General features: G+C 66.3%; 58 protein-coding genes, 2 tRNA genes, 1 pseudogene and 1 riboswitch (1 of these 62 running past the window's edge). Of the genes and pseudogenes, 27 read left to right on the forward strand and 34 right to left on the reverse strand.

Annotation, left to right across the window (positions count from 1 at the left end):
- Positions 1 to 175 (forward strand): annotated as a pseudogene (locus GSQ76_RS31555) (uracil-DNA glycosylase family protein); the annotation flags it as partial.
- Between the two features lie 144 nt (positions 176 to 319).
- On the opposite strand, the gene GSQ76_RS01510 reads toward GSQ76_RS31555, so the two are convergent.
- The 12 genes from GSQ76_RS01510 to GSQ76_RS01565 all read right to left on the reverse strand — a co-directional run bounded on the left by GSQ76_RS01510 (position 320) and on the right by GSQ76_RS01565 (position 10,424).
- Positions 320 to 733 (reverse strand): secondary thiamine-phosphate synthase enzyme YjbQ, encoded by a 414-nt coding sequence (locus GSQ76_RS01510; RefSeq protein WP_158742151.1) that lies wholly within the window; start codon positions 731 to 733, stop codon positions 320 to 322.
- Positions 730 to 1,170: a DMT family transporter gene (locus GSQ76_RS01515; RefSeq protein WP_158742152.1), complete on the reverse strand. Its 441-nt coding sequence runs from the start codon at positions 1,168 to 1,170 to the stop codon at positions 730 to 732. The genes GSQ76_RS01510 and GSQ76_RS01515 overlap by 4 nt, the downstream gene beginning before the upstream one ends.
- Positions 1,171 to 1,201: 31 nt before the next feature.
- Positions 1,202 to 2,998: a DNA mismatch repair endonuclease MutL gene (mutL, locus tag GSQ76_RS01520; protein ID WP_158742153.1), complete on the reverse strand. Its 1,797-nt coding sequence runs from the start codon at positions 2,996 to 2,998 to the stop codon at positions 1,202 to 1,204.
- 84 nt (positions 2,999 to 3,082) lie between these two features.
- Entirely contained in the window at positions 3,083 to 3,520 is a 438-nt protein-coding gene (locus GSQ76_RS01525) for a hypothetical protein (RefSeq protein ID WP_158742154.1), read from the reverse strand.
- The gene (locus GSQ76_RS01530; protein ID WP_158742155.1) at positions 3,520 to 4,086 is read right to left on the reverse strand and encodes a DUF3035 domain-containing protein; all 567 of its coding nucleotides are present in this window, start codon (positions 4,084 to 4,086) and stop codon (positions 3,520 to 3,522) included. The genes GSQ76_RS01525 and GSQ76_RS01530 overlap by 1 nt, the downstream gene beginning before the upstream one ends.
- Positions 4,087 to 4,093: 7 nt before the next feature.
- Positions 4,094 to 4,618 carry a signal peptidase II gene (gene lspA, locus GSQ76_RS01535; protein WP_174247271.1) on the reverse strand — a complete coding sequence of 175 codons (525 nt, stop codon included), beginning with the start codon at positions 4,616 to 4,618 and terminating at the stop codon, positions 4,094 to 4,096.
- Positions 4,615 to 7,383 carry an isoleucine--tRNA ligase gene (gene ileS, locus GSQ76_RS01540; protein ID WP_158742157.1) on the reverse strand — a complete coding sequence of 923 codons (2,769 nt, stop codon included), beginning with the start codon at positions 7,381 to 7,383 and terminating at the stop codon, positions 4,615 to 4,617. The genes lspA and ileS overlap by 4 nt, the downstream gene beginning before the upstream one ends.
- Before the next feature lie 115 nt (positions 7,384 to 7,498).
- A complete protein-coding gene (locus GSQ76_RS01545) occupies positions 7,499 to 7,924 on the reverse strand; it encodes a CHAP domain-containing protein (RefSeq protein ID WP_254070183.1) in 426 nt (141 codons plus the stop codon).
- Between the two features lie 177 nt (positions 7,925 to 8,101).
- A complete protein-coding gene (locus GSQ76_RS01550; protein ID WP_158742159.1) occupies positions 8,102 to 8,665 on the reverse strand; it encodes a hypothetical protein in 564 nt (187 codons plus the stop codon).
- Between the two features lie 131 nt (positions 8,666 to 8,796).
- The gene (locus GSQ76_RS01555; protein WP_158742160.1) at positions 8,797 to 9,093 is read right to left on the reverse strand and encodes an AzlD family protein; all 297 of its coding nucleotides are present in this window, start codon (positions 9,091 to 9,093) and stop codon (positions 8,797 to 8,799) included.
- Positions 9,090 to 9,839 carry an AzlC family ABC transporter permease gene (locus tag GSQ76_RS01560; protein ID WP_254070184.1) on the reverse strand — a complete coding sequence of 250 codons (750 nt, stop codon included), beginning with the start codon at positions 9,837 to 9,839 and terminating at the stop codon, positions 9,090 to 9,092. The genes GSQ76_RS01555 and GSQ76_RS01560 overlap by 4 nt, the downstream gene beginning before the upstream one ends.
- A 24-nt stretch (positions 9,840 to 9,863) precedes the next feature.
- Positions 9,864 to 10,424 (reverse strand): regulatory protein RecX, encoded by a 561-nt coding sequence (locus tag GSQ76_RS01565; protein WP_158742161.1) that lies wholly within the window; start codon positions 10,422 to 10,424, stop codon positions 9,864 to 9,866.
- 201 nt (positions 10,425 to 10,625) lie between these two features.
- Between GSQ76_RS01565 and GSQ76_RS01570 the strand changes: the two genes are divergently transcribed.
- The 3 genes from GSQ76_RS01570 to GSQ76_RS01580 are packed head-to-tail and all read left to right on the forward strand — an operon-like array spanning position 10,626 to position 13,059.
- Complete coding sequence (locus GSQ76_RS01570; protein ID WP_158742162.1) at positions 10,626 to 11,822, forward strand: aspartate aminotransferase family protein; 1,197 nt, start codon at positions 10,626 to 10,628, stop codon at positions 11,820 to 11,822.
- Positions 11,819 to 12,784, forward strand: coding sequence for an ornithine carbamoyltransferase (gene argF / locus GSQ76_RS01575; protein ID WP_256366950.1), 966 nt, complete (start codon positions 11,819 to 11,821; stop codon positions 12,782 to 12,784). Before GSQ76_RS01570 ends, argF begins: the two co-directional genes overlap by 4 nt.
- Complete coding sequence (locus tag GSQ76_RS01580; protein ID WP_158742163.1) at positions 12,781 to 13,059, forward strand: hypothetical protein; 279 nt, start codon at positions 12,781 to 12,783, stop codon at positions 13,057 to 13,059. The genes argF and GSQ76_RS01580 overlap by 4 nt, the downstream gene beginning before the upstream one ends.
- 34 nt (positions 13,060 to 13,093) lie before the next feature.
- Here the strand turns inward: GSQ76_RS01580 and GSQ76_RS01585 are convergent, their stop codons facing one another.
- Complete coding sequence (locus GSQ76_RS01585; RefSeq protein ID WP_158742164.1) at positions 13,094 to 13,582, reverse strand: pyridoxamine 5'-phosphate oxidase family protein; 489 nt, start codon at positions 13,580 to 13,582, stop codon at positions 13,094 to 13,096.
- A 112-nt stretch (positions 13,583 to 13,694) separates the two neighbouring features.
- On the opposite strand from GSQ76_RS01585, the gene GSQ76_RS01590 reads away from it, so the two are divergent.
- Positions 13,695 to 14,651 carry an Hsp33 family molecular chaperone HslO gene (locus tag GSQ76_RS01590; protein WP_158742165.1) on the forward strand — a complete coding sequence of 319 codons (957 nt, stop codon included), beginning with the start codon at positions 13,695 to 13,697 and terminating at the stop codon, positions 14,649 to 14,651.
- 54 nt (positions 14,652 to 14,705) lie between these two features.
- Positions 14,706 to 15,335 carry a hypothetical protein gene (locus tag GSQ76_RS01595; protein ID WP_158742166.1) on the forward strand — a complete coding sequence of 210 codons (630 nt, stop codon included), beginning with the start codon at positions 14,706 to 14,708 and terminating at the stop codon, positions 15,333 to 15,335.
- 8 nt (positions 15,336 to 15,343) lie between these two features.
- Here GSQ76_RS01595 and GSQ76_RS01600 read toward each other — a convergent pair whose 3' ends face one another.
- From GSQ76_RS01600 to metZ, 4 genes are read right to left on the reverse strand one after another with little or no spacing between them, the layout of a single operon-like run.
- Positions 15,344 to 17,371, reverse strand: coding sequence for a protein-disulfide reductase DsbD (locus tag GSQ76_RS01600; RefSeq protein WP_254070185.1), 2,028 nt, complete (start codon positions 17,369 to 17,371; stop codon positions 15,344 to 15,346).
- 1 nt (position 17,372) lies between these two features.
- Entirely contained in the window at positions 17,373 to 17,984 is a 612-nt protein-coding gene (folE, locus tag GSQ76_RS01605) for a GTP cyclohydrolase I FolE (protein WP_158742168.1), read from the reverse strand.
- A 57-nt stretch (positions 17,985 to 18,041) separates the two neighbouring features.
- Positions 18,042 to 18,446 (reverse strand): Co2+/Mg2+ efflux protein ApaG, encoded by a 405-nt coding sequence (gene apaG / locus GSQ76_RS01610; RefSeq protein WP_158742169.1) that lies wholly within the window; start codon positions 18,444 to 18,446, stop codon positions 18,042 to 18,044.
- Positions 18,446 to 19,657, reverse strand: a complete 1,212-nt coding sequence (metZ, locus tag GSQ76_RS01615) for an O-succinylhomoserine sulfhydrylase (RefSeq protein ID WP_158742170.1) — start codon at positions 19,655 to 19,657, stop codon at positions 18,446 to 18,448. Before metZ ends, apaG begins: the two co-directional genes overlap by 1 nt.
- A gap of 86 nt (positions 19,658 to 19,743) precedes the next feature.
- A riboswitch (SAM riboswitch) is annotated at positions 19,744 to 19,823 on the reverse strand.
- 61 nt (positions 19,824 to 19,884) lie between these two features.
- On the opposite strand from metZ, the gene GSQ76_RS01620 reads away from it, so the two are divergent.
- The 4 genes from GSQ76_RS01620 to GSQ76_RS01635 all read left to right on the forward strand — a co-directional run bounded on the left by GSQ76_RS01620 (position 19,885) and on the right by GSQ76_RS01635 (position 22,248).
- Positions 19,885 to 19,958 (forward strand) — tRNA-Gly (locus GSQ76_RS01620).
- Positions 19,959 to 19,993: 35 nt separating this feature from the next.
- Entirely contained in the window at positions 19,994 to 20,560 is a 567-nt protein-coding gene (locus tag GSQ76_RS32535; protein WP_158742171.1) for an RsmG family class I SAM-dependent methyltransferase, read from the forward strand.
- A gap of 9 nt (positions 20,561 to 20,569) precedes the next feature.
- Positions 20,570 to 21,382, forward strand: a complete 813-nt coding sequence (locus GSQ76_RS01630; protein ID WP_158742172.1) for a ParA family protein — start codon at positions 20,570 to 20,572, stop codon at positions 21,380 to 21,382.
- Positions 21,379 to 22,248: a ParB/RepB/Spo0J family partition protein gene (locus GSQ76_RS01635; protein ID WP_158742173.1), complete on the forward strand. Its 870-nt coding sequence runs from the start codon at positions 21,379 to 21,381 to the stop codon at positions 22,246 to 22,248. Before GSQ76_RS01630 ends, GSQ76_RS01635 begins: the two co-directional genes overlap by 4 nt.
- Before the next feature lie 144 nt (positions 22,249 to 22,392).
- Here GSQ76_RS01635 and holA read toward each other — a convergent pair whose 3' ends face one another.
- The 5 genes from holA to GSQ76_RS01660 all read right to left on the reverse strand — a co-directional run bounded on the left by holA (position 22,393) and on the right by GSQ76_RS01660 (position 28,695).
- Positions 22,393 to 23,403, reverse strand: coding sequence for a DNA polymerase III subunit delta (holA, locus tag GSQ76_RS01640; protein WP_158742174.1), 1,011 nt, complete (start codon positions 23,401 to 23,403; stop codon positions 22,393 to 22,395).
- Between the two features lie 3 nt (positions 23,404 to 23,406).
- Entirely contained in the window at positions 23,407 to 23,943 is a 537-nt protein-coding gene (gene lptE / locus GSQ76_RS01645; RefSeq protein ID WP_158742175.1) for an LPS assembly lipoprotein LptE, read from the reverse strand.
- Positions 23,940 to 26,549 (reverse strand): leucine--tRNA ligase, encoded by a 2,610-nt coding sequence (leuS, locus tag GSQ76_RS01650; protein WP_158742176.1) that lies wholly within the window; start codon positions 26,547 to 26,549, stop codon positions 23,940 to 23,942. The genes lptE and leuS overlap by 4 nt, the downstream gene beginning before the upstream one ends.
- Before the next feature lie 36 nt (positions 26,550 to 26,585).
- Complete coding sequence (locus tag GSQ76_RS01655) at positions 26,586 to 27,032, reverse strand: DUF3576 domain-containing protein (protein WP_408836153.1); 447 nt, start codon at positions 27,030 to 27,032, stop codon at positions 26,586 to 26,588.
- A 235-nt stretch (positions 27,033 to 27,267) separates the two neighbouring features.
- Complete coding sequence (locus GSQ76_RS01660) at positions 27,268 to 28,695, reverse strand: porin (protein WP_158742178.1); 1,428 nt, start codon at positions 28,693 to 28,695, stop codon at positions 27,268 to 27,270.
- 295 nt (positions 28,696 to 28,990) lie between these two features.
- Here GSQ76_RS01660 and GSQ76_RS01665 point away from each other — a divergent pair, with 295 nt between their 5' ends.
- The 3 genes from GSQ76_RS01665 (at position 28,991) to GSQ76_RS01675 (ending at position 32,130) form a co-directional block, all read left to right on the forward strand.
- A complete protein-coding gene (locus GSQ76_RS01665; protein WP_158742179.1) occupies positions 28,991 to 29,683 on the forward strand; it encodes a YggS family pyridoxal phosphate-dependent enzyme in 693 nt (230 codons plus the stop codon).
- 136 nt (positions 29,684 to 29,819) lie between these two features.
- The gene (locus GSQ76_RS01670) at positions 29,820 to 31,712 is read left to right on the forward strand and encodes a potassium transporter Kup (protein WP_158742180.1); all 1,893 of its coding nucleotides are present in this window, start codon (positions 29,820 to 29,822) and stop codon (positions 31,710 to 31,712) included.
- Between the two features lie 67 nt (positions 31,713 to 31,779).
- The gene (locus tag GSQ76_RS01675) at positions 31,780 to 32,130 is read left to right on the forward strand and encodes a hypothetical protein (protein WP_158742181.1); all 351 of its coding nucleotides are present in this window, start codon (positions 31,780 to 31,782) and stop codon (positions 32,128 to 32,130) included.
- Positions 32,131 to 32,143: 13 nt separating this feature from the next.
- Here GSQ76_RS01675 and GSQ76_RS01680 read toward each other — a convergent pair whose 3' ends face one another.
- The 9 genes from GSQ76_RS01680 to GSQ76_RS01720 form a co-directional block, all read right to left on the reverse strand.
- Entirely contained in the window at positions 32,144 to 33,721 is a 1,578-nt protein-coding gene (locus GSQ76_RS01680) for a TadE/TadG family type IV pilus assembly protein (RefSeq protein ID WP_158742182.1), read from the reverse strand.
- Complete coding sequence (locus GSQ76_RS01685; RefSeq protein WP_158742183.1) at positions 33,721 to 34,344, reverse strand: TadE/TadG family type IV pilus assembly protein; 624 nt, start codon at positions 34,342 to 34,344, stop codon at positions 33,721 to 33,723. Before GSQ76_RS01685 ends, GSQ76_RS01680 begins: the two co-directional genes overlap by 1 nt.
- Entirely contained in the window at positions 34,331 to 34,804 is a 474-nt protein-coding gene (locus tag GSQ76_RS01690; RefSeq protein ID WP_335904874.1) for a TadE/TadG family type IV pilus assembly protein, read from the reverse strand. The genes GSQ76_RS01685 and GSQ76_RS01690 overlap by 14 nt, the downstream gene beginning before the upstream one ends.
- Before the next feature lie 287 nt (positions 34,805 to 35,091).
- On the reverse strand, positions 35,092 to 35,265 hold the full coding sequence (locus GSQ76_RS01695; protein ID WP_158742185.1) for a hypothetical protein: 174 nt from the start codon (positions 35,263 to 35,265) through the stop codon (positions 35,092 to 35,094).
- 127 nt (positions 35,266 to 35,392) lie between these two features.
- The gene (locus GSQ76_RS01700; protein WP_158742186.1) at positions 35,393 to 36,088 is read right to left on the reverse strand and encodes an SOS response-associated peptidase; all 696 of its coding nucleotides are present in this window, start codon (positions 36,086 to 36,088) and stop codon (positions 35,393 to 35,395) included.
- A 6-nt stretch (positions 36,089 to 36,094) separates the two neighbouring features.
- Entirely contained in the window at positions 36,095 to 37,168 is a 1,074-nt protein-coding gene (locus GSQ76_RS01705; RefSeq protein ID WP_158742187.1) for an alpha/beta fold hydrolase, read from the reverse strand.
- 116 nt (positions 37,169 to 37,284) lie between these two features.
- Positions 37,285 to 37,360 (reverse strand) — tRNA-Ala (locus GSQ76_RS01710).
- A 60-nt stretch (positions 37,361 to 37,420) separates the two neighbouring features.
- Positions 37,421 to 38,065, reverse strand: coding sequence for a CoA transferase subunit B (locus GSQ76_RS01715; protein ID WP_158742188.1), 645 nt, complete (start codon positions 38,063 to 38,065; stop codon positions 37,421 to 37,423).
- 12 nt (positions 38,066 to 38,077) lie between these two features.
- The gene (locus GSQ76_RS01720; RefSeq protein WP_158742189.1) at positions 38,078 to 38,788 is read right to left on the reverse strand and encodes a CoA transferase subunit A; all 711 of its coding nucleotides are present in this window, start codon (positions 38,786 to 38,788) and stop codon (positions 38,078 to 38,080) included.
- 113 nt (positions 38,789 to 38,901) lie between these two features.
- On the opposite strand from GSQ76_RS01720, the gene GSQ76_RS01725 reads away from it, so the two are divergent.
- On the forward strand, positions 38,902 to 40,158 hold the full coding sequence (locus GSQ76_RS01725) for a D-amino acid dehydrogenase (RefSeq protein WP_158742190.1): 1,257 nt from the start codon (positions 38,902 to 38,904) through the stop codon (positions 40,156 to 40,158).
- 20 nt (positions 40,159 to 40,178) lie between these two features.
- Here the strand turns inward: GSQ76_RS01725 and GSQ76_RS01730 are convergent, their stop codons facing one another.
- Together GSQ76_RS01730 and GSQ76_RS01735 are read right to left on the reverse strand one after the other, a co-directional pair.
- Positions 40,179 to 40,757: a Maf family protein gene (locus tag GSQ76_RS01730; RefSeq protein WP_335904873.1), complete on the reverse strand. Its 579-nt coding sequence runs from the start codon at positions 40,755 to 40,757 to the stop codon at positions 40,179 to 40,181.
- An 8-nt stretch (positions 40,758 to 40,765) separates the two neighbouring features.
- On the reverse strand, positions 40,766 to 41,620 hold the full coding sequence (locus tag GSQ76_RS01735) for a pyruvate, water dikinase regulatory protein (RefSeq protein WP_158742191.1): 855 nt from the start codon (positions 41,618 to 41,620) through the stop codon (positions 40,766 to 40,768).
- Positions 41,621 to 41,912: 292 nt separating this feature from the next.
- Between GSQ76_RS01735 and hemE the strand changes: the two genes are divergently transcribed.
- Genes hemE through GSQ76_RS01785 form a run of 10 tightly spaced genes read left to right on the forward strand, consistent with a single transcriptional unit; the run spans position 41,913 to position 51,961 of the window.
- Positions 41,913 to 42,938: a uroporphyrinogen decarboxylase gene (hemE, locus tag GSQ76_RS01740; RefSeq protein ID WP_158742192.1), complete on the forward strand. Its 1,026-nt coding sequence runs from the start codon at positions 41,913 to 41,915 to the stop codon at positions 42,936 to 42,938.
- A gap of 31 nt (positions 42,939 to 42,969) precedes the next feature.
- Entirely contained in the window at positions 42,970 to 44,040 is a 1,071-nt protein-coding gene (hemH, locus tag GSQ76_RS01745) for a ferrochelatase (RefSeq protein ID WP_158742261.1), read from the forward strand.
- Entirely contained in the window at positions 44,037 to 44,711 is a 675-nt protein-coding gene (locus GSQ76_RS01750; protein WP_158742193.1) for an HAD family phosphatase, read from the forward strand. Before hemH ends, GSQ76_RS01750 begins: the two co-directional genes overlap by 4 nt.
- Positions 44,708 to 45,532, forward strand: a complete 825-nt coding sequence (locus tag GSQ76_RS01755) for an aldo/keto reductase (RefSeq protein ID WP_158742194.1) — start codon at positions 44,708 to 44,710, stop codon at positions 45,530 to 45,532. The genes GSQ76_RS01750 and GSQ76_RS01755 overlap by 4 nt, the downstream gene beginning before the upstream one ends.
- Entirely contained in the window at positions 45,532 to 47,328 is a 1,797-nt protein-coding gene (locus GSQ76_RS01760) for a proton-conducting transporter membrane subunit (protein WP_158742195.1), read from the forward strand. The genes GSQ76_RS01755 and GSQ76_RS01760 overlap by 1 nt, the downstream gene beginning before the upstream one ends.
- On the forward strand, positions 47,325 to 48,233 hold the full coding sequence (locus GSQ76_RS01765) for an NADH-quinone oxidoreductase subunit H (RefSeq protein ID WP_158742196.1): 909 nt from the start codon (positions 47,325 to 47,327) through the stop codon (positions 48,231 to 48,233). The genes GSQ76_RS01760 and GSQ76_RS01765 overlap by 4 nt, the downstream gene beginning before the upstream one ends.
- Positions 48,230 to 48,751: a hypothetical protein gene (locus tag GSQ76_RS01770; protein WP_158742197.1), complete on the forward strand. Its 522-nt coding sequence runs from the start codon at positions 48,230 to 48,232 to the stop codon at positions 48,749 to 48,751. Before GSQ76_RS01765 ends, GSQ76_RS01770 begins: the two co-directional genes overlap by 4 nt.
- Positions 48,748 to 50,001, forward strand: coding sequence for a hypothetical protein (locus GSQ76_RS32415; RefSeq protein ID WP_158742198.1), 1,254 nt, complete (start codon positions 48,748 to 48,750; stop codon positions 49,999 to 50,001). Before GSQ76_RS01770 ends, GSQ76_RS32415 begins: the two co-directional genes overlap by 4 nt.
- Positions 49,998 to 51,446: a nickel-dependent hydrogenase large subunit gene (locus tag GSQ76_RS01780; RefSeq protein WP_158742199.1), complete on the forward strand. Its 1,449-nt coding sequence runs from the start codon at positions 49,998 to 50,000 to the stop codon at positions 51,444 to 51,446. The genes GSQ76_RS32415 and GSQ76_RS01780 overlap by 4 nt, the downstream gene beginning before the upstream one ends.
- Entirely contained in the window at positions 51,443 to 51,961 is a 519-nt protein-coding gene (locus GSQ76_RS01785; RefSeq protein WP_158742200.1) for an NADH-quinone oxidoreductase subunit B family protein, read from the forward strand. The genes GSQ76_RS01780 and GSQ76_RS01785 overlap by 4 nt, the downstream gene beginning before the upstream one ends.
- Here GSQ76_RS01785 and GSQ76_RS01790 read toward each other — a convergent pair.
- A complete protein-coding gene (locus tag GSQ76_RS01790; RefSeq protein ID WP_254070187.1) occupies positions 51,953 to 52,354 on the reverse strand; it encodes a DUF1489 family protein in 402 nt (133 codons plus the stop codon). The two genes, GSQ76_RS01785 and GSQ76_RS01790, sit on opposite strands and share 9 nt — an antisense overlap.
- Positions 52,355 to 52,490: 136 nt before the next feature.
- Here GSQ76_RS01790 and GSQ76_RS01795 point away from each other — a divergent pair, with 136 nt between their 5' ends.
- The 3 genes from GSQ76_RS01795 to GSQ76_RS01805 form a co-directional block, all read left to right on the forward strand.
- Entirely contained in the window at positions 52,491 to 53,522 is a 1,032-nt protein-coding gene (locus GSQ76_RS01795; protein WP_158742202.1) for an amino acid ABC transporter substrate-binding protein, read from the forward strand.
- A gap of 173 nt (positions 53,523 to 53,695) precedes the next feature.
- Complete coding sequence (locus GSQ76_RS01800; protein ID WP_158742203.1) at positions 53,696 to 54,907, forward strand: amino acid ABC transporter permease; 1,212 nt, start codon at positions 53,696 to 53,698, stop codon at positions 54,905 to 54,907.
- A 1-nt stretch (position 54,908) separates the two neighbouring features.
- Positions 54,909 to 55,511, forward strand: the 5' portion of a protein-coding gene (locus GSQ76_RS01805) for an amino acid ABC transporter permease (protein ID WP_158742204.1). It continues 570 nt past the right edge of the window; only the first 603 of its 1,173 coding nucleotides appear in the window; it begins with the start codon at positions 54,909 to 54,911; its stop codon lies off the right edge, out of view.

A 55,511-nucleotide genomic window follows, 5' to 3' on the forward strand; every position in this document is an offset into this window, starting at 1 on the left:
GGGCAAGGGCGCGATGACGGACCGGGTGCGCGCCTGGCGCGACCACCTGCCGCACTACTTCCCGCTGCCTCACCCGTCCTGGCGCACCGGCGTCTGGGAAAAACGCAACCCCTGGTTCGTCACCGACGTGCTGCCGGCGCTGCGGGATGCAGTGGCGCGCGCCCTGGCGGAGTGAGGCGCTAGGGCTCGCGCCAGTTGGTGACCAATCGCTCCCAGATGAATTCCTGACGATCTTCGGACAGCGTCGGCGCCTGTTTTGCGCTCCATGCCAGATCCGGAGGATGACGCGACGGTCGGGGCAGACACAATCCCGGCTCGATCACCCCATCAGATGGAGCACGACCTCGCGCTGATGTGGCGCCGTCCGATGTTCCCACACATACACGCCCTGCCACGTTCCCAGCGCCAGTCGCCCGCCCACGAGCGGGATCGAAACCTGCGTCTGCGTCAGCGCCGCGCGGATATGCGCCGGCATATCGTCCGGCCCCTCGGTGTTGTGGCGATATCCGACATTCTCCGGCACCAGCCAGGCGAAGAAGGCCTCCAGATCGGCCCGGACGGTCGGGTCGGCATTTTCCTGCACCAGCAGCGAGGCCGAGGTATGGCGGATGAACACCGTCAGCAACCCGGTGGTCATGCCCTGCGCCGCAACCCACGCCTCGATCGGGGCGGAGATCGGGACGAGACCCTTGCCGGCGGTCGACACGATCAGGGTGTGCGTTTCTTGCCTCAAAACACGGCCACGCAAACGATACCGGCGATCATCAATGCTGCTCCGATCAGGCGGCCCAGCCCGGCCGCGTGTTGAGGGAAGCCTACCAGGCCGAAATGATCGAGCGCGATAGAGGCGATGATCGCCGCAATGACCGTGAGCCCGGTGAACAGCCCAGCCCCGAGTTGGCCCGGCGCGATCAGCATCGACATCACGTAGAGCGCGCTGATCACCCCGCCGGCCCAGGCCCACCACGGCACCTGCGCCATCTGCGCCGCCGGGAACGGGCCGGCCCAAACCAGCGCCCCGATCGCCAGGCAGCCGATCGAGATGAGGGAGAAGATGAGCGCTGGCCACCAGGGGCCGCCAAGGCTGTCGGTGAGCTTCGCATTCGCGCCCGATTCGACGGAGGTGAGCGCGCCGGCCGCGGCGACGAATAGATACAGGAGGGGTTTCACAGCCCGCCAACGCCCCCGCAAGGTGCGGGTTCTAGCGGCGGCCGAACATGGTTTCGATCTCCGCCCGGCTCAGCTTCAGCACCGTCGGGCGGCCGTGGGAGCAGGTGGCTGCGCGCGGCGTCGCTTCCATCTGGCGCAGCAGGGCGTTCATCTCCGCGGCGTTCAGCCGACGGCCGGCGCGCACGCTGCCATGGCAGGCCATGCGCGCGATGGCGGCGTCCAACAGCGTGTCCAACGCGGTGGCCTCACCATGCTCGGCCAACTCGTCGGCCAGGTCGCGCAGCAGGGGCGCCGGGTCGGGCGAGCCACCGGCCGACAGCACGGCCGGCATGGCCCGCACGAGCACCGCACCGGCGCCGAATGCCTCCAACTCCAACCCCAGGGACAGCAAAGTGGCGGCGTGCTGCACCAGATGCGCGACGGCGGCGGGGGGCATATCCACCACGGCGGGCAGTAACAAGGGCTGGCTGCGCACGCCGCCCTCGCGCACCTGCATAGCCAACGCCTCGTGCGTCAGGCGTTCATGGGCGGCATGTTGGTCGACCAGCACCAGGCTGCCATCACCAGCTACCGCGATGACGTAGGTATCCAGCACCTGGGCCACCGCAGCGCCCAGCGGATGTGGCGACGGTTCCGGCGGTGCAGACGGCGCGACGCGGGCCGACGGGGCGGCGGCAAAGGGCAGGGCCAGCTCGGCGAAGCCCTGGGCTGCCAGGGCCGGATGCGGCGGCGCGGGTTCCACCGGCACCAGGCGCAGCGGGGCGCGGCTGGGCAGCGAAGGGCGGAAGGTGGCGAATCGTGGCGCTGCCCCGGCGCCGGCCGACAAGGTGCGCCGCAGCGTGCCGATCACCAGCGCCCGCACGCCGTCCGCGTCGCGAAACCGCAACTCGGTCTTGGCGGGATGGACGTTCACGTCGACCTCCTCCGGCGGGATGGTGAGGTACAACGCCACCACCGCGTGCCGGCCGGCCGCGATCACGTCGCGATACGCCACGCGCACCGCGGTGCGCAACACCGGGTCGGTCACGGGTCGGCCGTTCACCACCAGGGATTGCCCGGCAGTCGTGGCGCGGCTGGCTGCCGGCCCGGCGGCATGCCCCGCCAGGGTCAACCCACTGCGCCCACCCTCGACCAGCAGCAACTCGCCAGCCGCCAACAACGCTGTCGCCCGCGCGCCGCGGTCCTGGACCGGCAGGTCGAACACCACCCGGCCATCGCTGACCAGGCGCATGGCGACATGCGGGGCGGCAAACGCCAGGCGGCGCACCGCGGCCTCGGCATGATCCGCCTCCACCCGGGCGGATTTGAGGAAGTTGCGCCGGGCGGGCGTGGCGAAGAACAGATCGGACACCAGCACCTGCGTGCCTACCGGCCCCGCGGCGGGTGCAACCGCATCGACCATGCCGCCCTCGACCCGGATCCGATGCGCGTTCGGCGCGCCATGCGGGCGGGATGTGATCTGCAACCGCGCCGCCGCCCCGATGGAGGGCAGCGCCTCCCCGCGGAAGCCGAGCGTATCGATGCGGATCAGATGGTCGTCGGCTAGTTTGGAGGTGCAATGCCGCTGCACCGCGAGCGCCAGCGCGTCGGGCGACATGCCGGCGCCGTCATCCGTCACCTCGATCCGGGCGATGCCGCCGCCATCCAGCACGACCGCGATGCGCCTGGCGCCGGAATCGATGGCGTTCTCGACCAATTCCTTGGCAACCGCAGCCGGCCGCTCGATCACCTCGCCAGCGGCGATCCGGTCCACCAGCGCATCCGGCAGGCGGCGCAGGACCCCGGCGATCGGCGTCAACTCAGGGACAGGGAGGGCGTACGACTCCATGTGAGGAGAATAGCGTGTTCGATGGCACCACAACAAACACCAGGGCAACAAACACCAAGGCAACACACATCAGGGCAACACACATCAGGATACGGCGCCGGCACAACCCGCCACGCCGCCGCGTGTGCCGCGCACCGGATTGCGCGGGTCGACGGTGTCGTCCCCCCAGGCGCCGAAGAAACTGGCATGGTCCGGCGCAAAACGGACGTATTCTTTGCCGACCCCGAAGCGGTCGTGCCAGGTGAAGGTGCCACTGCTGTCGTCATCCGGGACGAAATCGGTCAGCTCGCCGTTGAACGGCACGTCGTCCTCTATCCGGTAATGGCCGATCAGGTGGCCGTCCTTCAGTTCGAAGCTGGTGTGGTGGCACTGCATGCGCCCGGCATTGCGCACCATGCCGCCGTAATCCCCCACCACATCGGCCACCCAAGGCGGGTCTGCCGCCGGCTGCGCGATTGCCCGCTGCGCCGTCACCGGAAACGCGAACGCGACCAGCAGCGCCGGTAGCAGCAGGTGCCGCATCAGAAGATGGAGTCGAGAATGCCCTGCTGGCGGCGCTGGATGATCGGCGTATCACCCGTGCTCTGCGCCGCGCCCAATGCCGCGTTCTGGCGCAGTCGCTGGCTCTCGGCCTGTGGGTCCACCGGCGTGCCGGGCGGCGGCGCCGGCTTCCAGAACATCAACCGGTCGGCGAAGGACTGGCTCGGCGCGTCGAGTTGCGATTCCGAATCCACCTCGTTGCGAATGTCGCGCGGCGCGGCCGGCCCGGCGGCGCTCAACAACGCCTGCTGGCCGGGTGACGTGCCGGCCGGCGCGCCGCTCAGCGCCGTGGTCGGCGACAAGGCGGCCTCGGCCTGCTGCCGCTCCGACAATTCTTGCGGGCGGGACGCACCGGGGCGCGGCGGCCGCAGCGAGAAATCCGGCGGCATGGAGAGCGGCGCACGGGTCGTCACGGTGAATTCGTCCGGCGCATCCCGGGTCAACCCAATGGTGCGGGACAGATCGTCGCCACCGCAGCCGGACAGACCGATACTGGCGAGCACGACCAGCGCGGGCGCGTGACGTGTCAAGCGATAGATGTTGCTCATGCGCGGGTCATAGCTCCGCTGGCCCTGGCCCTGCAAGCCGCTCGTCAGCGCCGCGTGATTTCGGTCGCAAACCATCCAACACCAGAGCCGCAACGCCGCATACGATCGCGGCATCGGCCACGTTGAACACGTACCAGCTCCAGCTGCCGACGTGGAAATGGATGAAATCCACCACCGCGCCGAAGCGCAGCCGGTCCAACACGTTGCCGATCGCCCCGCCGGCAATGGCGCCCAGCGAGAACGCCACCAGCCGCGACTCCGCCCGGCGCAGCCACACCGCCAGCGCCACCACGATGGCGATGGCCACCGCCACCAGCAGCAGCGGGCCCCAGGCACCATCCGCCTTGAACAGGCCGAAGGTGACGCCCTGGTTCCACACCATCGTCAGGCTCAGCACCGGCAGCAGATCCACCCGGCCCAGCAACGGAAGCTGCAGCCCCTGCAGGATCCAGGTCTTGCTGCCCTGGTCGGCCACGAACACCAGCACCAGGGCCACCAGGCCAAGCGCCGTCAGGCGATTGCGCAGGGTCACGCCGCGTCGATTCTTGGCTGGCCGACCAGCCCGCTCTCCACCGCATCGGTGCAGCGCAGGCAGAGTGCCGGATGGGCCGGGTTGCTGCCGACCTCGGGCAGCACCTTCCAGCAGCGGGCGCATTTCTCGCCCGGTGCCTTGTCCACCGCCAAGGCCCCGCCCGGCACCACCTGGCTGACGATGGCGAACTCGCACCACGCCGGGTCATCGAGCAGGCTGCGCATGCTCTCCGGCAAGCTGACCACCGCCTGCAGCGAGGCCTTGATCGTGCCGTCGCGTCGCGCCGTTTCCAGCACGGTAGTCACCTCGCCGCGATGCTCGCGCAGCGTCGCGATGCGGGCAGCGAGCGCTGAGTCGTACCACTCGGCCGGGATTTCCGGCAGGGGCTGCAGGTGCACGCTGTCATCTTCGCCCGGGAACCGCGCACCCCAGGCCTCTTCCGCGGTGAACACCAGCACCGGCGCCAGCCAGATAGTCAGGCAGCGATGCACCGCATTCAGCACCGTCCGTGTCGCCCGGCGCTTCGCATCGTCCGGCCGGTCGCAGTACAGCGCATCCTTGCGCACGTCGAAGTAGAACGCGGACAGGTCGGCGGCGCAGAAGGCGTGCAGTTCCGGATATAGCCCGGTCCAATCATGCGTCTGCAGCGCACGGCGCAGGCGGCCGTCGATCTCGGACAGGCGATGCAGCACCCACCGCTCCAGTTCCGGCATCTCGGTCACCGGCACGCGCTCTGCCTCGGTGAACCCCTCCACCGCGCCCAGCAGCCAACGCAACGTGTTACGCAGGCGGCGATACAATTCGGCCTGCTGCTTCAGGATCTCCGGCCCGATGCGAAGATCCTCGGTCGTGTCGGAATTCATCACCCACAGCCGCAGGATGTCGGCGCCCAACTTGTCGGTCACCTGCTGCGGCGCGGTGACGTTGCCGAGCGACTTGCTCATCTTGCGCCCGGTCTCGTCCAGCACGAAGCCGTGGGTCAGCACTGCCTTGAACGGCGCCGCCCCGCGGGTGCCGATCGCCTCCAACAGGGACGATTGGAACCAGCCGCGATGCTGGTCCGAACCTTCTAAATACAAGTCCGCCGGCCAGGGCTTGCCCCGGTCCTCCAGCGCGAAGCCGTGGGTCGAGCCGCTCTCGAACCACACGTCGACGATATCCATCACCTGTTCGAAATTCTCAGGATCGCGGCCATCGCCCAGGAAGCGGCTCTTGGGGGAGCGATACCAGGCATCCGCCCCTTCGCTGGTGAACGCCTCCACCACGCGGGCAACGACCGCCGGGTCACGCAGCGGCTCGCCCGTGGTGCGGTCGACGAACACCGGGATCGGCACGCCCCAGGCGCGCTGCCGGCTGATGCACCAATCCGGGCGCCCCGCCACCATCGAGCCGATGCGGTTGCGGCCCTGCGGCGGGATGAACGGCGTAGCCTCGATCGCTTCCAGCGCGCGGGCGCGGATCTGTTCCGGCCCGTCCATGCGGATGAACCATTGCGGCGTGGCCCGATAGATCAGCGGCGCCTTGGAGCGCCAGGAATGCGGGTAGGAATGCACCAGCTTGCCGCGGCCGATCAGCCCGCCCGCCGCCTCGATCGCGGCACCGACGGGGGTGGCGGCCTTGAACACGTGCGTGCCGGCGAACATCGGCACGCCCGGCGTGTAGCGCCCATCCTCGCCCACCGTTTCCGGCACGGCGATGCCATGCGCGCGGCACAGCCCGAAATCCTCCTCGCCATGCGCCGGCGCCATGTGAACCAGGCCGGAACCCTGCTCGGTGGTGACGAAATCGCCCATCAGGATCGGCGCATCGTGGTCGTAGCCCTGGCCACGCAGCGGGTGCGCGCAGATCAGGCCGTCGAGGTCCGAGCCATGCACCACCTGCAGCACGTGATGCGTCGCGATGCCCAACTGGGTGCAAACGCTGCCGACCAGATCCAGCGCTACCAGGATGATCTCCCCCGGCTTGGCCAGCGAGCCCTCCGCCACGCTATCGACGCGGACCTGCGCGTAGTCGATCGCGGCCCCAGCGGCGAGCGCCCGGTTACCCGGCATGGTCCACGGCGTGGTCGTCCAGATCACCACGGACGTGCCTGCCAGCGAGCCGGTCAGGATCGGGAAGCGAACCCACACGGTATCGCTGGTGTGGTCGTGATATTCGATCTCCGCCTCGGCCAGCGCGGTCTTTTCCACCGTGGACCACATCACCGGGCGCAGGCCGCGATACAGCGAGCCGTTCAGCAGGAACTTGCCGATTTCGCCGGCGATCGCTGCCTCGGCCGGGAAGTCCATGGTGGCGTAACGGCCCGCCCAATCCCCAGTGACGCCCAGGCGCTGGAATTCTGCCGTCTGGATGTCCAGCCAGCCCTGGGAATAGGCACGGCACTCGGCGCGGAAATCCAACACCGGCACCGCATCCTTGTCGCGGCCCGTGCGGCGGTATTCTTCCTCGACCTTCCATTCGATCGGCAGGCCGTGCGTGTCCCAGCCCGGGATGAAGTCGGCATCGAACCCGGCCATGCGATGGGCCCGCATGATCACATCCTTCAGGATGCGGTTCAGCGCGTGGCCGATGTGCAGATTGCCGTTGGAATAGATCGGGCCGTCATGCAGCACGAAGGTTGGCTTGCCCGCGGCCATGGCCCGGGTGCGCTGCCACAGGCCCATCCGCTCCCACCGCGCCAAAATCTCCGGCTCGCGCTTCGGCAGATCGCCGCGCATCGGGAAGGAGGTCGTGGGGAGAAAGACAGTGTCGCGATAGTCGATCATATGGGGGATCCGGCAACAGGCGGCCAAAACGGTCGAACCCGACACCTAGCGCGCCAGACGCCCTCCGCGCCACCCCAGCCTGCGGGGATCAGGGGTGCAGCGCAGCAACCCGCAGTTAATTCGCCGCAACCACGTCCGAGCGGGCGGGTGGGCGCGGGGCGATGAAGCCGAACGTCGGATAGATCGTGGTGCCCAGCGCGTTCGATGGCTCCCACCATACGCGCACCGCCGTCCAGTCATTGCCGGGGGAGACATCGATCACGGGCTCGCTGCGGGCAATACGGCCATGCACCCAATTGGCCTGTGTCACGATGATCTCGCGCGCCGATTTTAGCCGGGAAACGACGGACACATGGCCCGAGGGCAGCCGGCCCGAGCGGCGGAACACCAGAACCTCACCGGGACCCGGCTCCGCCGTGCGCTGATATCGACCAGACGCACTATCCCACCAGGATGCCGCGTCGCCATAAAGCTGAATCCCGCTAACCTCGCGGGCGAAGGGAGCGCATTCCACATTGGCGGATCGAGAGCCCCCGGTCATTCCAGTGGGCGATCCACTGCCGGCGCAGGCGGACAGGCCTATCAGGGATACGAGGCAAGCAAGCCAGCCACGCGCACCCATTGATCGAACGCTCCCGATTTCGTGAACGGGAGCACCTTACACCGGACATCAACGCGGAGGAATAACGAATTGATGTCCGGTGGTTTCAGGCGAGACTTACTTCGCGGGCGCGGCCGGGGCAGGGGCGGCCGGAGCGGCGGCGGCCGGAGCGGCGGCGGCCTTCTTCTTCGCGGCGACATGGTGCATCGGCTTGGCGTGCATTGCGCCATGGCGGCCCATCATCGGCTTCCCCGGGGTGGCGAAGTCGGTGTACGGCACTGGGGCAGAGCCCGGGGCGCTGTTCAGCGACTGCGCGGCGGCCATGCCGGACGCGGTCGGGGCCGGGGCGGCGGCGGCCGGGGTAGCACCCGACATGCCGGGACGCGCACGACCACGCGCCGGGGTCGGGTGGGTGGTGACGGTTGCCGCGCCGCCGGTCGGATAGGCCATGTTGCCCGTGTCGCGGCCGGTCGGGGCAGCCGTCGTCACGCCGCCGGGGGAGGCGGGATAGGCCATGTTGCCGGTGTCGCGGGCGGTCGGGGCCGGAACCCGAACCTGGCCGGAGGGCAGCGAATCGGGGTAGGCCATCTGCCCGCCACCGCCGGTGGACTGCGCATGCGCCGCGGCGCCCACGACCAGCAGAGCGAAAGCGGGGACCAGCCCCTGGAAACGGAACGTCATATGAGTCACTCTCCTCGAGAAACCCCGGTTCAGGGGTGTTATGGTTACGGTAACAGCATCGTGCGATGCCGTCTTCAGCCCTGCAGCACAAAATTGCAGCTTACTTGCACGAAACAGCCGATTTTTGCGCCTCAGACGTAGGACCACCACACCCAGGCGATCGCCGTGCCGCCCAAAACGGCCAGGCTGAGGTCCCGGACCACCAGCATCAGCACCACCGTCGCGGCGCCGCCGATCCATTGCATCGGACCGCCGGCGAACAGCGCCGGGGCGACGTAGCTGACGAACAAGGCACCCGGTATGTAACCGAGCACGGTTCGCAGCGCCGGAGTGGGCCGGATATGGCTGAACAGCCAGTAGCCGCCATAGCGACAGGCAAACGTTGCCAGCGACATTCCGGCGATGGCCAACAGCGTGCTGCCGTTCATTCCACCACCAGCGCGGCTGGCGGCGCCGGTGGCCGCAAGCGTTCCTGCAACAACCCGGCCAGCGACCCGGCCAGCGCGCCCACCACCACATACCAGGTCCCCGGCAGCACCACCGACGTCACGATCGATGCGATCGCGGCGACGACCCGGGGCAAACCATCCATCCGCCCCCGCCACATCGGCACCAGCAGCGCGATGAACACCGCCAGGGCCGCGAAGAAGATCGGGTGATTGGGTGCCGGCGCGATGACGCCGCCCAACAGATGCCCCGCCAGCGTGGTGCCGACCCAAACGAACCAGGTCAGCAGACCGCTGCCGAACAGGAACCCGGCATCGCCCTCGCCACGGCGCATCGCCTCGACCGACAGTGCCCAGTTCTGGTCGGCCATCATGAACAGGCTCGCCATCAGCCGCCAGCCCTTCACGCGGTCCAGCCAGGGCGCCAGCACCGGCCCCATCAGCACCAGGCGCAGATTGACGATCAGCGCGGCCAGCGTCGCGGCCAGGATCGGCGCGGGCACCGCCCAATGTCCCAGGGCCAGCAATTGCGCCGACCCGGCGTAGCACAGGCCGCTCATCAGCCCCGCCTCGGTCAACGACAATCCGGCGCCCTGTGCCAGCAGGCCGACCACCAGGCCGAAGGGGGCCAACCCCGCCACCAGCGGCAACACGCGGCGCGCACCCAGGCGCATCGCCGCCCCCGAGAAGCCGATCATTGCCCCCGCCCCTGTGGCACGGTGTCGCATCGCTCACGTCCCCCCTTGCCGCCGTTATGCCCGGCGGGCCTCCAGCAGCAGGGTTTCGGCGTCCGCATGGGAAAGGTCTAGTACGCGCATCGCGATATCTGCCCCGAACCCGGCGCGGGCCAGCCGGGCCAGATCACGCTGGCGCTGCGCCGGGTCTGGCTCGTGCCGGAACGGGCCGATGCGACGGCGACCGATATAGAGGATGGCAGCGCTCAACTCGGCTTCCGGATCGTCGGGCAAGGCAGCCAATTCGGCCGGCACGCCCTTCGCCTGCAAATGCGCGGCAATGGCGCGACGCGATCGCCCGGCCCGGTGCAGGGCGCGTGCCCGCCCGGCCGCAAACGCCGCGTCATCCACCACGCCGATCCCGGCCAGCGCGGTTACGACGGTCCGCGCAGCCGCCTGGCAGACGGCGATCTGCTCGGGCGCCGCCTCCGCCGCGCGGGCCCACCGGTCGATCCGGCGGCCAAGCACCCGCAGCAACCCGGTCTGCGTGGTGCTGTAGCGGGCGAGATGGTTCAGCGCAGCATGGCGCAACGCGCTCTCGTCCGGGGGTGGACCTGGTGGTTTGGCGGGGGGGCGCATCGCCCGATGCTGCCACGCGCCGCGGCCGACCGGAACCCGCCGCAACCCTGTCATACGTTAGCTATCATAGCATTGGCGACATGGTTGGTCGTTAAGCGTTTGACTTCAGGCGCGTTGGCGCTTCATGCTCCCTGCTTCCCTCGCGACTGGCCACGAAGGTCGCGGTTGGCGCGTGGGGAGTCACTAGGTGAACCCTTCGACATGATCGCCGCTCTGATGCCCACCTACAACCGTGCCGACCTCGCTTTCGAGCGGGGCGAGGGCTGCTGGCTGTATACGGGCGACGGGCGACGATTCCTGGATTTCGGGGCAGGCATCGCAACCTCCTCGCTGGGGCATAACAACCCCCATCTCGTCGCCGCGATCGCCGAACAGGCGGGCAAGGTGATGCACGTCTCCAACCTGTATCGCGTGCCCGGCGCCGAGAAGCTGGCCGCGCGGTTGGTGGCGGCGACGTTCGCGGACAGCGTGTTCTTCTGCAACTCGGGCGCCGAGGCGAACGAGGGCATGGTCAAGATGATGCGCCGCGCCATGGCGGAAACCGGCCGGCCCGAACGCTTCCGGATCATCTGCTTCGACGGCGCGTTCCACGGGCGGACGCTGGCGATGCTGGCGGCCACCGGGAATGCGAAGTACCTGCAAGGCTTCGGCCCCACCGTCGAAGGCTTCGACCATGTTCCGTTCGAGAACATGAACGCGGTGCGCGACGCCATCGGGCCGAACACCGCCGGCATCCTGGTCGAGCCAGTGCAGGGCGAGGGCGGTGTTCGCCCGGCATCCCTGCGCTTCCTGCAGGAATTGCGCGCCACCTGCGACGAATACGGCCTGTTCCTGGGCCTCGACGAAGTGCAGTGCGGCATGGGGCGTACCGGCAAGCTGTTCGCCCATGAGTGGGCGGGTATCGAGCCAGATGTGATCTCCGCCGCAAAGGGCATTGCCGGCGGTTTCCCAATGGGGGCCGTCTTGGCGAGGGAGGCCGTGGCGCGCCACCTGGTGGCCGGCACGCATGGTACCACCTTCGGCGGCAACCCGCTGGCCTGCGCCGCCGCCAATGCAGTGCTGGACGTCGTGCTGGAACCAGGCTTCCTGGAGGGTGTCGATCGCCGCGGCCGCACGCTGTGGCGTGAGTTGGAGAAGGTCGTGCAGGACGAGCCTGAGGTGTTCTCCGACGTGCGTGGCGCCGGGTTGATCCTTGGCCTCAAGTGCAAGGTGCCGAATACCGAGGTGCAGAACGCGTTCACGGCCGAGGGGCTGTTGACAGTCGGGGCAGGTGACAACGTCGTGCGCCTGGTGCCACCGTTGGTCGTGACCGACGACGACATCGCAACCGCCGTGGAGATGGTGCGGCGTGGCGCGCGCCGTTGTCGGCCCTCCCTGTCTCAGGCGGCGGCAAAGTGAGCGGGGCGGTTCGCAAACTGCGACCGGAAGACGGCTTCGAGTTGGAATCCGGCGCGCCCCGTCATTTCTTGGAACTGAAGGATTTCGACCCGGCGGTGCTGCGCCAGATGCTGGACGTCTCCCGTGGCTACAAGCAGGCGGGGGTGCCGTCATCCCGGCCCCTCGCGGGACAGACACTGGCGATGATCTTCGAAAAGCCCTCCACCCGCACCCGCGTCTCGTTCGAGGTGGCGATGCGCGAACTGGGTGGCGACGTCATCATGCTGCAGGGCGCCGATACGCAACTGGGCCGGGGTGAGACGGTGGCGGATACGGCGCGGGTGCTATCCCGCTACGTCGATGCCATCATGTTGCGCACCGACGATGCCGCCAAGCTGGCGGAGATGGCGGCCTATGCCACCGTCCCCGTCATCAATGGGCTGACGAACAAGTCGCACCCCTGCCAGTTGATGGCGGATGTCATGACGTTCGAGGAGCATCGCGGCCTCATCGCCGGGCAGTCGATCGCGTGGGTGGGTGACGGCAACAACGTCGCCTGCTCGTGGATCGAGGCGGCGGTGCGGTTCGGGTTCGAACTGCGCATCGCCTGCCCGGCGGAACTGCAGCCGCCGGCCGATCTGGTGGCCTGGGCGCGGGCGCAAGGTGCCACGATCACGGTTGGCGACGATCCCATGGCTGCGGTCGATGGTGTCCGATGCGTGGTGACCGACACCTGGATCAGCATGTCCGACGACCCCGCCAGCAACCGGCACAACATGCTGGCACCCTTCCAGGTCGATGCAAGGTTGATGCGCCAGGCAGCACCGGACGCGCTGTTCATGCACTGCCTTCCCGCCCATCGCGGGGAAGAAGTGACGGCGGAGGTCATCGATGGCCCACAATCCGTCGTGTTCGACGGCGCGGAAAACCGGCTGCATGCACAGAAGGGCGTCTTGGCCTGGGCCCTGGGCGCACTGCGTTGAGCCGATCGTCCGCAACCGAAGAAACGCCGTCCACCCCTGGCTGGGTGGACGGCAGTATTCGCGAGATCTTCGCACCATACGGCCAATCCGTAGAAGCGGCGCGCGACATGTATGCCGAGTGCCTGGCCGGCGTGCGTGGTGCAGTGGATATGGATCTGGGCCATGACCGCTGTCGCCAGACCCTGTTGGGCGCAGTGGCGAAGATGATCGAGGACCCAACAGAACTCGATCACGCACTACAGGCGCTCGAGGCAAAGATTTCCGAAGAAGCCTAGCGCGGCCCTCCCAGATGGGAAGACCGCGACGCGGTTAGCTCAGCTTGACGGTGCCGTGGCCGCCGGGGTTCGGCGATTCACCCGTCAGCGCAGCCTTCACATAGCCGTAGGCGTGCAGCATGGTGGACGAGGGCGCGTCCCAGTATTCCGCCTGCTGCACGGTCACCTTCAGCAGGGCAATCTCCGGATCGGCCTTGCCTTTTGGAAACCAAACTTTCAGCGATTCTGTCCAATGGTCCTCGACCGCTTTCGCATCGCGCACCAGGGCGGCGGTGCCGGAGACGGAGACGTAGTCCTGCTTGCCCGGGTGCGCGAAAGCGAGATTCACCCGCTGCTCGGACTGCACCTCGGTCACCTTGTGGGAGTCGGCGCGGGTGAAGAACCACAGCGTCCCATCGAACTCCTTCTGCGACATCGCCATCGGGCGGCTGCGAAGATGGCCGCCATCCTCGGTGACCATCATCGCCACCTCGACGGACTTGATCAGGTCCCACAGCTTGGCGGTGTTGTTGGTTTCAGTCATCGCTCGTTCTCCAACGTCAGGCCAAGGCAACGAGAATGTGGCGGTGATGGTTCCGCATGCCGTGTGACGGTGCCCGGTGGTTTTGCGCGGGATCACACCCTATCTTGCGACAATGAGCGCCATGCCAGCCTTCCTCGACGGCACCCGACCGGATGTGCCCGATATCGTCGTGCCTCGCGGCATCACCCCGTTTTACCTACCTGGACGGCCGGTTCGCGGGCGGCTGGTCCGGCTGGGCGCGTTGGCCGATGCGTTGCTGAGCCGGCACGACAATCACCCGATCGTCACCAGTTTGTCCGGCCAGGCGTTGGCCCTGGCCGCCGCATTGGCGGCGGCGCTGAAGTTCCAGGGATCGTTCAGCCTGCAGGCGAAGGGCGACGGCGCAGTCACGATGCTGCTGGCGGATTGCACCCAGGATGGCGCGCTGCGGGGCTATGCCCGGGCCGATGCCGACAAACTAGCCGCGGTGCTGGAAAAGACCGAAACTCCCACGGCCGCGACGCTGCTGGGCCGCGGTTATCTGGCCTTCACCGTGGACCAGGGCGACGACATGGATCGGCACCAGGGCATCGTCGCGATCGAGGGCCGCACACTCGCCGACATGGCGCTGCATTATTTCGACACCAGCGAGCAATTGCAGTGTGCCGTGCGCCTGGCGTGCGCCAAGACCGACACCGGGTGGCGCGCGTCTGCGCTGATCCTGGAACGGGTGGCGGCCGAGGGCGGCATCGACCTCAGCGAAGAACCCGATGGCGACGAGGCCTGGCGTGCAGCGACGATCCTCGCCTCGACAGTGACGGATGAGGAGTTGCTGGACGATGACCTGCCGTCCGAGCAACTGATCTGGCGGCTGTTCAGTGCCGAAGGCGTAGCGGCGGATCGGCCCCGGGCATTGGCCTATGGCTGCCGCTGCTCCCGCTCGCGCCTGGCGGGCATCCTGGAAGGGTTCGGCGCGGAGGATCTGGATGACATGGCAACCCAAGGCGACATCGTCATGACGTGCGAATTCTGCAATTTGGATTTCCGCTTCGGGCGCGATGAGGTAGGCGGGGCTGGCGTCACCGATTGACGGGTCCGCCCTGCGTGGCAGGGTGCCGCTGGTTCCGAAATCCAAGGAGATAGTATGCTCGCCCGCCGATCCGTCCTGCTGCTGCCGCTCATTGCTGCTGCCTGTGGCAGTGACGACGTTCCCCGGAGCTTCCCGCTGCCGAGCTACAGGTATCTGACGCCCATCCGGCTGAACGTGGCCGCCGTGGAAGTCGATGACCGCACCACCCCAGCCGGCGGCAGCTCGGTCGAAGGCCTGTCCCCCGTGAGGCCCAGCGATGCGCTGAAGCAGATGGCAAATGACCGGCTGGTTGCGGGCGGAAGCGCTGGGCGCGCGGTATTCGTCATCGACCAGGCGAGCCTTCGCCGGGTCGGCGGCGGGATCGAGGGGACGATGGCGGTTCATCTGGACGTATTCGCCGGGCCGGGTGGCGAGCGCGCCGGGTTCGCCGAGGCCCGGGTTGCCCGGCGCCGCACCAGCACCGATACCGACGAGGATTCCCGCGCGGTGCTGTACGATTTCACCATGCAGATGATGACCGACATGAACGTGGAATTCGAATTTCAGGTGAAGCGGTCGCTGCGGGATTGGACCCAGGCCACGGCCGGCAGCGCCCCGCCGCCGCCGCCGGTGCAAACCGAGGATTTGTCGGCACCGACCAACCTGGCGCCCGCGCGTCCGGGAACGCCCGTTCTGCGGCGGTAATTTCCGTTTCAGCTTCCCAGTTTGGCGACCTGCTGCAGCACATCACCCTCGCTCAGGATCTGCGGCAGCACCACAGGGTCCCGCCCCGGGGGGTAGAAGACATAGAGCGGCACGCCGTCGCGATCATGCTCGCGCAGGAAGTTGGAGATGGTGGGGTCCTGCTTGGTCCAGTCGCCCTTCAGGTAGGCGACCTTGGCGTGATCGAACGCAGCGCGGACGGCGGTGGGCGACAATGCGATACGCTCGTTCACCAGGCAGGACAGGCACCACGCTGCCGTCATGTTCACGAACACCGGCCGGCCCTCGCCCTGGAGTTGGGCCAGGCGGGCAGGGGTGAATGGCTCGCTGGTTTCTGGCCCGGGCGTTGTGCCGATGGTGAGCAGGGCAAGGGTGGCAAGCCCCGCAGCACTCGCGACCCCGTAGGCGACGGGACGGGACCGGCCGCTGCTGGATTGGGCGGTACCCAGCATCCACGCGGTGAACCCGACCCCCACCAGCCCGGCGCCAGCGATGAGCACGCCGGTCGGGCCGGTTTGTTGGCTGACCACCCACACCAGCCAGACGGCAGCGCCATACATTGGGAAGGCGAGGGCCTGGCGCAGCGTCGTCATCCACCGCCCCGGCCGCGGCAGCAATCCGGCAAGCCGCGGCGCGGCCGCCATGCTGGCATAGGGGAGTGCCAGGCCAAGGCCCATGACTGCGAACACCAGCAACGCGGTTGCGGGCGGCGCGGCGAGCGCCCCGGCCAAAGCCGCCCCCATGAAGGACGCCGTGCAGGGCGTCGCCACCACGACGGCGAGCAACCCTGTGAAAAAGCTGCCTGCGTGCCCACGCCGGGCGGCGAGCGCCTGGCCCGTGCCGGTGACGCCCTCGCCGATCGAGAACACGCCCGACATGTTGAGGCCGGTGGCGCAAAGCACCCAGGCAACCAGCGTGACGAAAAGCGGGGACTGGAACTGGAAGCCCCAGCCCACCGCTTGCCCGGCACCCCGTAGCGCGATGAGCACGGCGCCGAGGGCAGCAAAGGCCGCCACGACGCCGACGGTGTAGCTCCCTGCCTCCAGCCGAACGGTGCGCCGATCGGCCGCGGATAGCCGGGCGAGGGCCATCGCCTTCATGGCCAAAACCGGGAAGACGCAGGGCATGAGATTGAGAAGCAGCCCGCCGCCGAGTGCGGCCAACAGCAGGAACATCAAGGGTTGTGGCGGTGTCGCAGCCGGGATCGAGCCTTGCGCGGCAGATATCGCGAATGGCTTGGTAACGCCCGACCCGGTGGTGAGGATGACGACGCCCGTGAGAGGTGCGTGAGGGTCGAACGTTGTGCCGAGGGCAAGATGCAGCAGGAGATCTTGATCCCTGGCAATCGGTGTTTGCGACCCAACGCCCTCGGTCTGGCCATCGCCCCCGGGGAAGAATTGCGCGGACGTGACACCCTGCGGCAGACCGGGGCCGGACAGCCGTAAAATGCCGCCATCTGTGGAGACGGTCGCGTGAAACGTCGGCGAGACTGGGGTTCGCGCGGCGGCGGCGGTAAAGAGTGGTGCCTCGGCCGAGGGGCTGAGTGTTCCAGCGGGCAGAGCTAGTTTGAAGTCGCCCTGCTCCGGCACGCAGATGTCCCGGCATACCAGCCAGGTGGCGTGGGCTGTCAGTGTTACGGGCGCGCTGGCTGCGGTAAAGGTGACGGGCAGCAGCAGGTCGCCAGTGTAGGCAAACGTGGTTAGCGGTCCCTCGGCGACCCGGATCGGTACCGGCCATTCGATCGGCGAGACCTTTGCACCCGGCGGCAGATCGAAGGTGAGATCGGCCGCAACCCCAGCATCGCCGGGGTTCTGCCAGTAGGTATGCCAGCCGGGGGCAAGTTGCAGACGGAGGGCGGCCTTGAACTGCCCGCCTGCCTGGATCGCGTCGGTGTTGGTAACGAGCGTGGCTACCGCCCTGCTGGACGTGACCGGCGCCGATTCTAAAGCATGGCCGGCCGCCGGAATGCCCAGGGCGAGTAGCCCGGCGGCCGCTAGTCGCGCGCCGAACTTTTTCAATTTAGGTGCCATATTCCAAGGGTGCACGGTTACCGATCATGGACAACACCTCGCGCCGGGTCTCGGGATTGGTTCGAAACTCGCCAAGCATGCTGCTGGTCACCATCGCGACGCCGGGCTTGTGCACGCCGCGGGTCGTCATGCATTGATGGCCGGCTTCAATGACAACTGCGACCCCCTTCGGACGCAATACCTCGTTGATAGTATTGGCGATTTGAACGGTTAGCTTTTCTTGGATCTGCAAGCGCTTGCTGAACGCATCGACGACGCGGGCGAGTTTGCTGATACCCACCACCCGACGATCCGGCAGGTAGCCGACGTGAGCCTTACCGATAATGGGCACCATATGGTGCTCGCAATAGGATTCTAATCTTATGTCCCGCAGCAGGATGATTTCGTCATAGCCTTCGACCTCCTCGAACGTGCGTTCGAGAAGGGCATTTGGATCGACATCATACCCTGCAAATAGCTCGCGGTAGGAGCGTGCAACCCGGGCTGGTGTGTCGCGCAAACCCTCACGCGAGGGATCATCGCCCGCCCAACGCAGCAGGGTGCGCACAGCGGCCTCTGCCTCGGCTTGCGTGGGTTTCGGCGTGGGTGCGATGGTGTCCAAATCGGCCGATCCTGTGGTGCTTTGCGCATATCGAAATGGGCTTGCCGGGGCGCTCGGCTAGTGGAGCTGATGTCCGTTATGGGGGCAGTCCAGGCTAAACGGCGGGATAACGACGTCGAACGCCTCACCCGTTGTGGTAACCACCATGTGGTAGAGCCCTTGCATGAACCCAGTCGGCGTCTCCAGCGGCGTGCCAGAGGTGTATTCGAAGCTCTCGCCAGCCTCTAGCAAGGGCTGCTCGCCCACGACGCCGGGCCCTTCGACGTTGATCGTGCGGCCCCGGCCATCCGTGATCCGCCAGGTTCGGCGCATGAGCTGAACGGTCTCACTCCCCGAGTTATGGATGCGAACGTGGTAGGCCCAGACATAATGTCCGTCATCTGGTTCCGACTTGTCTTCGAGGTAGAAGGACTGCACCGCCACCACGATGGCGCGGGTTGTGGCGGTATACTCCTCGGTCATTACTCAGCCGCCTGACGACGCGGCGCGCTGCTGCCGATGGCAGCGATCCCGCGCGCCAGGTCCTCACAGATATCGGCCGAATCTTCCAACCCGACCGACAGTCGGATGACCCCATCGGTGATGCCGAGGCGCGCGCGCTCCTCCGCGCCAATCCGCATATGCGTCGTCGTCGCGGGATGGGTGGCCAGCGACTTCGAGTCACCAAGGTTGTTGCTGATCGCGATCAGGCGGAAGGCGTTCATGAACTCGAACGCAGCTGCCTTTCCGCCCTTCAACTCGAACGTGACGAGCGTGCCGCCATCGGACATCTGGGACATGGCCAACTCGTGCTGGGGATGGTCTTTCCTGGTGGGGTAAAGCACCCGCCCGATCTGCGATTGCTGCGACAGGAACTCGGCCACGATTGCTGCCCGTTGGCATCCAGCTTCGACCCGAAGAGCCAATGTTTCCAGGCCCTTCAGCAGCAACCAGGCGTTAAATGGCGACAGGCTGGGGCCGGTGTTGCGAATGAAGGGCTGCAGCGTCCCCTCGATCCACTCCTTGTTCCCAAGCACAGCGCCACCGAGCGCGCGGCCTTGGCCATCGATATGCTTTGTGCAGGAGTAGACGACGATGTCGGCGCCAAGGGTTAGCGGTTGCTGCAGCAGGGGCGTGGCAAACACGTTGTCGACGACGACGAGCGCACCGGCCGCGTGGGCCATCGCGCAAACCGCGCGTAGGTCGATCACGTCCAACATTGGGTTGGAGGGGCTTTCGACGAGAACCATCGTCGCCGGGCGCTCGAATGCTGCCCGCCACTGGCCTAAATCGTGGCCATCGACGAATTCCGTCTCGATGCCGTAGCGGGGCAGGAGGGTCGACACGATCCAGTGGCATGAGCCGAACAGCGCACGGGATGCGACGACGCGGTCGCCGGTCTTAAGGTGGCTCAGCATCGCGGCATGGATTGCAGCCATGCCTGTCGCCGTCACCCGGCACGCCTCTGCCCTTTCGACCGCGGCCAACCTGTCCTCCAACATGGTCACAGTTGGATTGCCGAAACGGGAATACTGATAGTGCGGCTTCGTGCCGTCGAAGGCGGCTTCGGCCTCCTCGGCACTGCTGTAAGTGAAGCCGGATGTAAGGAAGAGGGCTTCGCTGGTCTCCCCGAACGGGGTGCGTTGCAACCCGGCTTGCACCAGGCGAGTCGCAATCCGATGATCAGCGTTCATAGCAATGGCCTTTCCAGCGGTTCGGCTGCCGTCTGGCAGCGGGGCGAAACGAACCAGCCGTGGACGCCCGACGCCGACAGAGTTTGGCTGTCGAACGCGAGGCCTCTTTAGCGCGCTTATTTAGCCTCGCCGCAATCCGGCCGGACAAATCACGAGGGAAGCGTAGTTTATCTTTCACCGGTTGCGCCGTCAACGCGCAGTTTCTATAAGGGCGCGATGGCGCGAGCGCGGGTGTAGTTCAATGGTAGAACGGCAGCTTCCCAAGCTGCATACGAGGGTTCGATTCCCTCCACCCGCTCCATTCTCTCCGCTCCGGCCATCCGCCTTATTTCGGAGATGAGTGTTTCACGTGAAACACAGCGTGGGCGATACATTTCGCTGCTACGACGCTGGGGTGCCGCGCTCAACCTCACCGCCACCAACAGTGCTTCCGAGGTGGCACTGAACACCCTCATCGACGATTGCCTCTGCATCGTGCCGCACCTGCCACCCGGCCTGGATCGGCTGATTGACCTCGGGACCGGCCAGGGTTTTCCCGCAATTCCAATTGCAATCGAAACAGGGGTTGTCCTCGATCTTGTCGAAGCGGATCGCCGCAAGGCAGCCTTCCTGACCACGACCCTCGCCACGCTGGGCCTGCGTGGTCATGTGCATACGTCTCGGATCGAAGCCACGGCCCTACCACCGGCCGAATGCGTCACCGCACGTGCGTTGGCGCCGCTTTCGGCCCTGATCCCCTTGGCGCAGCCGTTCATCTCCGCGACCGGTTGCGGGCTATTTCTAAAGGGAGCGTCCGTCGAGGCCGAATTAGCACAGGTCGCCGCCCGATCTGGCTTGTTGATCGAGCGTCTTCCCACGGATCGCCCTCCCTCTTGTCTCGTCAAAGTGAGCGCCCTCCGCTAAGACGCTTGCGTGATCGACAACCAAACCACCACTTCTCCCCATATCATCGCGATCGCCAACCAGAAGGGAGGCGTTGGGAAAACTACCACTGCGCTCAACCTCGGCACCGCCCTCGCGCAGAGCGGCCTGCGGGTTTTGATTGTCGACTTGGACCCCCAGGGCAATGCCTCCACCGGGTTGGACATCCCGCGATCCGATCGCCAACCCGGCTGTTACAACAGCATCACCGGGCGGGCAGAGTTGGATGAGTGCATCCGCGCCACACAGGTCGAGGGATTATTCATCATCCCGGCCGAACCGGACCTCGCCGGGGCCGAAATTGAATTGGTGGACCAGCCGAACCGCGAGTTCTGCCTGCAGCGCGCGCTATCGCACGTGCAAGGCTTCCCCGTCATCATCATCGACTGCCCGCCCAGCCTGGGGCTACTCACGTTGAATGGCCTAGTCGCCGCCACGACTGTGCTAGTCCCCCTACAGTGTGAGTTTTTCGCCCTGGAGGGATTGAGCCAGCTAGCCCAGACCGTCGACCGTGTGCGAGGCTCGTTCAATCAGCGCGCCGTGATCGAGGGGATCGTCCTGACCATGTATGATCGGCGAAACAACCTATCTGAACTCGTCGCAGCTGATGCACGAAGCTTCTTCGGCCAGCGGGTCTACGAAACGGTCATCCCGCGCAGCGTTCGGGTGTCGGAGGCGCCAAGCCACGGCAAACCGGTGATGTTGTACGACCCGAGATCCGCCGGCGCCCTGGCTTATGGCAAGATGGCGCAGGAACTGAGCGATCGTTTTCACCTCCGCACGACAGCGAGGGCTGACGCATGAGGGATCCCAGCCCCCGTCTAGGCCGCGGCCTCGCCGCGCTGCTTGGCGATAGCCTGCAGCCCCCACCGCCATCGTCGATTGGCATGATGGATGTCCACACGCTGGAGCCGAGTCCATTTCAGCCACGTGGCGCAATTCGCGAGGACGATCTCAACGAACTCGCTGCGTCCATCCGGGCGCGAGGCGTTCTGCAACCCATTTTGGTGCGCCCGCACCCGGGCCGCCCCGGACAGTTCCAAATCATCGCTGGTGAGCGACGGTGGCGGGCAGCGCAACTCGCTGGCGTCACGTCCGTGCCGTGCTTCGTTCGCAACCTGGCCGATACCGATGCCAGCGCAGCCGCTTTGGTGGAGAACCTGCAGCGGAAGGATCTGAACCCGATTGAAGAAGCAGAGGGCTTCCGCCGCCTTGTCGAGGAATTTGGCCTGACGCAGGAGGAACTTGGCGTCGCTATTGGGAAATCCCGCAGCCACGTTGCCAATCTGATGCGTCTATTGGCCCTACCCGGCGACGTCATCGCCTTCGTTCGCGACGGCACCCTCAGCGCTGGCCATGCCCGTGCTGCCCTTGCCTGCGCGGACCCGGCGGCGGCGGCGGCACAGATGATTGCCCGTGGCCTCAACGTTCGCCAAGCTGAAGCACTGGCGACACCCAAATCACCCAAAAAGCCCGATGGCAGCGCCCACAGCAGCGCGCTGGCGCAAAGCACTGCCGACCTACGCGCTGTCGAGGCTGATCTTGCCGAGCAACTCGGCCTGCAAGTGGCAATTAGCTTCAACGGCAAAGGCGGTGCGGTCACCCTGCATTACCAAACCCTCGATCAACTCGACCACATCATCGCGAAACTCGGTCACCGCAGCCTCTAGCAGGCAGTAGGGCCAAACGCACCAAGCTGTGATCAATACAATGGTTTGAAGCAGCGACGATCCACTCCCTTGCCAAGCGAGCGAACCCCACGTCCGTACCTGGCCCAACGGGGAAGAATGACATAGAGCCGCGCCAAGACGCTCCTACCGGCCGCGGCCTCCGACACTCCGCGCCACGACGCCAAGCAGCCGCCCGGCAATCGCCAGATCGGGTGAGGCGGCGCGCTTACAGGCAATATCCGCCTCCCGAATAGCGCGGCCAAGGCCTTCCAGCCTGGCCGTTGACCAACGTTGCACCTCCTGCAGGAACGCAGGCATTTGGCGGGGATAGATCGGCGGCTGCAATGTGCGGCAAGCCTCTTCCGCCGAGCGCCCCTCATCCACCAGCAACCGGACCTTCAGGATGCGCTGCACTTGGCTCGCCAGCACCGCCAACACGCCGGGCCCGGTGGCGCCATCCCGCCCCAACTCCTCAAGCAGCGTGTCGCATAACACGACGCGGCCGGACAACGCTGCCGAAATAGCCGCGCTCAGCGTCGCATCTAGGCTGATGGAGCAGCAGGCCTGCGCCTCCTCCAGAGTGACGGTGCCAGACTGCGCTGCATAGAGCCGCAGCTTCTCCAGTTCGCCGCGCCGACGCGTCGAATCACCGGCTAATTCGGTCGTGAGGAACGCAAGCGCACTCGGCTCTACACTCAACCCGGCTTCCGACAACACGCGCTTGATCTCGGATGACACCGCCGCGCCAGTATCTGGGTAGCAGGCTATCGCCGCCCATTGCGGCTGCTTCTCCGCCATGACCCGCAGTTTGGAGCGCGGCGTCAGCGCACCAGTCTCCAGCACGATCAGCGTATCGGCCCGATACTTGGACAAGCCTTCGACGATTGCAGCCAGCCCGTCTGTCGCATCCTGCACCCGAACGACCCGGCGGCCGCCTGTGAGCGACAGGCTGGTCACCTCGTCCCGAAGACGCCCATGCTCGTCGCGCGTCAGCACCGCCGATCTGAATGGGTCGGAGACAGCGCCAATCACTGCAAGGGTGGCCGACATGGCGTGATCTCGAACGCGCCCGGTGTCTTCCCCGTATAGGAGGATCCCGATATAGGGCGCCGGGTCCTTCAAAACCCCCGCGATCTGATGGGAGGCTATCTTCACGACCTAGCTCGCGGGTGCGTGCCGGTTGAAATATGAGCCGAGTTGCAGCGTGATCTGGTCCGCCACCGACTCGGCCAGACGCTTCTGTGCCGTCTCCTGTGCCAGATCGGCCTCGAAATACTGCTGGTCGATGATGTTCACGCCATCAAGCGCACGGGCAGTGCCGCTGGTGACCAACGTATTGCCCGGGTCCAGCCGCTTCAGCGACCAGGTTGCCGACCCGGTCTCACGAATCCGGGTCGCCGTGGCATCCTGCTGAATGCCCACGATGTCTGTCGATACGCTGAAACTGACAGACAATTCGTAGGTCTTGGCCAACGCCTCGCCTGGGTCGTTTAGCCGCTGCTGCAACGCCTGACGCAGTAATTGGCCGTATCGCTCAGGAATGACACCGATATCGACCCTGCCCATTTCGTGCCGCGCTGGGCTGTTCTTGCCACGAACGGCGTAGACCGGCTGGAAACCGCAGCCAGACAGCGCCAGCCCAGCTGCGAGCAGCAAGCTGCGGCGTGCCAGCCGTGCCTGGGCGAAAGTGGTCACGCCTTCACCGCGAAGCTCACGATGCGTCCGGGCACGTAGATTTGCTTGACGATCGTCTTGCCTGCCAGCAGTCGCGCCACGTTCTCCTCCGCTGCCGCCGCTGCAAGCACCGTCTCCTCGGACGCGCCGACTGCCACCTCAATCGTCCCGCGGAGTTTGCCACCGACCTGCACGGCAATCGTTGCAGTAGTTTCCACCAGCAACGCCGGGTCTGCCACTGGCCAGGTCAAGTCAGGTGCGTTCCCCTGGGTGAGGTGCAATTGGGACAGGATCTCCGCCGCCAGATGCGGCATCATCGGCGCCATCAGTCGGGCAAACACGTCGAACGCCTGCCGAACCTCCGCCGCGCCGGCATCATCTGCCAGGGCAAGCCCGCGATTGGCGTCCGAAATTGCGTTCAGCAGTTCGTGCAGCCGCGCCACGGCGACATTGAACGCAAACTGGTCCAGCGCTATCGTCACACTCGCGATCGTCCGGTGCACGGCCCGGGTCAGCACGCCGGTTTTTGATGTTCCATGGTCCGGCCGCTCGGCAATCGCCTGCGCCAGGCGATACAGCCGTTGGGTAAAGCGGTGTGCGCCGGCGATGCCCGTTTCGGTCCACTCCATGTCCCGTTCGGGCGGATTGTCAGACAATACAAACCACCGCGCCGTGTCGGCACCGTAACGACCAATGATCTCCTGCGGGTCGATCGTGTTGCGCTTGGACTTCGACATCTTGTCGATGGCACTCACGTTCACTGGCCCGCCCGTGGCGATCTCGACTACGACGCCATCCGGCCGCCGCTCGATCTCGGTCGGATATAGCCAGCGCCCATCGGGTGCGCGGTAGCTCTCGTGCGTCACCATTCCCTGGGTAAACAACCCGGCAAATGGCTCATCCACGTCCACGATATCGGCGGCGTGCATCGCCCGGGTGAAGAAACGAGCATACAGCAGATGCAGGATGGCGTGGTCGATGCCGCCGACATACTGGTCGACCGGCATCCAATGTGCCGCGGCGGCGTTCGCCACTGGCTCGACCGCATTCGGGCTGCAGAACCGCGCGAAATACCACGAGCTATCGACGAAGGTGTCCAGCGTGTCGGTTTCGCGCTCTGCCCGGCCGCCGCAGGTCGGGCAGGCGACCACGCGCCACGCGTCGTGGCGATCCAGCGGATTGCCGGGCAGATCGAAGTCGACATCCTCCGGCAGCACCACCGGCAGTTCGGCCTCTGGCACCGGCACCACGCCACAGCTTGGGCAGTGCACCACCGGGATCGGGCAACCCCAGTAACGCTGCCGGCTCACCCCCCAGTCCCGCATGCGCCAGTTGGTCACGCCATTGCCCTGGCCGCCCTCGGTCAGGCGCTGGATGACGGTCTTCACCGCATCCGAACTGGACACGCCATCCAGGAAGCCGGAGTTGATCATTTCCCCCGGCCCGTCATACGCCTTCGTGTCGATCTGGAACGACGCCGCGTCCTCGCCTGGCGGCAGCACCACTGGCACGACGTCCAGGCCGTATTTCCGGGCAAAATCCAGGTCGCGCTGATCGCCGCACGGGCAGCCAAATATGGCGCCGGTGCCGTATTCCATCAGCACGAAATTGGCGATCCAGACCGGGACGACGCGGCCATCGAACGGGTGGCGCACCTTGAACCCGGTGTCGTAACCACGCTTCTCCGCACCTTCGATCGCTGCCTCGCTGGTGCCCAACGCGCGGCACTCGGCGACGAACGCCGCGGCAGCCGGGTCGGCGGCGGTCGCGGCGGCGGCCAGCGGATGCTCGGGCGCAACCGCCAGAAACGACATGCCGAACAGCGTGTCTGGCCGGGTCGTGTAGACCTCTACATTGCCGATTTCACCCACTGGATCCGCCAGGGCAAAACGCACCCGGGCACCCTCGCTGCGACCGATCCATTTGGACTGCATGGCACGGACCCGGTCCGGCCAACGGTCCAGCCCGGGCAGCGCCTCCAGCAACTCGGGCGCGAATTTGGTGATGCGGAAGAACCACTGCGCCAGTTGACGCTTCTCGACCGGCGCGCCGGACCGCCAGCCGCGGCCGTCAACCACCTGCTCGTTGGCCAGCACGGTCTCGTCCACCGGGTCCCAGTTGACCCAGCTTAGCCGACGGTCGACCAGACCCATGCGCATGAAGGACAGGAACAGCTTCTGCTGCTGGCCGTAATAGGAGGGGTCGCAGGTCGCGAACTCGCGCGTCCAGTCGATCGACAGCCCCATGCGCTGCAATTCGGCCCGCATGGCGTCGATATTGCGCCAGGTCCATTCGGCCGGATGCACCTTGCGCTCGCGCGCCGCATTCTCCGCGGGCAGGCCGAACGCGTCCCAGCCCATCGGGTGCAGCACGTTGTAGCCGGTCGCCCGCTTATACCGCGCCACCACATCGCCCAGTGTGTAGTTGCGGACGTGCCCCATGTGGATGTTCCCGCTGGGATAGGGGAACATCTCCAGCACGTAGTATTTCGGCTTGCCATCCGTCGGCACGTCTTCGACCCGGAACGCGCCGGTGTCATCCCACAGGCGCTGCCACCGGGCTTCGATGGCGGCAAAATCATAGGCCACCGTGCGATCTACGGTGGACGATGGTGTCTGGTCTTGCATGTATGGCTCACACCCATGGGGGCATGGCGGCAGGCTTCACTGGCTGGCGGTCTGCGCCCTCAGCTCGCGCGCCCGCGCCAGCACCTTGTTCTCGATCTCGCCGGTGGTGGTCTGGCTCACCGATGCGTCCACCCACTGGCCATTTTGTTGCACTTGGCGGAAAATCGACACCCGAATACCATCGGCGCGCAATTGGCGGCCCAAAATATAGGCCGTTGCCTTGAAACGCTCGCCACCCGCGGTCGGGGGCTGATACCAGTCGGTGATGATCACTCCGCCGAACGGGTCGGCCGACGCGAGCGGCATGAAGGCCAGCGTGTCCAACGCCCCACGCCACAGATACGCGTTCACGCCCAGTGCGGCGCCGTCCTGGCTGCCAGACGTACCGGCGCCCTTGCCAATGCCGAACACCAGGCCCTGATCGCCGCCCATCTTTCCACGATCGCCCTTGGTGCGGTAGTCCTGATACTCGTTATCCGCCACTGGCCGCGCAGCCGGTCCGCTTCCGCAAGCAGCAGCAGCGAGGGGCAGCAGGAGTGGAAGAAGCCGGAGATGACGCCGAGTAAACATGGACCGCCTGCAAGGAAATGCCGCGCAACTGCGACGACCCTGTCTACAGGGAGTTACCCGTAGCGCCAAGGACTTCAATCCGTCCGCCCAAACGAAAAAGGGGCGGCAGATTGCTCTGCCGCCCCCTCTCGATACTAGTAGGCCAGACTTACCAGGCGAACGAAGTGCCGATCGACAGCACCTGAGCGCTCAGCTTGTTGTTGGCGTTGTTGTTGATGGTCGTGAAGCCGGAGGCAGCGCTGGCGTTACCGACCAGGTTGACGCCGTTCTGACGACGCTCATCCCACAGGTAGGACAGGAACAGCGACACGCCGGGAGCCAGCGTGTAGGTGCCGCCTGCGGACACACCGTGTTCACGAAGCTGACGACCCTGAAGCACCGCGGAGGCGTTCTGGCTGACGTTGTTCTCGTCCATGTAAGACGCACCAACGATGACCGGCCCGATCGTGTAGGTGGCGCCGACGATGAACGCGTCAGACTGCTTCGCACCCTCGGGAGCCAGGCCGTAACCGGCGCCGGTGTAGTGACCGCGCTGGTAGTTACCCTGGAGGCCGAAGCCGCCGTAGGTCAAAGCCAAGCCGAAGTCCATGATGCCGAGGTCGTCGTAGCGGATGGACGGCGCGGAAACGCCGGCATACTGCACACGACCCGAGCCAACCCAAGACCCCGTGGCTGCAACGCCGATCGGGCCGAACGTGCCACGATAGCGGGCTTCCGCTTCGTAGGTGTTCCGGCGACGTGCGGTCTCACCGATGATGCTGGTGGAGCTCAGCGTATCGCAGCCAGCGGATGCAACGCCGGTCCCGGTGACGATCGTGGTGCCGCCGTTGTTGGCGAAACCACCGCAGTCGGCGTTCGTGTAGTTGCCGTTCGAGGTGCTCGGCTCATACGACAAGCCGATATCGACGCCGTAGAACTGCGGCGACAGGTAGACGGCCTTGGTGGTGGTGTATTCGCCGCTGGTGTCAGCCCACGGCCAGGTGATCACGTTGGCGCCCGGCAGGAAGTCCGGAGCGTCGCCGTTCCAGTTACCGTCGTTGAAGTTTTCGGACGTGCCGGTCAGCATCAGCGAGGTCGGGCCGTCAGCCGAACCGAGGCGCAGGGTGCCAAACTTGTCGGTGCCGATGTAGCCCCACTGGCGACGGATATACAGGTCGTTGCGTTCGCGGTCGGCCGAGTTGATCGAGCCTGCAACGCCACCACCGGAAAGGGCCGCATTCTCGGTCCGGATTTCGATGGACGCGCCATACTTCAAGCCGTTGGCGGCAACGCCGTCAAAGCCAGGATACAGACGAGCATAGTCCACGAACCCGTAGTTCGAGATCTTGTTGCTGCCCTGGTTCGCGGTCCCGCCGCTGGTAAGAGCCGTCGCCGTGTTGTTCGTCACCGCACGAGACGCACCTTCGCTGGTGATGCCGGCATAGAAGCGGAAACGGCCGTTCAGGCGAACGGTGACGGTGCCGGGCGTGGGAAAGCCCTGGCCGTCGGAGTCATCCACGACTTGAGCGCTGGCATACGATGCCACCGCCATCGAGGCGCCCAGTGCGGCCACAGTGGCCAGCAGGAGCTTGCGCATTAAAACCTCCTCATATCGCCGGACAGTTCCGGCATCAGTTGCAGGCCCCGCCCCGTTTCCGCACACACTCCGTTCCAGCAGGGAAAGCGGAGCCACTTGGAAGGGCGGGGGCAGCCAGACCTGTCCAGAGTATTGCGGCGGTGTTCACTTTCTCGCAATCGCTACCACGAGTACGCCATGGCATTTGCGAAACACTGTGCCCACAACGACACAGCAGGCGCCGGGCGCGCTGTCCTGGACTCTGGTATTGAAGATTTACGCTCGCCCCATGCGACAAACCTGGAGTTTTCTTGCGATGAGTGAATCCGCTGCGCTGCGTGACCGCCTGGAACACGTTCGCGAGACCGTCGCATCCGCCGCCTTAGCGGCCGGCCGGCGCCCCGAAGACGTCACGCTGGTCGCAGTGTCCAAAACGCATGGGGCGGAGGCCGTGCTGACAGTATTGGGCGCCGGGCAGCTCGTCTTCGGCGAAAACCGGGTGCAGGAGGCCGCAGGGAAGTTTCCGGGGTTGCGGCCGAAACACCCAGATCTGTCGCTGCACCTGATCGGCCCACTGCAGACCAATAAGGTGCGTGAGGCGCTGGCAGTCGCCGACGTCATCGAAACGCTTGACCGGCCCCGGCTGGCCGACGCACTCGCCGCTGCCTTGGGCCGGGGCGACACGCTGCCGCAATTGCTGGTCCAGGTGAATGTGGGGGAGGAGCCGCAGAAGGCCGGTATCGCCCCAGCCGATGCCGACGGCTTCATCCAAGACTGCCAGGCCCGCTTCGGCGACCGGCTGACCGGTTTGATGTGCATCCCCCCGGCCGAGGGTGACCCGGCACGCCATTTCGCCTGGCTGGCCGATCGCGCCGCACGGCACGGTTTAGCAGTCGTTTCGATGGGAATGTCGGGCGATTACGCCACTGCCATCCGCCACGGAGCCACCCATGTACGTGTCGGTACTGCCATCTTCGGCAGCCGCCCGGCGCTTGCCGCCGCAACCTGACGGGTCCCAACTTGAAACATCGTGAAACGTCAGGCTTATCTCGGCATAGTATGGGTGCAGAGCACTGACGCAGGGCACGGGCAGCGGCACATCCGTGCCGGGTCGCGCCAAGTTTCGGCCCGAACGGAGTCGATGAATGAGTGTGGTTGCCAGTGCCCACGGGGGTGTCCGTGCCCCCGTCCGAGCCAGTGCGTTATTGGCCGTCCTCGGAATTGTCTACGGCGACATCGGGACCAGTCCGCTCTACGCGTTCAAGGCGAGCCTGGACCATTTCACCTCCGAAGGTGTGGCGGAATTCGAGATCCTGGGCATCCTGTCCCTGATCTTCTGGGCGCTGATCATCGTCGTGACGCTGAAATACGTCGTGCTGGTGATGCGGGCGGACAACCGCGGCGAGGGCGGGATCCTGGCGCTGATGGCGCTGGCGCAGCGCGCGACCTCCGATGGGCGGGGCCGGGCGGTGTTGACCATCATCGGCATCATCGGCGCGTGCCTGTTCTTCGGTGACGGCATCATCACGCCCGCTGTCTCCGTGCTGTCCGCGGTCGAGGGGCTGGAGGTCTCGGCCCCCAATTTACAACCCTATGTAGTACCCATCGCCTGCGCGGTGATCATGGGGCTGTTCGCCGTCCAATATCGCGGCACTGGCAAGGTTGGCCGCATCTTCGGCCCGGTCATGGCGGTGTGGTTCGCCGTGCTCGGCCTGATGGGCCTGTATCAGATCGTGCAGCAGCCGCATGTGCTGGCCGCCTTGTCGCCGCACCACCTGGTGCTGTTCTGCATTCGCCATGGCTGGCTCGCCTTCGTGGCGCTGGGTTCGGTCGTGCTGGCCGTCACCGGGGCGGAGGCGCTGTACGCCGATATGGGGCATTTCGGCGCCGCGCCGATCCGCCGGGCCTGGATGTGGTTCGTACTGCCCTGTCTGGTGTTGAACTATTTCGGCCAGGGCGCGCTCATTCTCGAACACCCCAGCGCCATCGCCAACCCGTTCTTCCTGATGGCGACGCCCAACATGCGCCTGCCGCTGGTGGTGCTGGCCACGGCGGCGACCGTCATCGCCAGCCAGGCCTTGATCTCGGGCGCCTATTCCATTGCCCGGCAATGCATGCAGATGAATTTCCTGCCGCGCATGACGGTGACCCACACCAGCATCACCGAGGAGGGGCAGATCTACGTGCCCCAGGTCAATACCGCGCTGTTCCTGGGCGTCATCCTGCTGGTGCTGGCCTTCCGCAGCAGCGACGCGCTTACCGCCGCCTACGGCATCGCCGTCACCGGCACCTTTATATGCACCTGTATCTTGGCCGCCTTCGCCTTCCGCCGCCGCTTCGGCTGGTCGCGCCCGGCGGCCGTTGCAGTGTTCGGTGGCTTCTTCCTGGTCGACGCGGTGTTCTTCGCCGCCAACTTGCTGAAAGTGCCGGAGGGCGGCTGGGTCCCACTGGTGATCGGCCTGTTCCTGATGGCGCTCATGACGTCGTGGAAGCGCGGCCGCGACCTGATGCTGGCCCGGTGGAAGCAGGACAGCCTGCCGCTCGCCTCGTTCCTGAAGCGCCTGCCGCAATCGCGCACCCTGCGCGTGCCGGGCATGGCGGTGTTCCTGACAGGGACGCCCGACTACGTCCCCGCCGCCCTGTTGCACAACCTGAAGCACAACAAGGTGCTGCATGAGAAGGTGCTGTTCGTCACCGTCACCAACCTGGACGAGCCGGAAGTGCCGGCGGAACGCCGGACCGAGGTGACGGAGCTGGCGTCGGGCATCCACCGCGTCATCTTGCGGTACGGCTTTATGGAAAGCCCAAATATCCCGCGGGCGCTGGAGGATCTGCGGCACCTCGGCGTGGATTACGACCCAATGCAGGTCAGCTACTTCCTGGGGCGCGAGGTGCTGGTACGTGCCTTGGTGCCGAAGCTGCCGATGTGGCGGCTCTGGCTGTTCCTGGTGATGGTGCGCAACGCCGTCCCCGCCACGGTGTTCTTCCGCATCCCGAGCGACCGGGTCGTGGAGCTTGGCGTGCGGGTGGCCATCTGACCGCGCGCGACGGCAACGCCGGAATAGTTCGGGCGTTGACGCAGCGCGATGGCGGCGGGGGATACCGATGGTGAACGTGACGATGGTGCTGGCCCAGGGCCCGGGCTTTCCGGAGGGCAACCTTGAAGACCGCATGCATCTGCACGTCCGGCTCACCGCACAGGGCCACCTGGACTCGGCAGCCTGGGAAGCCGGCACCACGCCCTGGATGACGTCGCGGGAACGGCCGGACCACCCGACCCGCACCGGTGAACTGGTGAAGATCGAGGAAGGTTGGGCCCTGCGCCATTTGGGCAGCGAAGACGACCCGCTCTACAGCTTCTCCGCCCAAATCGTGCGACCGGGGGAGATCGTGCAGATCCGACGGCTCGATGGCGACGAGATGCTGTATCGCATCGTGGCCGTCGAACCGGCGTGACGGCTGCCGAGACCTACTGCGTAATCTTCAGGGCGATGATTTGCTGCCCGATGCTGGTGAACGCCGCATCGATGTCGCTGCCTGTGGTGGTATTGTAATAGTGCGACGTATCGCTGGCGCAGCTCTTCAGCAGCGTCTCCGCGTCCGAGCCGGACGCGGCCTGGAACGCGATAGTGAAGATAATCACCCCGGCAGTCTTCATCGCCGAACATATCTTGAGCGTCCGGGTGTCCATCGCATCGGCAACGAGCGAGCTGGCACTGTTGCTCGCGGCGGAGTTTCCGGTGGGGGTGGATGAGGAGGCTGGCATAGCGATGCCCAACCGGTTGGCCGAGAGCCGGCCATAGGAATTGTAGTAACCGTCCGTCTGCTTGCACTCCGGCACCACCGTGTAGGATCGGCAGTTCAGGTTCTGGCTCGTCTGCTCGTTACCGTCCCACTCATTATTGCCGTCCGTCATCAGGATGACGATCTTCTGGTTGGCGATCGTGTTGTAGGCAAGCGGCCGGGGTAGCCCGGTGGAGTTGTTCCCCAACCCCCAATAGCTCTGCCAAATTGGGCTCAGTGTGAACCAGGCCCATTGCAGCCCCTGCGACACGACGGTGCTGCCGCCGCTGGCGGCGATCAACGCGTTGATCGAGTTCTTCACCGTCGCCTTGCTGGCGGTCAAAGGTAGGACGGCGTTGGTCGAACAACCAAGGTTCGGCCCTATGGGAAGGCCGCTCCATGCGCTGGTCGTGCTGACGCCATTGCCGGTATCCGTGGCAGCGCCGACGTACCAGTCATTGTCGCCGTGATAATAGTCGGTCTTGCTGGTGGTGTCCGTGTTCAAGACAGTGTTGTAGGTGGACGCCCAATATAGCTGGTTGAACTTGGCGGTGCCGGGGTTGTCTTCGGTGATGTCGTAATTCCCGGTCCGGGCCTCCACGCAGCCGCGCCAGGCCTGGGCGGTCCAGCTCCCATTGGTGTTGGCCCAGGCAGCATGGGTCGTGCCCATATTGACCGAGCCGCGGAACGGCACCACCGCAACGGACAGATTGGGCGCCGTGTCGGCGCTGCCATACACGACGTCCAGCATGTCGCTGGCAGCGGTCTGCAGCGCGGCCTCTTTCGTGGTTCCGCTGCCGGAGGCGCTCAGCATCGACCCGGTGATGTCCAGCGCCAGCGCAATCTCGTAGCCTGTGCCCTTCGCCGCGATGGACGTCGCAGTCGGCGCGAAGCTGGTGAACCCGGCCAGCGTCATCAACGACATGGCCAGGGTTGCCTGGGCGGTCACCTGCACATGCGCGCTGTCCACCTGCTTGACCACCGCGCCAGCACTGGTCGACCCCATGTAGCCGGTGCCCGAGGCCGCGGTGCCGCTGCTGAAATTGACCCAGAACATCGCCTTGGTGTCGGCGAGCTGGTTGGTCGCGCCGATTTCGTAGGCGCCCACCAGAGCTGCCGCGTCCACGGCCTCCTGCAACCGGGTCTGCAACAGCCATAGCCTTGTGGCATCGAGCCCGAGCCCCACGACCAGCATCATCGGGACCAAGGACAGCCCGACCAACATGGCCACGCTGCCGCGGCGATCTATAACAAGCTTGCGCATCAGCTGGACGGCCTCGTTCCGGATGTCAGGGTCGGTAGCCCGCCGGTTCGCGGCATGGCGACGGTGTAGACGGCAACGGTAGATGACCCGGCTCCGCCCATGATCGAGGCGCTGAACACATACGCCGCCTGGGTTGTCGTCATCTCCGTCACGATGACCGACAGGCCGCTCGGCGGGACGTAGCCGCCAGGCATCACCGGGGCGGCGGTCGTGGTGTAGGCGCTCGCGGCGCAACTGCCGCTTTTCCACTGCCAGCTCACCTTCGGCGTGCCAGTGGAATTGTCGATGCCGGTGACGGCCATGCTGCCGGTGTTACAGGTCAGCGCGCCGCTGCTGAGCGTAGCCTGGGCAATGGGTAGGAAGACGCTGGTGAAATCGCTGGTGTAGAAATTCTTGTATTGGGTGATGACCTGGCTGACGCCGGCGACGCTGCGCTGCATCTGCATCCAGGTCCGCATCCATAGGACCACATCCGTCCCAGCCAGCATCAGCGTCAGCATCAGCGGCGCAACCATCGCGAATTCCAGCGCGGCGACCCCCCGCCGGCCCAGCCAGGGCCGCCTCACCCAGCCCCGGCCGAACCAGCGGCCGCCCAGCAGGGGGCGTCCGCTAGAACGGCTCATTCTGCACCACCACGGTTGCCGTATGGGTGAGGTAGGTCGTGCCCAGAATCGCGGCCGGGAAGCCGGTGATGAAATAGGCCTTATACGAATAGGTGTAGACGACGAAGTTCGAAGACGCTCCCGTCGTCGTGGCCTTGGTTCCGCTGGATGCAAAGGCCGCTGGCGTCAGGTAGCTGGCCATCGTCACGGTTAGCTGCGTTGGATCGATGAGTCCGCTGGTGATCGAGGTGGCGGTGCTGAGGATGGTGCTGTCCCGCGAGCCATCCGCACTACCCTGGCCAGTGATCCCGTAGCGGCTACCGGCGCCGACGCCGATATTCAGCGCCATATCGATGGTCAGCTGATATCCAAGCTCGAGAGTCAGCATCAGCATCAGCATGAAAGCCGGGCCAATAATCGCCATTTCGACCGTGGTTGTCCCGCGGCGGCCAAGCTTCGGAATGGATGGCAGGTAGCGAATGGTCCCGGATGTCCTAGGTTGAAGTGGCCTTTGCTCAGCCGCGCACCCACCATGGTGACGACTTCGCCGAAGCCCCTCTTCGACCGTGCGAGAGCAGCCCGACGCGCCAGCCTATGCCGTATAAGCCCTAAGATTTCGTTGCGCCCGTCCAGGGTGGTGGCCCGGCGCATAGCCGGCGCCCAAACGCAAACAGCCGCCACACCCCAATGGGGTGGGCGGCTGTTACGGGGTCGGGCGCATCATCAGTTCAAACGCAGACGCTCGAACGGAAGATGCCCGGGTTCAGGTTAGGCGAAGGCCCAGTGCAGCAGCCCGCAGGCGCCCAGCGACAGGGTCAGTTGCATCAGGATCGTCACGCAATCCCCAAGACAGAGTTTGGAGTCATCGGAGGCTGTGTACTCCTCCAGGCTCAGGAGGATGCTCTCGGTGGGAAGAGCACCCCGTGTAGGTTGAAGCTTCATAATACGGCTACGCCAATCGTTTCAATTCATTAGCTCGCACTGACAGCAAATGTGACAGTTCGGCGACGGCTCTTTACGCCTTTCGCGGTGCAGCAAAAATGCCGTTGGTGCCCTATGTGTTATGCACCTAACGTATGGCACTGCCAGGCATTGCCTGGTCGTCGACGGGGTCGAGCAGTTGCGGCCCATTATTGCGCACGGCGTTGACGGCCCGCGACACCGGCCAAAACCGCAGCATATCGTTTGCGGCGGCCTGCATGAGGGTGGTCGCGTGAGCGCTGGCCGGATCCAGCCAGACCGCCCAATCGCCATGCTCCAAGATGACCGGCATCCGCTCATGCAACACACGCATGGCTGCGTTGGCACCGATCGTCAGGATCGTGAAGCTGCGCAGGATCTCGCCATCTGCCCCTCGCCAGCCTTCCCACAACCCGGCAAAGGCCAGCGGCGCCCCGTCGGCGCGGGCAATCGCGAACGGCTGCTTGCCATCGGCACGGGCCTGCCACTCGTAGAAGGCATCGGCCGGAATCAAGCAGCGCCGGGTCGCCAAGGCGGATTTGAACATGCCCGACCCGGCGGCCGTCTCCGCCCGAGCATTAATCGGCCTACGCGCGGCCCTCGGATCCTTGGTCCAGGACGGCACCAACCCCCATTGCAGCAGATCCAGCCGCCGCTCACCAGTGTCGGGGTGGCGACGCACCACCATCGCGGGCTGAGTCGGTGCGACGTTCCACGACGGCGCCACGTTCGGAACTGGCCCGGTGGTTGCGAACAACGCCCGGATCGTGTCCGCCGGAAGCTGGGATGCATAGCGGCCGCACATCGCATGCTAGCCTGGGGTTTGTCCTGCCATCAATTCAACCAAGTAGCGCGACCATTTCGCTGCCTGTTCATAGGTGTAATGGCCACGCGTGGTCAGATCTGCGGGCAGCAGCACGTAATGGGCCCCCGGGATCTTCGCCACCGCCGGGCCCACCGTGTTCAGCACCGCCGGGTTCACGTCATCATCGGCTGAGTTGATCGCCAGCAGATGCGTGGTGATCCTGGGCAGCAGGTCTTCCGGCGCGTAGTCCATCACCGCCTCCGTCGCATACACGCTGTCGCGCGCATCGGCGTGCCGGGCGTTGTCCACCATGCGGCGATACAGTGCGTCGCCTGCATCCACACTCGGCGCCACCTGCGCCAGCGCCTGCACATTATCCGTCAGCAACCGGCCGGCCGGGGCGGTGAAGGTCCATTGCATGGGCGGCGTCGTGTAGTTGCCATCCTGCCAGCCCGGATCGTTGCGGATCGCCTCGATCGCTACGCGGCGGGAGATCCAGTTGCGGCCCGAAATACGCACCGGCTGGCTGGCCATCGGCACTGCTGCGTCCATGAAATCCGGATACATGCCGGCGAACATCCACGTCTGCATGCCACCCATCGAGGCGCCGAGCACCAGGCGCAGATGATGCACGCCAAGTCCCTGCGTCACCTGCTGATAGGTTGCCCGCACCATGTCGCCGTAGCGGTAATGCGGAAACGCCATCTTCAGCCCATCCGACGGCTTAGCCGATCCGCCGCGCCCGATCCCGTCCGGCAGAATGACGTAGAATTTCGCCGCATCCATCGGCTTGCCCGGCGCGAACATCTCGTCGGCGAATGATGGGGTCAGCCAGTTCTTGCCGGTGCCGGAGGTACCATGCAGCAGCAGGATGGCGTTGGTGATCTCTCCCGCTGCATCGCGCTGCGGCATGCCGATCGTCGTGGCGTGCAACGTCATCGCCGCCAGATGTTCCCCACTGGCAAAGGCGAAATCGTGCAGCACCGTGTCGGTTTCGGCCTGCCCTGGCCATTTCGTCTGCGCGAACGCAGTGGGACCGCTCAGGGTCAGGGCAACGACGATGGCAAGGATCCGGCTCATGCGCCCATCATGCCGGCTCTGCCAGCAACCGCGCAACAGACGTCCGGTGCGGATCGACGCAGGTCGACCGTGGCGGATCGCCACAGGCCGACCACTGCAAAACCGCCGGAAATCAATGGTGGAGCCAAGCGGGGTCGAACCGCTGACCTCCTGAATGCCATTCAGGCGCTCTACCAACTGAGCTATGGCCCCACACCCGCGAAGCGGGAGCGGCCTCTTAGCGCTCCCTCGCACGGACATCAACCCACCTGGCTATGCAAAATCGGGGTGGATCGCGAACGTCGCCTCCGTCTTGGCCCGGATTTCGTCGAGGCTGACGTCTGGCGCCTTGTCCACCAGGGTCAAACCGGGGCGGCCGACGTCGAACACGGCCAGGTCGGACACGATCAAATTGACCACGCCGGCGCCCGTCAGCGGCAGGCTGCATTGCTTTAGGATCTTGGGCGAGCCGTCCTTGGCCGCATGCTCCATCAGCACCACGACCCGACGCACGCCAGCCACCAGGTCCATGGCGCCGCCCATGCCCTTCACCATCTTGCCGGGGATCATCCAGTTCGCCAGGTCGCCATTCTCCGCCACCTGCAGCGCGCCCAGAATCGACAGCGCGATGTGGCCGCCGCGCACCATGGCGAACGATTGGGCGCTGTCGAAGAATGACGTCGTCGGCAGCTTGGTCACCGTTTGCTTGCCGGCGTTGATCAGGTCGGCATCCTCCTCCCCCTCGAACGGGAAGGCGCCCATGCCCAGCATCCCGTTCTCGCTCTGGAGCTGGATGGAGACGCCGTCCGGGATGTGGTTGGCCACCAGCGTGGGGATGCCGATGCCGAGATTGACGTAGAAGCCGTCCTGCAATTCGCGGGCGGCGCGGGCGGCCATTTGGTCGCGGGTCCATGCCATGATCGTTCTCCCTCAGGCCGCACGCTTGCGTGTGGTGCGCTGCTCGATACGTTTTTCGACACCGGGCACCGCGATCATGCGCTGCACGAAAATGCCGGGCGTGATGATGTGGTCGGGATCCAGCGCGCCGGGCCCCACCATTTCCTCCACCTGCGCGATCGTCAGCTTGGCCGCGGTGGCCATGATCGGGTTGAAGTTGCGAGCGGTCATTCGGTAGACGAGGTTTCCCTCCGGATCGGCCTTCCAGGCATGCACCAGGGCCAGGTCGGCCACCAATCCCGTCTCCATGATATAGTCGCGGTCGTTGAAGCGACGGACATCCTTGCCCTTGGCAATGTCGGTGCCGGCGCCGGTGGCAGTATAGAAGGCAGGGATACCGGCGCCGCCGGCCCGGATCCGCTCGGCCAGGGTGCCCTGTGGGTTGAACTCGATCTCCAACTCGCCAGCCAGGTATTGCCGGGCGAAGGTCGCGTTCTCCCCAACGTAGGAGCTGATCATCTTACGGATCTGCCGTGTCACCAGCAGCAGTCCCAGCCCGGCGTCGTCCACACCGGCATTGTTGGAGATGACGGTCAGGTCCTTCACGCCGGATTCGCGCACGGCCTCGATCAGGATGGACGGAATGCCGCAGAGGCCGAACCCGCCGGACATGATGGTCATGCCATCGTGAAGCACGCCGGCCAGCGCATCCTTTGCCGTCTCGAACGTCTTGTTTACAGCCATTGGCCCAGTTCCTTCCCGTTACCGTCACGCTGCCATTGCCGGGGCGGGAGAGCAATCTGGCATGGTATTCGTATGGCGTATGGTTCGACCCTGTTTTCGACAAGGAATTGCCCATGAAGATCCTCGTGCTCGGCGCCGGCGTGGTCGGGACCACGACGGCTTATTACCTGCGTGAAGCAGGGCATGAGGTGACGGTGCTCGATCGCCAGCCGGGCGCCGGGCTGGAGACCAGCTTCGCCAATGCCGGGCAGGTGTCGCCGGGCTATTCGGCACCCTGGGCCGGGCCGGGTGTGCCGTTGAAGGCAATCAAGTGGATGATGATGACGCATCGACCCCTGGTCATCCGCCCGTTGCTGGAGCCGTTCATGTGGCGCTGGATGGCCCTGATGCTGCGCAATTGCACCGAGGCCGCCTACCACGTGAACAAGGGACGCATGGTGCGGCTGGCGGAATATTCGCGTGACTGCCTACTGGCGCTGCGGGTCGACACCGCCATCCGCTACGACGACCGCCAGCGCGGCACGCTGCAACTGTTCCGCACACAGAAGCAGCTGGATCACGTGGCGGAAGACACCGCCGTGCTGGACGAGGGCGGCGTGCCCTACAACGTGCTGGATCATGCCGGCTGCGTCGCGGCCGAACCCGCCTTGGCCCACGCGAAGGGCACCTTCCTCGGCGGCCTGCAATTGCCCGGCGACGAAACCGGCGACGCGCATCAATTCACCCAACGCCTCGCCGCTCTGGCCGCGGAAAAGGGCGTGGTGTTCCAGTATGGCACGGAGATCGAGCGGATCGACCAAGCTGGCGGCCGCGCCACCGCCGTCGTCGCCGGCGGCGTGACCTATCCGGTGGACCAGTTGGTCGTGGCGCTGGGCAGCTACTCCCGCAAACTGCTCGGCCCGTTGGGGATCGACATCCCGGTCTACCCGGTGAAGGGCTATTCCATCACCATCCCGATCGAGTCCGAGGCTGGCGCCCCCGTCTCCACCGTCATGGACGAGACCTATAAGGTGGCGATCACCCGGCTGGGCGACCGCATTCGGGTTGGTGGCACGGCAGAACTCGCCGGGTTCAGCGCCGTGCTGTCGGAGCCGCGGCGGGAAACGCTCGCCTATTCCGTCAGCAATCTGTTCCCCGAGGGCGGCGACGTGAAGAAGGCCAGCTTCTGGACCGGATTGCGCCCGATGACGCCGGACGGAACGCCGATCATCGGCCGCACCAAGATCGACAATCTTTGGCTGAACACCGGTCATGGCACGCTGGGATGGACGATGTCCTGCGGCTCGGCCCGGGTATTGGCGGATCTGATCTCGGGCAAGCAACCGGATATCCAGTTCGACGACCTAGCGATCAGCCGCTACGCCGCCTAGCGGATCAGCCGCTACGCCGCCTAGCTTGGAATGATGCCATGCTGCCGCAGAAACCCGAGCAACGGCAGCATCGGCAACCCCAAGATGGCAGCGTGTTCGCCTTCGACACGGTCGAAGAGCTGCATGCCCAGCCCCTCCATCCGGTAGCTGCCGACGCTAGACAGGATGGCCTCGCCCTCGGCCTCCATATAGGTGTCGAGGAAGGTGTCCGAAAACGCCCGCATCGCCAGCACTGGCCGGGCTACGTGATGCCAAACCGAACGGCCACCACGCCAACATGTCACGGCCGTGACGAGTTCGTGCGGCCGGCCACGTAATTGCACCAGTTGCGCCCGGGCAGCGGCACGGTCCGGTGGTTTGTCGAACCAGGCGCCGTCGCACACCAGCAACTGGTCGCACCCGATCACCAACACATCCGGATCGCGCACCCGCATCGCCTTGGCGTCCGCCAGGGTCAGCGCGGTTTCCGTGGCGTCGGCGCCATCGGCCGCCATCGCTTCCTTGATCGCCGCCTCGTCCACTGCGACCGGCTTGACCGTGAAGCTCAGTCCGGCGGCTTCCATCAAGACCCGGCGCGTGACGGAACCACTGGCTAGCACCACCGATATCACGGCGGCGTGGCGCCGTGTTTCTGCCGGTTGTGCCAGGCTTCCATCAATTGCAGCACCGTGGCGGCCGTTTCCTCGATGGATCGGCGGGTCACGTCGATGACCGGCCAGCCGCGGCGATTGCAGATGCGGCGGGCCCACAGCAATTCGTCCTTCACCGTGTCCTGGTCGACGTAATCGGTGGTGTCCTGCCGCATCGGCCCGCCATGGGCGATCATCCGCAGCCGATGCCGCCGGATCTCGATCAGCGCCGGCGGATCCAGCGTCAGCCCGATCACCGGGCATTTCGGTTCGGCCAGGCCAGGTGGGTCAGGCAAGCCCGGCACCAACGGGACATTCGCCGCCTTCACGCCGCGATTGGCCAGATAGAACGACGTGGGAGTCTTAGAGGAACGGGATACGCCCACCAGGATCACATCCGCCTCGGCAATTCCGGCCTGGGCCTGGCCGTCGTCATGCGCCAGCACGAAATGCATCGCGTCGATGCGACGAAAATAATCCGCGTCCAGCACGTATTGGCGACCTGGGCGGCTGGCGGCTTTCTCGCCGATCTCCTCCTGCAACATGTCCATCACCGGGTCGAGCACATTGACCACCGTCAGCCCCAGCCGGTCGGTGACACGGGCCAGTTCCTCCCGCAGCCCGGTATCCAACAGTGTGGACAGCACCGGGCCGGGCTCGGCCTCGATCCCTTCCAGCACGCGATGCAGTTGGAACCGCGTCCGGATCAGGCTCCAGCGATGATACAGGATCGAGACATGCTCGAACTGCGACACCGTCGCCCGCGCGATCGAGTTCAAAGTCTCTCCGGTCGCGTCCGAGACGAGATGGAGGTTGAGCCGTTCGGTGACCATGGGTGCGAGGATAGCGGGGATAACTGGGTCCGCCAGGGGGGATCGACGGAGACGCAAATTCCAGCGGGGATATCTACGACACCCTCGTCCTCACGGGGACGTTATCTGAAGGGCGGGGCGACCTATCGGGGACAGACCCGAAACCCTCGGTAAACTCAATACCTTGCAGTGCGATCCCGCTGTGGATGGAATCCAGTCCTACGCCCCACAGCCTGAGGTACCCTGTTATCCACAGGGTCCCACTACACACTCCATCTATCTAAGAGTCTTTCTTTGCTTATAGATGTGAGGTGTGAAGTCTTCGTTTCTCCGTGTGCTGGCAGGCGAACCAGTCTGGCCGCCCCCCGTCTGGCTGATGCGCCAGGCTGGCCGCTATTTGCCGGAGTATCGGTCGGTGCGCGCGCAGGCGGGTGGGTTCATGGACCTGTGCCTCAACCCGGCACTCGCGACAGAGGTGACACTGCAGCCGATCCGCCGTTTCGGCTTCGACGCGGCGATCCTGTTTTGCGATATCCTGATGTTGCCCCACGCGTTGGGCCAGGATCTTCGTTACGCAGAGGGCGAGGGGCCATTACTGGCGCCGATCCGCGACGCCACCAGCTTCGCCAAACTGGATACCAGTCGGGCAGCGGACGTCACCGCGCCGATCATGCAGGCCGTCAGCCGCATCCGGGCCGAATTGCCGCCAGACAAGGCGCTGATCGGGTTCGCCGGTAGTCCGTGGACGGTGGCGTGCTACATGGTGGAGGGTCACGGTTCGAAGGAATTCGCGGCCGTCCGTGGCCTGGCCTATCGCGATCCGCCGCTGTTCGACGCGCTGATCGCGCTACTGGTCGACCAGACGGTCAGCTATCTGCTCGCCATGGTCGACGCGGGCGCCGACACGGTGATGCTGTTCGATTCCTGGGCCGGCGTGCTGCCCGCCGCGCAGTTCCGCCGTTTCGTGATCGAGCCGACGCGGCAGATCGTCGCCGGGCTGCGGGCGGTGCATCCGGATCTGCCAGTGATCGGTTTCCCGCGCCTCGCCGGGTCGCTGCTGGGCGAATACACGCGGGCGACGGGCGTGCAGGCGGTGGGGATCGATACCTCGATGGACCCCGCATGGGCCGCGTCAACGGTGCCGTCGACTGTCGCGGTGCAGGGCAATATGGATCCGTTGGCCTTGGTCGCGGGCGGTCAGGCACTGGTAGACGCGGCACAGGCCGTGCTGCAGGCGTGGCGGGGCCGTCCCGGGATCTTCAACCTCGGCCATGGGATCGTGCCGGAGACGCCGCCGGAGCATGTGGCGGCGCTGATGGACCTGATCCGCCGTGCTTGACGGAACTGTAACGGCCGCCACCTCAGCCAACATGCAGAAGACCCGTTTGGCCGTCGTGTTGTTCAACCTCGGCGGCCCCGATCAGCCATCGTCGATCAAGCCATTTCTCATCAATCTGTTCAGTGACCCGGCGATCCTCCGTGTCCCGTTCTTCGTCCGGCCGTTCCTGGCACGGATCATCGCTGGCGCACGGTTGAAGCCTGCGACCGAGAACTACGCCATCCTCGGCGGCAGCTCGCCCTTGTTGGGGCTGACGAACGAGCAGGCTCGCTCGCTGGAAGCCGCCTTGCCGGAATTCGACGTGAAATGCTTCGTGGCGATGCGCTACTGGCAGCCCTTCAGCGCGGCGGTCGCGCGTGAGGTGCGGGATTGGCGTCCGGACGAAATCCTGCTGCTGCCGCTATATCCGCAGTATTCCACCACCACGACCGGTTCGTCGCTGACCGCCTGGCGCGAAGCCGCGGCCACGGCCGGGTTGGTGGCGCCGGTGACGAGCCTGTGCTGCTACCACGCCGACCCAGGCTACATCACCGCCACGGCGGATGGCGTGCGCAAAGCCTACGACGCCGCCATGGCCGAACTTGATGGCAAGGTTCCCCTGCGCGTCCTGTTCTCCGCCCATGGTCTGCCCGAAACCATCGTCAAACGCGGCGATCCATATCAATACCAGATCGAACGCACGGCGGCGGCCACCGCACGGTCCTTGGCGATCGAGGGGCTGGATTGGTCCGTTTGCTACCAATCCCGCGCCACGCCGCAGAAATGGCTGGACCCCAGCACCGAATACGCGATCGAGCAGGCGGCCCACGACAAGGTTGCGGTTCTGGTGGTGCCGATCGCGTTCGTGTCCGAACATTCCGAGACGTTGGTCGAGTTGGACGTGGAGTATCGCGACCTGGCAGTGGCCAAGGGCGTCCCCGGCTATTTTCGCGCCCCGGCGCAAAACTCCGACCCGGCCTTTATCGACAGCCTGGCCGAACTGGTGCGCAAGAGCCTGGCGCATGGTCCCGGCCTGTGCAGTTGGGCCGGTGGCCGAACCTGTCCCAAGAACCACAAGGATTGCCCGCACGCCCGCGCCGGGCAGTTGGAGATCGCCACATGACGCCGTTACCGCTGCAATTGGTCATTTTCGATTGCGACGGCGTACTGGTGGATAGCGAAGGTCCCTCCAACCGCGTGGTGGCCGAGGAGATCACCAAGCTCGGTTGGCCGATGACCACGGCACAAAGCTGCACCCTGTTCGTCGGCCGCCGCCTGTCGGACATCCCTCCGGTGATCGAGGCGCAGATAGGGCGCCCGCCGCCGGCAGACTGGGTGGAAATGCTGCGTGGCAGGATCGTCGCCGTTTTGTCGTCCGAAGTGGCCGCAATGCCGGGTGCGCATGATGCTTTGATGGCGACGACGGCGCTCGGCTTGCCCTATCGTATCGCCTCCAACTCGTCGCATGAGGAGATGGCGGTGAAGTTCGAACGGGTGGCGATGGTGCATCTGGTGCGCGACCGCATCCATAGCGCGCGGGACGTGGCACGCGGCAAACCGGCGCCGGACGTGTTTTTGCACGCCGCTGCCGCCGCTGGCGTGGCCCCCGCTGCCTGCATCGTGGTGGAGGACAGCGTGCCCGGCGCCATGGCCGCCGCCGCCGCGGGCATGGCCTGCATCGGCCTGGCCCCGCATGGTGACGACCCAGCGTTGCGCGCCACCGGGGCGGTTCTGATCCACTCGCTCGCCGAACTGCCTGCTCTGCTGCGCACCGCCATGGCAAGTGCTGCGTGAGGACGATCCATCTGCCGGACGGCACCGAACTTCCCATCATTGGCCAGGGTACCTGGCGCATGGGCGAGGGCCATCGTCCTGCCAAGGCCGAGGCGGACGCGTTGCGCGCCGGGCTGGATTTGGGAATGACGGTCATCGACACCGCCGAGATGTATGGCGATGGCGGTTCCGAAAAGGTGGTAGGGCAGGCGATCGCCGGACGTCGGGACGAGGTGTTCCTCGTCAGCAAGGTGTATCCGCAAAACGCCAATCTGCGCGCCATGGCCCGAAGCTGCGACGCCAGCCTGAAGCGTATGGGCACCGACCGGATGGATCTATACCTGCTGCACTGGCGCGGCGGCACGCCCTTGTCCGAAACTGTCCAGGCGTTTGAGACGCTGAAGGCTGCGGGCAAGATCTTGCGCTGGGGTGTTTCCAACCTCGATGTCTCCGACATGGAGGAGCTTGGGCCGGGCGACGCCGCCACCGACCAGGTGCTGTACAACCCTGAGGCACGCGGCATCGAGTTCGATCTGCTGCCCTGGTGCGCGCAACGCCATTTGCCGGTGATGGCCTATTCGCCGGTTGGCCAAGGCGGCGCGCTGCTGGATCACCCGGCGATGCTGGCGATCGCGAAACGCCGTGGCGTGACGGCTGCCCAGGTGGCAATCGCCTGGTCCGTCCGGCTACCGGGCATCATCAGCATCCCCAAGGCGTCCGATTTGGGCCACGTGCGCGAAAACGCCGCGGCCGCGGTCTTGGAATTGCTGCCGGACGACATTGCCGCCATCGATGTAGCATTCCCGCCACCCCGGAGGCGTCAGCCCCTCGAGATGCTGTAATGGTCGCGTTGTTCGCTCTGCCCGCGCTTGTCGGGGTGGTTGTCGTGCTCGGCCTGCTGGCGGTGGCGGCGCCGTTGTTACCCCAACGAGGCATCCCGCCGGCAACGGCAGGGCTGAGCCTTCTGGCGTTGCTGCTGGCATTGGCGCTGGTCGCCGCGGGTGGCCAATCGCAATTGCTGGCCGGCTCGCTGGCGATCGATCCGCTGGGCGCGGTCTTCCTGCTGCCCCCGGCAGTGGCCGGTCTGGCGGTCGCCGGTGGCCTGCTGGGCCGTGCAGCCCCCGCGGCGTTGCCGGGTTTCGTTGCCGCGTCGTTGCTGGTGGTGCTTGCGGGCGATGCGCGGTTTGCCGTGCTCGGCGTGGCGCTGTTCGCGACGGCGTCGTCTGATTGGGTGGTTCGCCCGGCCGCGCTCGCCGGCATCTTCTTGCTGGCCGCGGCATTCGCCACGCTGTCATTGGGCGGCGGGCAAAGTTTTGCCGCCATGCGGGCTGTCCCGCCCGATGGCTGGCGCGCCACACTTGTCCTGGCGCTGACGTTGTTAGGGGTGGCGCCGTTGGTTGGATGGGCACCCTGGCACCGGCCGTTCCTGGCGTTGGACGCAACCGGCCTGCCGCTCCCCGTGCTCAGCCCGGCCATTGGGCTGTATCTGTGCGTGCGCGTGCTGGCCGACCTGTGCGGCCCGGCGACACCGGGCTGGTGGGGTCTTCCGCTGTTGCTGCTGGGCGCCGGGTCTGCAGGCGCCGGACTGATCGCAGCCCTTCGCGCCCCCACATTCGGCGGTATTCTGGCCGGCCTGTCGGTGCAGCATGGTGGTTGGATGCTCTCGGGCCTTGGCGTGGCGGCGATCGCGCGCGGGGCGGATCTGTTGCCCCTGGCCACCCTGGCCCTGGGCGGCACGTTGCTGCACGCCTTGAACTATACCGCCTTCGCCAGCCTCGCCTCGCTCTCGACGGGGGCGGCGGCGATCGGCGCTGGCAGTCAGACGCTGGACCGCCTCGGTGGCTTGGCCGGACGGATGCCGGTGGTTGCGATCGGAATGCTGGTCGCGGGGCTGAGCCTGGCGTTTCTGCCGGGCAGCGCCGGGTTCGCCAGCGGGTGGATGCTGCTGCAGGCCCTGTTCGCCGCGCCGAGGGCCGGCGGACTGGCCCTGCAACTCGTGGTGGCCGCGGTGGTGGCGGCGATGGCCTTGTCCGCCGGGTTCGCGGCGATCGCCGTCATCCGGCTGGGCGGGGTGGCGTTTCTGGGCAGGCCCCGATCCCCCCGCGCCGCCGCGGCGGAGGATGCGAGCCTGGCGCAACGCGCCGGCATCATCGGGATGGCGGTGCTGTGCGGCTTGTTGGGGCTATTTCCTGGCGTGGCGTTGCGGCTGTGCGGCATGGCGCAGCATTGGGTGACGTCGGCTGGGCTGGACGGGCAGGGCGACTGGACCGGGATCCGAACCCAGATCGACTCACCGGGCTACGGGCCGCTGGGCATCGTCATCATGGTCGGCATCGTGCTGGCCGTAATCGCGATGCTGTCCCGCACCGGTCGCCTGCCGGCGGCACAGCCCGTGCCGATCTGGGAAGACGGTTTCACCGCCCCGCCGCCCTGGATGCCGTTCGGTGACCCGGCGACGCAACTCACCCCAGCCACGCTGACGGCGACGCTGCCCACAAGGCCGCTGCGACTGCCGTCCATGCCGCGCGTGCGGTTGGAGGTGACGTGGCCGAGCGTCACGTTGCGCCATGCCCCCGTGGTGGTTCTGATCCTGGCGGTGCTGCTGCTGTTGCTGGTCGCGGGTTTCGGCCCGGTATGAGCTTGGCCGGTATCCTGGCCCTGTTGGTGCACGCCGTGCTCATGGCGGGAATGGCCGTGCTCCTCGCCGGGGTGCTGCCGTGGGCGCAGGCCCGGCTGGCCGGGCGTGTGGGCCCGCCGGTGCTGCAACCGCTGCAGGATTGGCGACGGCTGATGCGCAAGCAGCCCGTGGTGTCCGAAGGCGCCTCCGCCCTGTTGCCCGCCGCGCCGACCATCCAGTTTGCGATGGTCGCCGCGGCCGCGCTGCTGGTGCCGAGCTTCGCCCTGGGCATGGCCACGGCGCCGATGAGCGATCTGCTGGTGATCGCCGGCTTGCTGGGCCTGGCTCGTTTCATCATGGCACTGGCTGCGATCGATGCCGGCACCGCACCCGCCGGGTTGGCGGCCATCCGTAGCATTCGCCTGGCGGCGTTGGCCGAGCCGGCCTTGCTGCTGGTGATCTTCACCATCGCCTTGCTCACCAGCACGACGAATTTGGACGCCGCCGTCTTGTCGTTCCGCGAAGCCATCGTACCCGGCGTGCCGTTGCTGCTGGCGATCGCCGGCCTCGCCAGCGTCGTCGTCGCGGTGGAGGCGGAGGGTGACGCCGCGCTCACCGAATTCTCCGGCTGGCATGCGGCCGCGGCGGAGGCGGCGGTGGCGCTGCGGCGGGTGGTGTGGCTGTCGCTGACGGCGGCGCTGCTGCTCCCGGGTGGGTTGGCGTTGCCCGGCGGCGGGCTGGTGGAATGGACGGTCGGCCTGGTCGCTTGGGTGCTGAAACTGGGCGTGCTCGGCCTTGCCTGCGCGCTGGTTGGGCCCAGCCTGCGTCGCGCCGGGCAGGCGGCAGTGGGGCCGTTGATGGGGGCGGCGGTGCTGTTGGGCCTGCTGGCCGTGCTATTCCTTTTCGCCGCCCAGGGGCTGACATGATCGAGCTGACGCGGCTGCTGGGGCTGGGCGCCTTGCTGCTGTCCTTCGCCCTGCTGGTGGTGCGGCGTCCGCAACCCTTCGTCTATTGCGGCCAATCCGGCGCGGTTGCGCTGGCGGCGCTGTGCCAGGCTTGGCTGCAGTCGGATTGGCAGCCGATCGCGGTAGCCGTCGTGTTGGTGGCACAGGCGATGGTGGTGTGGATGTATCGCCCCGCCTTTCACGGCCGGGTCGCATTCCCGGTGGTGACGGTCGTGGCCGCCTTGCTGCTGGTGGTGCTGGCCACGGCGAGTGCGCCGTCCGAAGGGATGGGCGTGCCGTTGGCGATCGTGTTGTTGGGCCTGCTGGCCGCCGCGTTCATGCCCGGGCCATACGGGGTGCTGTCGTTGCTGAACGGTGTGGTGCTGGCGATGGTGACGACGCCGGAGTTGCCGCTGCGCCCGTTCATGGCGCTGGCGCTGGCGGTGTTGGGTTGCCTGGTGGCATCCGACGGGGTTCTGCCTGCTTGGGTGCGCCGATGATTGCGCTCGTCTGCATTCTGCTACCGCTTCTTGCCGCGGCCGGGCTGTCCTTCGTGCCGGCGAGTGCATGGGCCTCGTTTGGCTGTGCATTGCTGGTGCTGGTTTTGGTATGCAGCCTGCCCTGGACCGCGGACAGCTTTGGCGGCTGGCTTTTGCCCGATCCGCTGGCGGTCCAGATCGCCAGTCTCACCGCCTTCGCCTGGGTTATGGCGAGCGCGCAGTCTCTGACGCTGTCCGCCCTGTTTGGCCGCTCCGCCGGCACGCCGGGTCGCGCGGACCATGCCGGGCTGTTGGCCGCGTTGGTCGGCCTGATGAACCTGGCATCGTTCTCGAATGGTGCCGGGCTGGCGGCGATCGCAGCGGGGGCGGCCGGCCTGGTCGCGGTGCTGGCGCAGCGGCAAGAAACGCCCGCGCCAATGCTCGCAGTGGCGGCGACGGGAATGGGGCTCGCCCTGTTTGGCACGGTGGTGCTGTATGCGGGCGCCGTTCCCGCACTGGGCCGCGGTTGGCCCGCGCTGAGCTGGAGCGTGCTGCCGACGGCGGGCGGCAAATCCAACATCATGGCCATCGATGCCGGCTTCGTGCTGCTGCTGCTGGGAACGGGCATTTCATGCTGTCTCGTGCCAGTGAGCGCTGCCATCCGTGGCGCGGCGCTACCGGCGGGGTTGGCGATGCTGCTGGGGCCGCTCGGCGGCATCTGGCTGGCGACGGCGTTGCGGCTGCGCGGGGTGCTGGGTGGCAATGTCCGGGCGATGGCGCCGGGCCCGGTTCTGCTCGGGCTGGGCCTTGCCGGTCTGGTTCTGGCGCTGATCTGCCTAGGACGCCGGCCGGCCATATTGTCACCTTTGCTGATAGCGCTGCTCGCCGCGGTGCTCGTCGCGTTCGGCGCCGGTGCCCCGGCGGCGACGGGGAGCGGTTTGCTCCATCTGACGCTCGGTTGCCTGGCGCTGACGGCGGCAGCCAACGGGTCCCGTCTGGGACTGGCGTCGCTGGCGGGGTTGCCTCCGCTGGGCATCTTCGGCAGTGGGTTGACCCTACTGACGGCGGCGGCCCTGCGGGCTGGATGGGTGGCGGGATTGCTTGGCCTCGGCCTGTTCGGTGTGGCCGCGCTGGCGTTGCGCGGCCTGCCCGCCGAGCCGGCCGGCAACCGCCTCGCCTGGGTTGGCATCGGCCTGGCGTTGATCGGGGCATGGGCGATGCCGTCAGCCCTGACGAACCTGATCGAGACCATCGCGGTGACGATGCAATGAGCAGCGCCGACATCATCCGCAGCGCGCCGGTGGCCGCGTGCCGCCCGTGGCCGCGCTACATGGTGCCTACCGACCAGTGGTTGATGCTGGCGCCGGAGGATGTGTCGCTGCACGCCTTCTGGGCCGACACCGCCGCGGTCTACGCGCTGTTCACCAGCGGCGCCGGGCAGATCCTGCTGGCATCCACCGCGGTGCGCGATGGCGACTATCCGGCACTCTCCCCCCGCTTTGCTTCCGCCATCCTGCCGGAGCGGATGGTCCAGGATCTGTGGGGCCATCGCGCCATGGGTGGCGTGGATCCTCGCCCGTGGCTGGACCATGGCCGTTGGAGCGTGACCCATCCGCTGGCCCCGCGCCACGGCCCGGCGACGGGCGCCACCGAATACGCGTTTCGAGCCATCGAGGATCTGATGCAGATCCCGGTCGGCCCGGTGCTGGGCCACCCGGCCGAACCCGTGCATTTCCGGATCCACGCGGCTGGCGAGGTGGCGGCCAGTGTCGAGGCGCGATTGGGCTATGCGCATAAGGGCACGCTGCTGCTGATGCGCGGCAAATCACCCCGCACCGCCGCCCGCTTCGCCGCCCGCCTGTCCGCCGACGCGACCGTGGCGCATAGCGTGGCCTTCGCCCGGGCGGCCGAGGCGGCGATGGATATTGAGCCACCGCCCCGCGCCGTCATGCTGCGCGGCGTGATGGCAGAGGCGGAGCGGATTGCCACCCACCTCGGCGACCTCGTCGCGGCGTGTGGCGAATTACCGCATCTGTGCGGCCGGTTGGGCTGGCACCGGGAGCAGGTGTTGCGTTCGGCGCAGGTCGCGTTCGGGCATCGCATGATGATGGATTGCGTGGTGCCCGGCGGCCTGGCGGGCGACATTTTGCCCGAAGGTGCGACGGCCCTGCGCATGGTGGCGGATGGGTTGGCGGCTGAACTGCCCAACCTCGTTCAGGGGTTGGGCACGCTGGGGGCGGGCATCGGCATCGTTCCGCCCGCGAGCCTGGAGGCTTTGGTGCCGGTCGGGCTCGTTGCCCGTGCCGCCGGATGCAGCGTGGATGCGCGACAGAACCCTGGCTATCCGCCCTATCCCGCCGCCACGCCGCCAACCCTGCCGGGCGCCGACGCCGCCGCCCGTCTGCGGCTGCGGCTGCATGAAATCACCATCAGCCTCGACTTGCTGCGAGACTGGCTGGGGTCGCTGCCGACCGGGCCCGTCAGCCAGACCCTGCCCAATACCGGCGGCGAGGGTATCGCGGTGGCGGAAAGCCCGCGCGGTGCAGTGTGGCACTGGTTGCGCCTGGATGGCGGGCTGATCGCAAGCGCCTTTGCCGCCGACCCGAGCTGGCGCCTGTGGCCGATGCAGGAAGCGGCCTCCGCCGGCGCCCTGCTGGCCGACCTGACGCTGATCGACCGTTCCTTCGCCTGTGCCCGGTCCGGAGTGGATCTATGAAGCCCGTTGCCGAGACCATGCCCGACCCCGCGGCCGAGGGTGTTGCCGCCCTGTCCGCCCGGCTGGACGCTGCGGCGCAAACCCGGCTGGGCCGCAGCCTGGCGCTATTTCACGTTCCCACAGGCGGGTGCGGCGGGTGCGAGCGGGAATTGGTGGCGCTGGAGGGCGTGGTCTACGATCTGGAACGCTTCGGCCTGCGTTTCGTCACCTCGCCCCGGCGTGCGGACGTGCTGCTGGCGACGGGGCCGCTGACGGCCAATCTGCAGGAAGCGCTGGCCCAGTCCTATGCAGCCATGGCGGAGCCGAAATGGGTCGTGGCGATCGGCGATTGCGCGGTCGATGGCGGCGTGTTCAAGGGCAGCTACGCCGTGCATGGCGGTGTCGGCGTGGCCGTGCCGGTGGATCTGCTGGTCCGGGGCTGCCCGCCACCGCCCATGGAAATCCTCTCCGGCCTGCTAAGCCTGTTGGCCGCAAATGGCCCGCGCCAGGTGCGGCCGCGCCGGCGGCTAGAGTAGGCACAATTCCCGCAGCCTTTGCGCCAGGGCGTGCGGCATGTCCGCTTCGGCCGACCCGGCGACGAGGTCTTCCGGCGCGTCCTCTCCCCGCAAATAGCGCCAGCCCTGAAACGCCTTGACCGGCCGGCCCATCACGGCAATGACCGCCGGGTCCAACCCGATCGCGGCGCAGGCCGTGCCGTCCGCGCGGGTCGAGGGCGTGATGGCGGTGATGCGCTGCCGGACGAGCATGGCCCGGTCGATCACCCAGTAGAGCGAACCGCCTGCCAGCAATTCGTCGGCCCGGCGTGGCAGATGCCGGGTGAGGTGTTGGACGGGCATTCCGCTGGCGGCGCGTTGTGCCTGGTAGGCGCGGAGTTCGGCGGGGTCGCGAATACCGACGGCGAGTTTCATCAGATGGAGCATTGCCGGCACAGATGGCGGCGGATGCGGCTTCGGGCAAGCGTTCATGGCCATTGACTTAAATCCCGTTCACGGCGATGTCCGGCCTAGGCGCAGGGCTGCTCTGCGCAATTCAGGGGGATTGTCGATGAAGGCTTTCAAGGCAGTCGGCGCGATTGCGCTGGCGGCAGGACTGGTGGCTGGCGCTGCCGGCGCACAGGCCCAGGGCACGGGTTCAGCAACGATCGACGCGATCAAGGCGCGTGGTTTGCTGGTGTGCGGCGTGTCCACGGGCGTGGCCGGGTTCTCGCTGGCCGACAGCCAGGGCGTGATCAAAGGCATCGACGCCGATGGCTGCCGCACCGTGGCCGCCGCCATCCTGGGTGACGCGACGAAGGTCCGCTTCGTGCCCACCACCACGATCAACCGTTTCACTGCCCTGCAGTCGGGCGAGATCGACGTCCTGATCCGCGAGACGACGTGGACACTGGGCCGCGAAGCCAGCCTGGGCCTCGAATTCGCCGGCGTGAACTATTACGACGGCACCGGCTTCCTGGTGAAGACGGCTGCCAACGTGAAATCCGCCAAGGACCTGGACGGCGCCACCGTCTGCGTGCAGCCCGGCACCAGCACCGAACTCGCGATCAGCGACTACTTCCGCAACAACAAGCTGAAGTTCACCCCAGTCAACATCCAGGACCAGAACGAGATCCAGGGCGCGTTCCTGTCCGGCCGTTGCGACGCCTACTCGACCGATAGCTCGGCGCTGGCCGGGTTCCGGTTCCAGCAGGGCGCCAAAGCGACCGACCTGGTGCTGCTGCCCGAGATCATCAGCAAGGAGCCGCTGGGCCCGATGGTCCGCAAGGGTGACGACAAGTTCTTCGACGTGGTGAAGTGGACGCAGTACGCGACACTGACCGCCGAAGAAGACGGCGTGACCAGCAAGAACATCGACACCTTCGCCAGCACCACCAACCCCGAGATCCGCCGGCTGATGGGCCTTGAGGGCGACATGGGCAAGGCGCTCGGGATCGACAACAAGTGGGCCTACAACGCGATCAAGCAGGTCGGCAATTTCGGCGAGATCTGGGATCGCAACATCACCGTGATGGGCGTTCCGCGCGGGATCAACAATCTGTGGAACAAGGGCGGCCTACAGTACGCCCCGCCGATCCGCTGAGCCTATAATCGCTCAATAACTGGGCAGGTTGCCCAGCGGAAGCGCCGTCCCTGTCTCGGGGGCGGCGTTTTCGTTTGCGGGGGGATGCAAGCGACGTTGCAGCGTGCAATGCTGCCGAAGTATGACAGCCATGCGCAGTCGGATAACTGCAACGTTCAGGGAATAAGACTGTCATGTCCGGAGCCGTCGTAGACCCGCGTCTTCATGCTGCCAGGGCCGCGCCAAAGCGCCGTATGCGCTTGTCCTGGTCGGACCCGAAATTCCGCGCCATTGTGTGGCAGGTGTTGGTGGTCGGAATTCTGGCGGCAATCGTCGCCTATCTGGTGCATAACACGAACAAGAACCTGGCGGCGCGCCACATCGCGACCGGTTTCGCGTTCCTGGCCCGCACCGCCGGCATCCCGATCGGTGAACACGCGATCGAATACGACCCGGCGACCAGCACCTATGGCGACGCGCTGATCATCGGCATCATCAATACCCTGAAGGTCGCCATCGTCGGCGTCGTCCTGACCACGATCTGGGGCACGCTGCTGGGCATCGCCAGGCTGTCCAAGAATTGGCTGCTGTCCCGCGCTGCCTATCTCTACGTCGAAATCCTGCGCGACATCCCGCTGCTGCTGCAATTGCTGTTCTGGTATGGCCTCGTACAGACGCTCCCCTCGGTGCGCGACGCGTTCGCCGTGCTGCCGGGCGTGTTCTTCTCCAACCGTGGCATCAAGGTGCCGTTGTTCGATTGGGAGCCGGCGCATAGCTGGGCGCTCGCCGCCTTCCTGGTCGGGCTCATCGGCGTCATCGCCTGGTCGAGCGTGGCATCCAAGCGGCAGGCCGAAACCGGCGTGCGCCCGAAGACCTGGCCCGTTGCGCTAGGGCTGCTGGTCGCATTTCCGCTATTCGTCTGGGCCGTGCTGGGTGCGCCGTTCCAGTTGGACATGCCGATCAAGGGTGGGTTCAACTTCCGCGGCGGCGGCACCATCAGCCCGGAATATTGCGCGCTGACGCTGGGGCTGGTGGTCTATACCGCCGCCTATATCGCCGAAATCGTCCGCTCCGGCATCCAGGCCGTGCCGCAGGGCCAGTGGGAAGCCGCGGGCGCCCTAGGTCTGCGGCCCGGCGCCGTACTGCGCCAGATCGTGTTGCCCCAAGCGCTTCGCGTCGTCATCCCGCCAATGACCAGCCAGTTCCTGAACCTGACCAAGAACAGCTCCCTGGCGGTGGCGATCGGCTACCAGGACGTGGTGTCGATCGACCAGACGACGCTGAACCAAACCGGGCAGGCGATTGAGGGCATTGCCCTGCTGATGGCGGTGTTCCTGGTGATCAGCCTGTCGATCAGCCTGTTCATGAACTGGTACAACGCGCGGATCGCGCTGGTGGAGCGCTGACATGAGCGAGCTTGCCACCACCAACATCGACCCGGTGCCCGCCACGGCAGGCAACGCCGCCATTCCCAACACCAGCCGGGCGCGACCGCCTGCGACGGTGCATGGCCCCGTCGCCTGGGTGAAGACGAACCTGTTCGGCTCCTGGCTCTCCAGCCTGGCGACGATCGTGTTCGGCATCCTCCTCATCCGCTGGGCTATCGGCTTCTTCGACTGGGCGATCCTGCACGCCGTGTGGTCGGTGCCGGAGGGGGCGAACGGCCCCGACGTCAGCGCCTGCCGCGACGCCAAGGGCGTGGGCGCCTGCTGGGCGGTGATCGGTGAGAAGTACCGCTTCATCCTGTTCGGCCGCTTCCCGTACGACCTGCAGTGGCGCACCGCACTGGTGATTGTGCTGTTCATCGCCCTGTATGCCGTGTCCGCCTGGCGTCGCTTCTGGCGCAAGGAGTTGCTGCTGGTGTGGGTGGCCACGCTGGTGGTGATCGGCGTGCTGATGTGGGGCGGTATATTGGGGCTCGAGTTCGTGCCGCAGGACCAATGGGGCGGCCTGCCGCTGACGCTGATCCTGGCGACGTTCGGCCTGGCTTTCGCCTTCCCGCTCTCGGTC

It is taken from the genome of Acidisphaera sp. L21 (assembly GCF_009765685.1).
GTDB lineage: Bacteria > Pseudomonadota > Alphaproteobacteria > Acetobacterales > Acetobacteraceae > LMUY01.

Bases quoted from the DNA above. Each gene is read 5' to 3' on its own strand.
- mutL (WP_158742153.1), bottom strand. From the start codon at position 2,998: ATGGAGTCGTACGCCCTCCCTGTCCCTGAGTTGACGCCGATCGCCGGG.
- GSQ76_RS01525 (WP_158742154.1), bottom strand. From the start codon at position 3,520: ATGCGGCACCTGCTGCTACCGGCGCTGCTGGTCGCGTTCGCGTTTCCG.
- GSQ76_RS01530 (WP_158742155.1), bottom strand. From the start codon at position 4,086: ATGAGCAACATCTATCGCTTGACACGTCACGCGCCCGCGCTGGTCGTG.
- ileS (WP_158742157.1), bottom strand. From the start codon at position 7,383: ATGATCGACTATCGCGACACTGTCTTTCTCCCCACGACCTCCTTCCCG.
- GSQ76_RS01545 (WP_254070183.1), bottom strand. From the start codon at position 7,924: ATGACCGGGGGCTCTCGATCCGCCAATGTGGAATGCGCTCCCTTCGCC.
- GSQ76_RS01550 (WP_158742159.1), bottom strand. From the start codon at position 8,665: ATGACGTTCCGTTTCCAGGGGCTGGTCCCCGCTTTCGCTCTGCTGGTC.
- GSQ76_RS01555 (WP_158742160.1), bottom strand. From the start codon at position 9,093: ATGAACGGCAGCACGCTGTTGGCCATCGCCGGAATGTCGCTGGCAACG.
- GSQ76_RS01560 (WP_254070184.1), bottom strand. From the start codon at position 9,839: ATGCGACACCGTGCCACAGGGGCGGGGGCAATGATCGGCTTCTCGGGG.
- GSQ76_RS01565 (WP_158742161.1), bottom strand. From the start codon at position 10,424: ATGCGCCCCCCCGCCAAACCACCAGGTCCACCCCCGGACGAGAGCGCG.
- GSQ76_RS01570 (WP_158742162.1), top strand. From the start codon at position 10,626: ATGATCGCCGCTCTGATGCCCACCTACAACCGTGCCGACCTCGCTTTC.
- GSQ76_RS01585 (WP_158742164.1), bottom strand. From the start codon at position 13,582: ATGACTGAAACCAACAACACCGCCAAGCTGTGGGACCTGATCAAGTCC.
- GSQ76_RS01590 (WP_158742165.1), top strand. From the start codon at position 13,695: ATGAGCGCCATGCCAGCCTTCCTCGACGGCACCCGACCGGATGTGCCC.
- GSQ76_RS01595 (WP_158742166.1), top strand. From the start codon at position 14,706: ATGCTCGCCCGCCGATCCGTCCTGCTGCTGCCGCTCATTGCTGCTGCC.
- apaG (WP_158742169.1), bottom strand. From the start codon at position 18,446: ATGACCGAGGAGTATACCGCCACAACCCGCGCCATCGTGGTGGCGGTG.
- metZ (WP_158742170.1), bottom strand. From the start codon at position 19,657: ATGAACGCTGATCATCGGATTGCGACTCGCCTGGTGCAAGCCGGGTTG.
- GSQ76_RS32535 (WP_158742171.1), top strand. From the start codon at position 19,994: ATGAGTGTTTCACGTGAAACACAGCGTGGGCGATACATTTCGCTGCTA.
- GSQ76_RS01635 (WP_158742173.1), top strand. From the start codon at position 21,379: ATGAGGGATCCCAGCCCCCGTCTAGGCCGCGGCCTCGCCGCGCTGCTT.
- leuS (WP_158742176.1), bottom strand. From the start codon at position 26,549: ATGCAAGACCAGACACCATCGTCCACCGTAGATCGCACGGTGGCCTAT.
- GSQ76_RS01660 (WP_158742178.1), bottom strand. From the start codon at position 28,695: ATGCGCAAGCTCCTGCTGGCCACTGTGGCCGCACTGGGCGCCTCGATG.
- GSQ76_RS01665 (WP_158742179.1), top strand. From the start codon at position 28,991: ATGAGTGAATCCGCTGCGCTGCGTGACCGCCTGGAACACGTTCGCGAG.
- GSQ76_RS01670 (WP_158742180.1), top strand. From the start codon at position 29,820: ATGAGTGTGGTTGCCAGTGCCCACGGGGGTGTCCGTGCCCCCGTCCGA.
- GSQ76_RS01675 (WP_158742181.1), top strand. From the start codon at position 31,780: ATGGTGAACGTGACGATGGTGCTGGCCCAGGGCCCGGGCTTTCCGGAG.
- GSQ76_RS01680 (WP_158742182.1), bottom strand. From the start codon at position 33,721: ATGCGCAAGCTTGTTATAGATCGCCGCGGCAGCGTGGCCATGTTGGTC.
- GSQ76_RS01685 (WP_158742183.1), bottom strand. From the start codon at position 34,344: ATGAGCCGTTCTAGCGGACGCCCCCTGCTGGGCGGCCGCTGGTTCGGC.
- GSQ76_RS01695 (WP_158742185.1), bottom strand. From the start codon at position 35,265: ATGAAGCTTCAACCTACACGGGGTGCTCTTCCCACCGAGAGCATCCTC.
- GSQ76_RS01700 (WP_158742186.1), bottom strand. From the start codon at position 36,088: ATGTGCGGCCGCTATGCATCCCAGCTTCCGGCGGACACGATCCGGGCG.
- GSQ76_RS01705 (WP_158742187.1), bottom strand. From the start codon at position 37,168: ATGAGCCGGATCCTTGCCATCGTCGTTGCCCTGACCCTGAGCGGTCCC.
- GSQ76_RS01715 (WP_158742188.1), bottom strand. From the start codon at position 38,065: ATGGCATGGACCCGCGACCAAATGGCCGCCCGCGCCGCCCGCGAATTG.
- GSQ76_RS01720 (WP_158742189.1), bottom strand. From the start codon at position 38,788: ATGGCTGTAAACAAGACGTTCGAGACGGCAAAGGATGCGCTGGCCGGC.
- GSQ76_RS01725 (WP_158742190.1), top strand. From the start codon at position 38,902: ATGAAGATCCTCGTGCTCGGCGCCGGCGTGGTCGGGACCACGACGGCT.
- GSQ76_RS01735 (WP_158742191.1), bottom strand. From the start codon at position 41,620: ATGGTCACCGAACGGCTCAACCTCCATCTCGTCTCGGACGCGACCGGA.
- hemH (WP_158742261.1), top strand. From the start codon at position 42,970: ATGCAGAAGACCCGTTTGGCCGTCGTGTTGTTCAACCTCGGCGGCCCC.
- GSQ76_RS01750 (WP_158742193.1), top strand. From the start codon at position 44,037: ATGACGCCGTTACCGCTGCAATTGGTCATTTTCGATTGCGACGGCGTA.
- GSQ76_RS01760 (WP_158742195.1), top strand. From the start codon at position 45,532: ATGGTCGCGTTGTTCGCTCTGCCCGCGCTTGTCGGGGTGGTTGTCGTG.
- GSQ76_RS01765 (WP_158742196.1), top strand. From the start codon at position 47,325: ATGAGCTTGGCCGGTATCCTGGCCCTGTTGGTGCACGCCGTGCTCATG.
- GSQ76_RS01770 (WP_158742197.1), top strand. From the start codon at position 48,230: ATGATCGAGCTGACGCGGCTGCTGGGGCTGGGCGCCTTGCTGCTGTCC.
- GSQ76_RS32415 (WP_158742198.1), top strand. From the start codon at position 48,748: ATGATTGCGCTCGTCTGCATTCTGCTACCGCTTCTTGCCGCGGCCGGG.
- GSQ76_RS01780 (WP_158742199.1), top strand. From the start codon at position 49,998: ATGAGCAGCGCCGACATCATCCGCAGCGCGCCGGTGGCCGCGTGCCGC.
- GSQ76_RS01785 (WP_158742200.1), top strand. From the start codon at position 51,443: ATGAAGCCCGTTGCCGAGACCATGCCCGACCCCGCGGCCGAGGGTGTT.
- GSQ76_RS01790 (WP_254070187.1), bottom strand. From the start codon at position 52,354: ATGAAACTCGCCGTCGGTATTCGCGACCCCGCCGAACTCCGCGCCTAC.
- GSQ76_RS01795 (WP_158742202.1), top strand. From the start codon at position 52,491: ATGAAGGCTTTCAAGGCAGTCGGCGCGATTGCGCTGGCGGCAGGACTG.
- GSQ76_RS01800 (WP_158742203.1), top strand. From the start codon at position 53,696: ATGTCCGGAGCCGTCGTAGACCCGCGTCTTCATGCTGCCAGGGCCGCG.